The sequence below is a fragment of the Bacillota bacterium genome (assembly GCA_013314855.1).
Lineage (GTDB): Bacteria > Bacillota > Clostridia > Acetivibrionales > DUMC01 > Ch48.
In genome coordinates this window covers 1-49,700 of sequence record JABUEW010000014.1, presented here as the reverse complement: position 1 = coordinate 49,700, position 49,700 = coordinate 1, and the positions used below count along the sequence as shown (strand labels likewise).

Below are 49,700 nucleotides of genomic sequence, written 5' to 3'. Positions count from 1 at the left end.
CGATGTTGAAAAAGTAACTGAAATAAACAAAATCACAGAGTACAACATTATGATGACTCCAGGACTTGTAGTAAATGGCAAAGTAAAGGCTTTTGGCAGAGTTCCTGGCACGGAAGAAATCAAAAAGCTCATAAAGGATGAAATGTAAGGAGATTTGCAAGTTAATAGAGAAGCTTCTTAGCTTCTCTATTTGAAACTTAGGCACAAGTATATTTACGGGAACGTTGAAAAATTTTGAAAAGCTGAGCAAATACCAGACAACTGTAGAGAAAGCAGCCGGGAGTATACTGATACTGCTTGCATTTTATTTTATCTGGCAGGCATAAGGGTAAATTGAGGTGTTTTGATTTGAAACCAATTATTATTATTTATTATTATGAAGAAATATATAAGAATGCTGAAAGTATGTAAAATCTGATAAGATGGTTTTCTTGACAATTGGCTTTATAACAATACACTGATGTATTATTGAATGATGTGTTATTGACACAAACGAGTGTTGAAACCGGAGTGTAAATGATATACAATAATGCTAGTAATAGAGCATTAGAACTAACTAAAAATAAAAAATCTGCTATTACATAGATTGCTGTTTAAGTGTAAGGGGCTTGATGTTTTATTGGATAGACAGGTAAAAAAAATCATTGAAGGAAGTAAAAAGAAAATGATTGAAACACGGGACATTTTAATGATGACTGAAGAACAGTTGGGAGCATTAAAGTTTGAACTGGAGGGTGGCTATCAAAAATTTGCCTCTATTATAGAAGATTTATGTAATCAAGGAGTGCTTTCTCCTGTCAAAAATTCCGGTATATATCCCAGGAATCCTCCTTTAGCTTTAAGGTACAGGGTAAATACAAGTAATTTGAAGGAAGGCATATCTACTGGTGAAGAGGAAGACTTAAGGCGAGAACTTATTTCTATTTATCCTGAGATAAAAAAGACTTATTATTTAAAAAACCTTAAACAGTATAAAAAAGACAGGGATTATATTTTAAAGCTTCACAATTATTTATTAAATAAGGAAAAAAGCAAATTCCTCAAGTACAGGTATACACTAAATGAAAGATCTTTTGAGATATTCAATGATGAAAAATATCTGGCACAACACGGAGAAGCTCTTTTAAAAAGGCTCGGGATGAGTCTTGATAGTTTAAACTGCTACAAGACTTACGAAGCCTTTTTTTACATTTTATATAATAGAAATGATGCAAATAAAGATATAAAAAAAGACACAAATTTAAACCAAAATAGGGAATCGAATAGCTGCAACAAGTATAACGCCTTGATAATTGAGAATAAAGACACTTTTATGTCCATTATGAAACTGCTTAACAGAAAGCCTGGCACTGTTATAGGTGGGATTAAAATTGATCTTTTAATTTATGGCGAAGGTAAAAAGATAATAAGCAGTTTTAAATTTATGGAAGAAATTGCCAGAGAACAAACTATTGACAATATATATTATTTCGGCGATATTGATTATGAAGGCATAGGTATTTACCTTAACTTAAAAGATAGTTATTCTCAATATAACATAATACCTCATGTGGAACTGTATAAGGAATTGATTGATGGAACAGATTCTCCGCCGAATTTAAAAAGAAAACAGGATGTAATTTTAATTGAAGAATTTTTGAATTTCTTTGACGAATACTACAGACAAAGAATTTCAAATGTTTTAAAATTAGGGAAATATATACCTCAGGAGGCATTAAGTTTTGCAAGAGAAGATTAATAAATATGAGTGCTTGAAAGATTTCTCCGTAAGGATGAGAAATCTTGCACCTTTTGTACATCTAATTAAGAAGCTTGCATATCTGCAGAAATATGAAGAGTACGATATGGTTTCAATAGGTTTTGGCGTAATGCTGTTTATTCTGGAAAATATGCTTATAGGAAGGGAAGAATGCAGTATTGACGAAATTGCTTCTTTTTTGCAGGATGTGATTTATGATTCCTACGGCAGGAATATCACACAAGATGAAGCAAAAGAAATGGCTTTTTACATCAGAGATGCTATTGCCGGGAGCGGAGGAGAGGTTTTCCCTTATCCTTATAAAAACCTTGAATCAGGAAAGGATGAAACTGTTCCCGTAAAACTGATTGACACGTCATATTATGAAATAAAGAAAATGGCTAAATATAAGCTTACTGAGCAGGGAATGGAGCTTCTTTTTAAAACAAGGGAGATTTACTCGGAGTTCCGAATAAATGTTACACAGCTTTACCTTAAGCAGCAAATAGAAAAAGGAGTATTTACAGGAGCACTTCAAACAGTAAACGAATTAAATCTGCAGGTAAGACAGCTTAGGGAAAAACTTGAGGCATTAATACTTAATATTCGTCAAAATGTTCTCGGAGTGGATTTTGAAGAATTAAAGAAAATGTTTGTGCGTATACAGGAACAGTTTAATATTGAGAGAAAAGAGTTTACTAATATTAAAAGGATATTAAAAGAGCAGCGAGAAAACATTGAAAAAATAAGTCAAGAAGAGCTTGATGAGAAAGACCTGAAAGCCTTGTTTCAGATAAGTAAACTTTCTGAAAGACTTAATATAACAGCGGCGGAACATGACAGGCTTTTCAAGGAAAAACTAAACATAATAGAAGAGTATCTCAAAATGCTTGAATTCAGGTTAAGGCAGGGAATATCCGAGTTTATTGATTTTGAGAAAAGTATATTTGATGTGCTTATGTCGAAGGATTTGCCAGTTGATATATTGCATTCAATTCTTTCCCCTATTATTGTTAATACAGGGAAATATAAACAGTTCAATATTATGAAAGCTGTAGACTATCAACGAATTAGAACAGAGGAAGAGGAAGAGCAAACTTTTATAGATATAGAAGAAGAGATGGAGAAAAAGGAAAAAGAAATAAAGGAGCAGGTGGAAATAAGGAACAAAAAGATAGAGTATTACCTTGAAAAAATTTTAGAAGAGGTTTATTGGGTGTATATAAGTGGGAAGGCAGGTACAGAGAAAAATAAAGTTGAAACTACACTGGAGGCTGTATTGGAAAGATTTGATGTTGAAGCATACAATAAAGCTTCTTCGGATTTTGACTTTTACAGCCTAATAATGATGCTTCATCAGAATAAGGAGTTGGATATTACTGAAATTACAGAGGTAGGAACCAGGCTTGTTTCAGACACTACATATAACATAAATCTTGAGCTTATTGTGACGAGAATAATTGAGAAAAACAAGCATTACAGAAAAATTAAAAAGTTGGCGTTGATTTCACCGGATAACTTCGCAGGCAATTTGTCCAAAGAGGTATCCAAAGAGGTATCCAAAGAAGTATATACTTTCGCAAATGGAAATATTATTACTAATTTTATAATAAGGGGGGAATTTTAATGGAATACGTACATTCAGAGTCAGCAAGAAAAGCTTTCAGAATATTTTTAAGGCTGCTTGAAAAATCGGAAATGAAAAAGTCTGACGATCCGGCGTTGTTCAATGATTACGATGACCCTGAAGTATCGCATCTAATGCACCTTTTAGAGGAAGAGGCAGGTATAATGATAATTAGGGCAGGAGATATTCTGTATTATTCTCCCCATATAGATAACAGACTTTTAGGTTTTACTAATGAAGAACTGAGAAATGCTTTGAGGATTTCCAACAACACTGAATTATATGTCGTTTATATTATAATTCTAGCTATAATAATAAAATTTTATAACGGCGAAAACTATAATAATAAATGCAGAACTATGTTGAAAGTTGAAGAACTTGAAAACTATATCACACAAAAGATGGAAAACATTTCTCAATTGGAAGAAGAAGAAAGGGAGAAAGTTGATAGAGAATTAAGTTATAATTTTTCTTCTGCAGCGAGATTCTGGCTAAACCTTCCTGCTTATGATGAAAAAATTGTTCAGTACAGTTTGTCTACGGGGACAAGGATTAGCTATATTTTTAAAACAATAAGGTTTTTGAGAGAACAAGGGTTGGTGAATATAGACAATGAAAACGAGATATTTACAACAAGTAAGATGGACGCCCTGATAATGGGATATTATCCCGAAAACACTCGTAAAAAGGAGATATTGTCGTTTATTGAGGGTGCCTGGCACCACCCGAATAATGTCGAATAATATGGAATATGACCAACATGATTTGTACTGAAATTTCCCATATTTTTTAGAAAGGGTTTGATACAATGCCAAAGGTTAATCGATTTAGGGTAGTGAATTTTAAATATGATGATGACAAAAAGTATATTGCGAATGAATTGTTTGAGTTTGATGGTAAGAATACCCTACTAAACTTAGAAAATGGCGGCGGAAAAACATTAATACTTCAGCTTGCCCTCCAGGTTTTAAAACCGAATAGCCAGCTTGGAAGCCGCCGGTTTGCCGATTACTTTAAACTGGATTCGGGTACTACACATATAATGACAGAATGGATTTTAGATGGACTTACAGCAGGCACCGAGTACCTTTTGACTGGAGTATGCTTTGCAAAAGGTAGTGAGGACTTGAGATATTTTACCTATATTCATTCTTATACTGCACCTAATAAGTATGATATAAAAAACATGCCAGTGGTGGATAGTAGTAAGCAAGTGATAGGTTTTTCAGAGTTCTACAAGTTATTACGCGAGCTTTCATCTTCTTCAGCATACAGAATAAATGTTTATTCAAGGGACAGGCTTAAGGATTACCGACAGAAACTGGAAACCTATAATCTTTTTGAAGAAGAGTTTGAAGCCATAAGAATAATTAACCAAACAGAAGGTGGTATCGAAAAGTTTTTTGAAAGTGCGCGTAAATCAAGGCATGTAGTTGAGAAGCTAATAATACCGGCTATGCCTCCTATGGAGGGGGATGAAGAAGGTATACTGGCAAAAACTTTTAAAAAACACTTAGAAAATATAAAAAATATACCCATTTATCAGCATAGAATAAAGGTTTACGATAGTTTTCTCGAAAAATTCAAAGAACTGCTTATTAAAGTTGACAATTATACAAAAAAGGTAGAAGAGAATTTTTCATGCTATCGTAATCTTTGTGTTCTTGAAAATCTGCTTACTATGGTGATAAAGAGACTTAAAAGTGATATTGAAAGAATAGAAGAAGAAATTCTTAAGATAAAATCCCAAATTGAGGAGGCTAAATACAGAAAAGATAGTCTTGAGTATCGCAAAGAAATTAAACAGATACATTTAATTGAGGAAGATTTAGAAGAAATAAGGAATTGTCTTAGAACGAAAGATAGCAAAGCACAGGATTTTGAAAACAAAATCAGGTACCTTTATTCAGCAAACTACTATATTGATCTTATTGAGCAAAGGAAACAACTTATTGAGAAAAAAACCATGCTTCAAACCATTATAAAGGAGAGGAGTGAACTGGAAGAGGAATACCAGAATTGTCTTCTTTATCTGAAGGGTTTGTTAGAAGAAAAAGGAAACAATCTTGATGAAACCTATAAAAATTTATTAGTTAAAAAAGAAACCTTAGAAAATGAAGTTTTACAAATAAATAATAACATTGCAAAAACCAATACCGAAAGAGATAGAATTAAAGCGGAAATAGCGGTGCTGGAATCCGAAATAAAAAAGGTACAAAAAGAAATAAAGCAGATTACACAGTATTTCTTGAGTAAAGACGCAGCTATTATGTTCGAGCCTGAAGAATTTTTAAAAAAGATGAAAGAACGAGAGGAAATCTTACTTGGGGAGAAAAATCAGGCGTTAGAAGAAAGAACTAAACTTCAAAATGCTTTGGAAGACAATAAAATAAGAGAGTCTAATATAAGGGAACACCTTGCAAGGCTTGAAGAAAAGAAGAAGAACTTTGAAAACAGCATTGAATCATATAATAATAAATTGGCTGATTTGAAGAGGCAGGCCCTGGTGTACGAAGTAGAAGGAAATATTTACGAAGATAGTTTCAGGGAAAAACTGAAAAATAAAAGAAATACCACATCAAATTCTCTAACCAGGGAGATTAACAGATACCATGATATAAAAAAGAAGAAGTTACTGCTGGAAGATTGTGATTATTATATACCTGATTATGAAATTAAGAAGGTATATGATTTTCTGGTGGAAAATGATGTAAATTGTTTGCCTGGAACATTGTGGCTTAAATATCATCCGGAAGAGAAAAGGAAGAAGCTTATTAGTTTAAATCCCCTGGTTCAGTATTCTATTGTGGTAGAACAAAGTGAAATGGATCGAGTAAAGACACTTTCCGGAAAAATTTTGGAATTGGTAGAGGAGTACCCTGTAGTCCTTATAGTAAACAGCAGCAAAGGGATAAAGATGGAGAGTGAGAGTACAGAAACTAAGCAGGTTGAAGGGATTGATCCCATAGGCCTGTTAGATATTTATGTAGTTCGCACAAAAAACAGTGAATTAGCAGTAAATGAAAAGGTTTTTGATGAATATGTGATAAGTATTGACGACAATCTTCAAGCAACAGAATTAAATATTTCTAAGTATAAAGAAGATGAAGAACGGATTAATAAATTAATTGTCAGGATAGAGGAATTTATAACACAGTATCCTCAATCATATATAAAAGAACTATCCGAGTCTCTTGAACAATTGAACAAGGATATTAATTCACATAATGAAAAACTTATAAAATTAGCAGCTCAAAATAATAGAATTGAAATTGACTTAAAGTTAGTTAATGAAAATATTGAGCAGAAAGATAAAGAGATAGAAGAAAACAAAAGTTATATAGAAAGGTTAACCAGATATATTGAATTAAATTTACTGGATAAAGAGCACAAGATGAATATGGAAGAATTAAGAGGGCAAGAGAAGCTAATTGAAAATAAGAAGCTTGAGCTGGAAAACAAAATGGAGAAGCTGAAAGAGGATATTTCTGTAATAAAAGAACAGATTAAGATGAATGAAGAAAACAGGAAGAAAAATCGCATAAGATTAAGTGAAGTAAAAACATTTTTGCGGATTGACAAAATGAGTATAAAAGTTGAAGGTACAGCCGATGAAATTGAAGCCAGAATTAAGGGTTTGGAAAGAAAAATTTCCGGAGAGCAGGTGCAATTAATAAAAGAAAGTATTAGCATGATAGAAAAAAACATAGACAGCTGTATTAATAATATTCATAGAAATGGTTTTGATGAAAGAGATCTGGAAACAACAGCAACCGAAAGAATATCTTATGATGAAATACAGGAGAATGAAAAACAGTTAAAACAGTTAAGAGAAGAAATTGGTGTTTTAAAGACAAAAGAAAGTAAGCTGGTTAGTGAAAGAGACAAATTAACAGGGAGTACTCAGCATATGGCAAAAAGTATATTCAGTATGTATAGAAAGCCTCCTTGTGAATTTGATGATATTAGTGTTATAGATATTGAAGTGTATAACGAGCAGATAAATGATTTTGAACGCAAATGTAAAAAAAATGAAGCAAAACTTGCTGCGCTGAAAGTAAGAAAGGGGAAAATTGAGGAAACTCTTATATCACTGAGTGCAATTATTGATGCAAGCGCTATGGGAGAGGAAGGAAGACAAAAAGTTGATTTTAATGAGTATGGCAATTTAGAAGATGGTACATCCATATGGGACATCATGAAAATGTCAGTCGAGGAGATTGCTGTTCTTAAGAATAGAGAATACAGAAAATATAATGCCAGTGTTGAAAAGTTAAATACTGCGAGAAATGTGGTAATGGAGAATTACGAACAGCTTTACAGCGATAGGGAATGGGAAGATAATGAAGTTATAAAGAGGATACTTTCCAATATTATGAGTGAAAACATATTTAATTATGAATATATAAAAGAAATATATGAAGGAATATCACTTACTGTTGAAAATATGAAAAGGGCCACTGAACTTCAACTTGCAGAATGCTTAAAAAATAAAGATGAAATTGTTGAAAGAAGTTATAGGCGGGCTGAATCGGTATATGATGAATTAAAAATGGTGGATGGATTTTCTAAAATAAGAATAGGAAATGTAAATGTTAAGACGGTAGAGATACAAATGCCAACTCTTAATCCTGAAACCGGCAAAGCAGCTATGTCTCAATATATTGATAATTGTATATCTGAAATTGAGAAAATGAAGGAGAATAGAACGTATGACCCTGCAAAAATTGACGAAGAAATAGCCAGGATGATGTCTCCGGTCCGCCTCTTTGATGCTGTAGTCAATTTAAATGAAATTGTCATAAAAGTATATAAACCCGAATCAAATATTGAATTATCGCGGCATATACCATGGGAGACGGTTATTAACTGGTCGGGCGGAGAAAAACTAGCAGGCTTTTTTGCCATGTTTATATCAATAATTTCTTATCTGCGGTATAAAAAGACAAATTGGCACGGTTCTTCAAAAGTTATATGGATAGACAATCCTTTCGGACAGGCAAATGCAGGACATCTGCTCAACTATATTTTTGAACTTGCAAAGGCTACAAAAACCCAAATGATATGTTTGACGGGACTGCAGGAAGTTAATATCTACGCTCAGTTTGATGTGGTATACAGCTTAGTGCATAGAATGCTCGTGTCAAATACAAGCGTTATCAGGTCAAGTCTGGTAAAATCCGATCAGAGTATTGAAACAGCGTTTTATAAGGTTGAGCACCAACAGATGAGGTTTATTTAGGATACAATAAATCAACTAAAAAGTACAAAAAAAACAAACATTTTTCTATACCTTGTTTTTGTTATGTGTAATAATTAAAAATGAATTTTTGTTTATATAGAAATTTTTGTTTGTATAGTTCTAATTTTATACCATAGCTATGGAAACTTATTGAAACTGAAACAGGTGATAGAAAATGGCCCGAATAGTAGTAATAGGTGGAGGACTTGCAGGATGCTTGATAGCAAATGAAGTTGCGAGCAGGGGTATGGAAGTTACTATTATTGAAAAGTCCGATGATATAGGTGGTAAAGTTAAAAACTATGGTTGTAAAGCAACAGATACGTGTAATAATTGTGGACTGTGCCTTGTAAAGAATTTATGGGATAATATAAAGAATAATGAAAAAATAGAAATATTAACACACTCACGATTGATTGATATAGATGGTAAAAAGGGAGACTATAAAGTAATTGTCAAAGTAAAAGACAATACCAGAATTCTTGAGAGAACGGATAAAATTGTTGTTGCAATAGGTTTCGACAATTTTTCTTCAATATCTTGGTCAAATCTTGAGTTTAATTCCAACAGTAATATAATCAGTGGATATCAACTTGAGAAAATTATTTCACATAGAGGTAAAAAAGAATTATTTAGTGGATTATTGTCAGGAAAACCGGAAAGTATCGCCTTTATTCAATGTTTTGGTTCAAGAGATATAAAGGAAAAAGCCATGTACTGTTCACGTGTTTGCTGTGGATATTCGACCAGGGCAGCTAAAGTAATAAGACAGTATTACCCTGAAGCGGAAATAACTTTCTTTTACATGGATCTGCAGTGGGTTGAGGGGAGAGGCTATTTTGAATCACTGAAAAATGAAAAAATTGAGTTTATAGGGTGCAGGCCGATAAAGATAAAAAGTGGTATACCGGGCATTACACCTGCAAAAATAGTTTATGAAGATCCAAAACTTTCTAAACTGATTGAGAGAGAATATGATATTATTATTCTTTCTGAAGGAATACATCCCGCAGAGGATGCCGGGCATATTGCAGAGATATGTGGGCTGGAACAGGACGAAAACGGATTTCTCAGATATGTTGTGAGGCCTGAAACCACGGGAATATATATTGCAGGCTGTGCAGGCGGTCCGAAAAGAATAGAAGAGGTTTATGCCCAATCACTGGCAGTTGCAAAAGAGTTGGCTTTTAGAGGCGAGAAGTTAGAGGTGAGAGGTGAGAGGGTAGAGGTGAGGAGTTAGGTGTGAGAAGTGGGAATTCAGGTATAGGAAGATATAAAGAAGTGTTATTTGGACATGGGGGATGTGGAGTTTAAAATGGGTGTTGTAATTATCGGTAAAAACAGAATTAATGAATTGCTATCTGAAAGATTGAATAGAGAAGGCCTAAGTCCAGTAATTCTTGAAGACATTAATGATATAAAGAGGGCTGAAGGGGAAGTAGGGAATTTCACCATAATAACAGGAGGGAAAACAGGAAACACTATTAACGCTACTCATATTGTTATTACAGAGGAATCGGTTTTTGCAGCTTTCCCTGAAGAGTTGCCGGAAGAGTCCGGTACAGAGTATTTGCCTGTATTAACTCTGGACCAATTGGAAGGCCGGGATGACATAAATAATATAAGTTATATAAGCAGTGTAAGTAACAAAAACGCCCCAATTGTTTTTCTTTTGGATTACCCTGAAGAATCCGAGGCATACAACACTCATGCCGTATTGATCAAGGCCATTGAGTTTGCAAAGAAAAAAAGAAAGGTGTTTTGTCTGCTTAAGTTTATTAGGACAGCAGGCCCGGCAGAAGGCAGCCTTGAAAGGCTTTACTTGGATGCGAGAAGTTTAGGCGTCACATTTGTTAAATATGATAATATTTCCATAAACTATGATATTGAAAAAAATCTTTTTTATATAAAAGCAATCCATGAAATAGGGAGTATTACTATTGAAACAAGTTTACTGGTGTGGGTGGGGTCTTTGATCCCCGGAGAAGGATTGAAAAATATATATAAAATGTTAAGGTTAAAACTAAACGAAGAGGGTTTTGCAAACGGAAGAAACAGTTTTCTGTATCCTACCTTGACAAGCCGCAAGGGCGTATATTTAATAAACACAAAATCCTTACCCGGAGGAGACGGAGAATTGGAAGATTGTATTAATTTTACAATATCATCAATTAAAGAAGATTTATCGTTTTTACAAACAGCCAAAGAAAAAGATGTAGACATAAAGAAAAGAGAACATAATCTTACGCAATATAGCATTTATTATGCACAGGTAGACAGTGAAAAATGTGCTTTCTGCTATACCTGTTACAGGGCATGCCCCCACCAGGCAATGTATCCTGATTATGAAAACTCGGTAATGAAGAGTTTAAAGAATGCATGTTGCGGATGCGGAATTTGTGAGTCGGTTTGCCCTGCTAATGCCATAAGCATTGTAGAGGATAATAGTTTAGATGTTTTAGATACCGCAAAAAAATCAGACTATCCGGATAATTTCAACGGTTGTGTAATACGGAAGTCTTTAAAAATAATTTGCTGCGAAAATTCAGGAGAAATAGCTGTCAAAAAAATATTGGATCGCATGGAAAAACTCCAAGAGAAAATAGAAATTGTACCTGTTTCCTGTGGAGGGAAAATAGCTACTGAGATGCTTCTCGATTCACTTAAAGACTTTGAAAAAGTGCTGGTTATGACCTGTATGGATAAGGCCTGTAAACATTTTGAGGGTAACAAAAGGTCGAAACTTCACGTAGATAGGGCAAGGAAACTTTTAAGGGATTTAGGACTTGATGAAAACAGGATAGATTATATACAAGTTTCCCATGCCATGCCTTATGTTGCAGAAGAGCATATAAGATTGTTAATTGATGACAGGACAAAGAGTACGGTAACATAGAAGCGGCTTTACAGTAAAGCATTGTACACGGAATTTGTTATAGGAGAGAAGGTGGTTTTACTTTGATAGTTGCCGAACAAAAACCTATAGAAGAAATAATAAGGTACCTGGAAGGTTTTAATAAAATTGCCATTGCTGCTTGTGGCACATGTGTTACGGTGTGCATGGCAGGAGGGGAAAAGGAGGCCTTGAAGTTGGCTTCTGTGCTGAAAGTTAAAAGTATGGAGCAAAATAAGCACATTGAAATAAAAGTGGTAACACCTAAAAGGCAATGTGATAGTGAATTTCTTGAAGATATTGCTTTTCAACTGGAAGATTGCGAAGCAATCCTATCTTTAGGTTGTGGAGCTGGGGTACAGTTTATGGTGGAAAAATTTAAGAATAAGCCTGTACTTCCAGGTGTCAATACCAAGTTTATGGGAGTTACAAGAGATGTAGGAGTTTGGACTGAGATGTGTCAGGGTTGTGGCGATTGTATACTGGAAAAGACAGGTGGTATTTGCCCTGTGACGAGATGCTCAAAGAGCAATTTTAATGGGCCTTGTGGAGGTTCATCAAGAGGAAAATGCGAAATCAATCCTGACATTGACTGTGGATGGCAATTGATATATGACAGGCTTAAAGTCCTTGGAAAACTGGATAATTTATATGAGATAATTCCTCCTAAAGATTGGAGAAGCAGCAGGGATGGGGGTCCCAGGAAAGTGGAGAAAAAGGAGGTTATGCTTTGAGCTCAAAGTCAAGTAATATAGATAATGTAAATATAACTAGTAATAAAGATAATGAAAATATAAATCTACATGATAAAAATATGAAGAGCAATTTGCAGAAAGTATTGAAGGCAGGCCATTTTTCCGTAACTGCTGAAATAGGCCCTCCAATGAGTGCAGATGCGGATTTTGTACGCAAGAAAGCCCGGGATATGGCAGGGCTGGTTGATGCGGCAAATGTCACCGATAACCAGACAGCCATGGTTAGAATGTCCAGTATTGCGGCGGCCTATTTGATACAGCAGGAAGGATTAGAAGCTGTAGTCCAAATGACATGCCGTGACAGGAACAGGATTGCAATCCAGAGTGACCTTTTGGGCGCATATGCTCTTGGACTTAGGAATGTTTTATGTCTCTCGGGGGACCACCAGTCTTTCGGTAATCATCCCCAATCAAAAAATGTCTATGACATTGACTCAATTCAACTGGTAAATGCTTTAAGAATGATGAAGGAAGAAAAGGTTTTTATGTGCGGAAGGAGCACTAAAACACCGGCTGAGTTTTTTATAGGTGCAACCGCCAATCCTTTTGCGGATCCTGAAGAACTCCAGTTTATAAGGCTGCATAAAAAAATTGCAGCAGGGGCACAGTTCATTCAAACCCAGGCTATATACGATGTAGAGAAGTTTGCCGGGTGGATGGAAAGAGTAAGGAAAGCAGGCCTCCATAATAAAGCTTATATTTTGGCAGGTATCCTGGTTAATAAATCATTAAAATCAATTGAGATGACAAAAAAGGTTGCCGGAATGGATGTGCCTGACATTTTTGTTGAAAGGATGGCAAAAGCAGTATCCCAGGAGGAAGAGGGAGTAAGGATTGCCCTGGATTTAATTAATGAAATAAGGAAGATAGAAGGGGTAAAGGGTATCCACATTATGGCGGTAGGCTGGGAAAACATAGTGCCTGTAATTGTAGAAAAGGCAGGTTTCCTGCCAAGACCTGCATTGTAAATGTTTAAGAAACGTTTTGAACGGAGTGATTAATATGCTGGCATGTACATTGCTTGATACTGAATTTAAAAATGAGGTGGCATCAAGGCCTGGTGGAGAGAAGGTAAAAAATTGTTATTTATGTGGTACCTGTACAGCGGGTTGCCCGGTAAGCAGTTTATATAGTGAATATAATCCCAGGCGTTTTATGAGAATGATTTTGCTGGGAATGAAGGAGGAAGTCCTCTCTTCCCCTGAAATATGGCAATGCAGCCAATGCCATATTTGCGTCGCCCATTGTCCCCAGGACGTGAGATTTGCAGATATAGTAAGAGTTTTAAGACAAATGGCGGTCGAAGAAGGTTATGCCCCGGAAAGCATGTTAAAGGAAATTGAGAACATAGATATAGAGTTAAGAAAGCAACGGATATCGAAGGTTAAGGAATTAACAATAAAGGTTAATGCTCAGAAAGAATTAAATGATCAGGGAGACTTGTAAATTGTTGGGAGGATATTATGAAAAAACCCGTACTTGTAATAGGAGGAGGAATAGCAGGAATACAGGCTTCGCTTGACCTTGCGGAGATGGGAATTCCGGTGTTCATAGTAGAGAAGACACCCAGCATTGGAGGAAGAATGGCACAGCTTGACAAGACTTTTCCCACCAATGATTGTTCTGCATGTATTCTTGCTCCTAAAGTTACCTCATGTTTTAACCATCCTTTGATTAAAACCTTTACATGGAGCGAAGTTTTAGAAATAAAAGGAGAAGCACCGGACTTTACTGCAGTAATAAAAAAGAAGGCCAGGTTTATAGATGAGGAAAAATGTACAGGTTGCGGTGAATGTACCCTAAAGTGCCCAATTGAAGCCAAAAGCGAGTTCGATATGGGCATAGGCAAAAGACATGCTATATACAAACCCTTTGCCCAGGCGGTACCTAATAAAGTAGCTATAGATAAGAAAGGAACATCTCCATGTAAATATAATTGCCCTGCGCATATTGACGCTCACGGGTATGTAGCCCTTATAGGCCAGGGAAGGTACAAAGAGGCTCTGGAACTGGTAAGGAAAGCAACGCCCTTTGCGGGTGTTTTAGGAAGAGTCTGTTTCCATCCCTGTGAGAGTGCCTGTAGCAGGCAATACGTTGACTCACCCGTATCAATAGCCGCATTAAAGCGTTTTATAGCAGATTATGAAATATCACAGGGAATAAAACCTCAAGTAAAAATAAATTCCGGTTTGAAGGATACGAAAGTAGCAATAATAGGTTCAGGACCTGCAGGGCTTAACTGTGCCTATCAATTAGCCCTTATGGGTTACAAGGTATCAATATTCGAAGCATTGGAAGAACCAGGGGGAATGCTTAGGGTAGGAATTCCTGATTACAGGCTTGATAAAGAGGTTTTAAGGCGTGAAATCCAAATTATTCGGGATATGGGTGTTGAGATACATTGTAATACACCTATAGGAAAGAATTTGACGCTGGATGATTTGAGAAAAAAAGGGTTTAAGGCGTTTTTCCTTGCCATAGGTGCCCATAAGGATATTAAACTTGGAATACCGGGAGAGGAATTGCCCGGTATAATATCCGGCATTGGATTCTTAAGGAAATTGAATCTTGGCCAAAAAACCAATATAGGGAAGAAAGTGCTGGTTGTGGGCGGTGGAAATGTAGCTATGGACGCTGCCCGTTCAGCAATACGTTTAGGTTCTGAGGTGACAGTGGTTTATAGAAGGACAGAAAACGAAATGCCTGCCAACATATGGGAAATTCAGCATGCTAAAGAGGAAGGAGTAAAGTTTGAATTCCTTACATCACCTCTTGAAGCCCTTTCAGAAGCTGGCACTCTTAAGGGCCTTAAATGCATAAAGAATAAACGGGGGAAACCTGACAAAAGCGGACGCAGAAGGCCTGAACCAATACCGGGATCCGAATATGTTATTGAATGCGATACGGTAATTACTGCAATAGGGCAAAGAGTTGATACTGATTTTATAGGCGAGGCTGCAGGGCCTTGCTTTGATAATAAAGGACAGATTATTTGCAACCCTGAGACCATGAGGACTAACATTGCAGACGTATTTGCCGGCGGAGACGCATTAACCGGGCCTGCTACCGTAATTGATGCAATAGCAGCCGGAAACAAGGCAGCCAGAAGTATATATAATTATTTGGAAGGCTTAGAATTACCAGTAGGACCTATTCTTTTGCCAAAGACCCCTATTGAAGAGATAAATTTGGATAGTCTTAAACCTGCTCCACGGATAAATATTCCTACTATTGGGCTTGAAGAAAGAATTACAACTTTTAAAGAGGTTGAATTAGGCCTTTCTGAAGAAAATGCCAAAAAAGAAGCATTACGATGTGCAGACTGTTCTGTTTGTAGCGAGTGTAAGGCATGTGAGGCTGTATGTCAGGCAAATGCCATATGCCATGGACAGACGGATGAAATAATTGAAGTTCCTGTAAGTGCTGTCATAATGGCCAACGGGTATGACCCGACTTATGAAATACCTCCGGAATTTGGGTACGGAAGGTATCCGGATGTAGTAACCAGCATGGAATATGAAAGGATTTTGTCGGCATCCGGTCCATTCAGCGGCCATGTACAGAGGCCGTCAGATGGAAGGGCCCCTGAAAAGGTAGCATTTATCCAGTGTGTAGGGTCAAGAGACGCCAAATGCGGAGGGGATTATTGCTCTGCCGTTTGTTGTATGTATGCTGTAAAAGAGGCTATTATTACAAGAGAGCACCTTCCTTCGGTAAAACAAGTGAATATCTTTTACATGGATATGAGGGCATATGGAAAAGATTTCGATAAGTATATTGATTCTGCCAAAAACAAATATGGTGTAGGGTTTATCAGGAGCAGGGTTTCAGGAGTTATTAAAAATGATGATACTGGAAGGCTTGCTGTAAATTATTGTGATGAAGATGGCAATGCTGCTTCAGAAGAGTATGATATGGTAGTATTGTCGGTAGGGCTTAAAGCAGGCAAAGACATTAAATCCTTGCTTAAGAAGACAGAAGTAAAAACCGACAAATACGGCTTTATATGGGTTAATGAAATGCAGCCTCCCAGAACATCTAAGGAAGGTATATTGGCCTGCGGTGCTTCTGCAGGACCAAAGGATATCCCTGAAACTGTTGTAGAGGCAAGCGCTGCCGCGGGCGAAGCAGCCAGTATTGCTGTGGCAAGTAAAACAAATTTCGAGGAAGATTTTACTTTGTATTTTAAAGAAGAGATTAAAGTCCCTGAAAGGGACATTTCAAAAGAACCAATTAGAATTGGCGTATTTGTATGCCACTGCGGTATAAATATTGGAGGATTCGTTGACGTAAAGGCGGTGGTAGAGTATGCGAAAACTTTACCCTTTGTAGAGTATGCGGAGGATAATCTTTATACATGTTCTGTAGATGCACAAAAAACTATTGCGGACAGGATAAAGGAATACAGACTTAATAGGGTTGTAGTAGCTTCCTGTACTCCAAGGACCCATGAACCCCTGTTCCAGGGAGTACTCAGGAAAACAGGTTTAAACCCCTACCTTTTTTCAATGGCAAATATCCGTGACCAGTGCTCATGGGTTCATATGGACAGGTATAGGGAAGCCACGGAAAAGTCAAAAGACTTGGTCAGGATGGCTGTAGCCAAAGTTACCTTTGCCAGACAACTTACCCGTCAAAGAATTGAAGTTAATAAGTCTGCGCTTGTTATTGGCGGAGGAATGGCTGGCATAGCTGCTGCGCTAAAAATAGCAGAAATGGGATACAAGGTATATCTGGTAGAGAAAACCCATGAATTGGGCGGAAATGCTGCAAGACTCAATGTAACGCCATCGGGAAGGCTTGTAGGCAACTATACCAGGAAGTATATAAATGAGGTTTTAAACAATAAATTAATTGAAGTATTTTTAAATTCTGAGATAAAAAGTATAGATGGGTATGTTGGAAAATATTCTACTATACTTTCAACCAATGGAGAAGACAAAAAGATAGATCACGGTGTTGTTATTGTTGCTACCGGAGCAAAAGAATACCGCTCTGAAGAGTATTTATACGGGAAAGACAAAAGAGTTATTACCCAACTTGAACTTGAAGAGATTTTGAAAAAGGATACTATTAGCTCTATGGATAGTTCTATGGACAGTATTGGATCTATGAAATCTATAAAAAACGTGGTAATGATACAATGCGTTGGTTCAAGAGATGATGAGAGAGCGTATTGCAGCAGGGTATGCTGCAGTCAGGCAATAAAAAATGCTCTTGTGCTTAAGGAAATAAATAGTGATATGAATGTCACGATTTTGTATAGGGATATAAGAGCTTACGGAATGAATGAAATAAACTACAAGCAGGCAAGGAAGCAAGGAGTCCAATTTATCCGATATGAGACTGATAAAAAGCCGGAAGTTTACCGGGATGAAAATGAAGGGTTAAAAATAAAAGTTTATGATGCATTATTTCAGGACTATATTGTTATGAATGCTGATTTGATTGTCCTGGCCAGTGCAATCGTACCGCAAATAGATGAAAACAGGAGACTTGCCCAGCTTCTAAAGGTTCCCTTAAATCAGGAAGGTTTCTTCCTTGAAGCACATGCGAAATTGAGGCCTGTTGATTTTGCAACTGATGGTGTTTACCTTTGCGGACTGGCCCACAGTCCTAAGAATTTAAAGGAAAGTATTACACAAGGGAAAGCTGCAGCAGCAAGGGCAGCAACGGTAATATCAAAGGACTTCCTGGAAGCGGAAGGTACAATAGCCCAGGTTTCAGAAGAGCTTTGTACGGCCTGTGGTACCTGTGAAAAAGTCTGTGCGTATAAAGCTATAAGTGTACAGGAAATAAAAAAGAGAAATGGAACAATAAGAAAAGCCGTGGTAAACGCCGCCCTTTGCAAGGGTTGCGGTACATGTTCGGCAGTATGCAGGTGTGGTGCCATAGATATAAACGGCTTCACTGACAGGCAGGTTGTAAGTGAAATTGAATATCTTTTAAGGAGGGCGTAACATGGCGGACAATACAGGATGGGAACCGAAGATTATTGCCTTTTTATGCAACTGGTGCAGCTATGCCGGGGCAGACCTGGCTGGGACCAGCAGGCTTCAATATCCGCCCAATATAAGAATTATTAGGGTGCCTTGTTCAGGCCGCTTAAACCCGCTGTTTATTATTAAAGCCCTGGCAGAGGGGGCTGATGGCGTTATGGTATCGGGGTGTCACCCGGGAGATTGCCATTACTTGTCTGGAAACATGTATGCCAGGAGACGCTTTACAGTACTTAAAAAGCTTATTACAACTGCAGGAATAAACCCCGATAGGGTGCACTTTACATGGATATCTGCTTCAGAAGGGGGCAGGTTTGCGGAAGTTGTGAAAGAAGTGACGGAAAGAGTCAGAAAACTGGGCCCTAACCATTTGACGGGAGTGAAGTAAATGGATAATAATCAAAGGAAACAATTGACGGATGTATGCAAAAGATTGCTGAGTGAAGAAAAGGTTGGTTTAATACTGGCATATACTGATGGTGATCTGGAAAACAGTGCTATACCGTTTTTTGTAAGAAAACCGGATGAAATAGATAAATTAAAATGGGATGATTATTGTAACCCTAATCTTGCAAAATATCTCCTGGAGAAGCAGGGAAAAGTGGGAATAGTTGCTAAACCCTGCGACGCCAGGGCAATAGTTATGTACATTGTTGAAAACCAGGTAGCCAGAGATAATATTTATATAATAGGAATGGAATGCAAGGGTATGAAAAAGCATGATGGTTCTTTATCACCGGGGTGTGATGAGTGTACAGTACATATTCCTCCGTTATTTGATATTCTTATAAAAAGCAATGGAGAAGTAGCTGAGCAAAAATATAATGCAAAGCCTGATTCAGAGATTGTTCCTTATACAGGGGCTGCAGAAGATAATGGAGCGTATGGTGAAGCTGAAAGTGGGGACATACAAAAAGAAAAGCTCGAAAAATTCCGGAACGAGTTAAAAAAGTGCATATTGTGTTTTTCCTGTAGACAGGCATGTTATGGCTGCTACTGTCCTGTATGTTTTATTGAACGCTCAATGCCCAATTGGCTTCCTACTGATTTGGAAACAGGAGCAAAAATGGTATTTCATTTAGGAAGGGCAATGCACCTGGCCGGAAGATGTGTAGAATGCGGTGCCTGTGAAAAGGCTTGCCCTTCAGGAGTAAAAATACGTTACCTGATAAAAGAAATAACTGATTTCTGTAGGAATGTTTATGGATATAGGGCAGGGATGGATCCCGGTGAAACCCCTGCTTTAGCTGCATTTAATAAAGATGACCGGGAAATTGGATTTCTTGGGGGTGAGAAGGGTGAGATGTGCTGCAATACCAAAAAATAAGATTAAAGAAGCAATTGGAGTATTGGTAAAGGATTATAGTGTGGTAGCACCTGCAAAAAGAAACGGGTTATTGGAATTCCAGAAAATAACTGATATTGGGGATGATATTATTAAAGCTATTGACAATGATGAACTGCCCTATAAATCACCCAAGGAATTTTTATTTCCCCAGCTGGAAAAATTGATGGTCTTTAATAACGGATGTAACTTAGTTGAAGAAGAAGTTGAGGATAAAACGGTTATAATTGGCGTCAAACCATGTGATTTGGAGGGATTGAAAGTCTTAACCGCTGTTTTCTCGGAAGGAAAATATAAAGACGAAAAGGTTATTAAACGCCGTGAAAACATTATTTTAGTCGGAACCGGATGCCGAAGTAAGAAGCCAGGATGTTTTTGCGATGAAAGAGGAGTAGATAAAAACTTTTCCAAAGACTGCGACATATTTATTGAAAAACCTGATGGATATGGTAAAAACTATGAATTTTATTCTTTTACAGATACCGGAGACTATGTTTTAGATAAATTTGCATCAAAGGGCCTTGTTGCAGATGCGGTCATGGATATACCTAAGTCTAAGCCTGAGGCTGAATCTCAAAAAGCTCAATTAATAATTGAAGCCGATGAAAACACATTATTTAATAAAATAGACTGGGGCAAAATTGCGGAAAAGTGCATGGGGTGCGGTACATGTACCTATATATGCCCTACCTGCCACTGTTTTGATTTTAAAGACGTTTTAGAGGATGGTAAAGCTGTAAGGTACAGGTGTTGGGACAGCTGTATGTACCCAAAGTTTACTCTGCATGCTTCAGGGCATAACCCCAGGCCTTCAAAAAAGGAAAGGTACCGTCAAAGAATATTGCACAAATACATCTATGTAAAGCAAAACTTTGGCTACATTGCCTGCACCGGATGCGGAAGATGCATAAGAAGCTGCCCTGCAGGAATGAATATTAAAAGTGTAGTGCATGAAATAATGGGGGTATTGAAAAGTGAGTAACCTGTATTTACCAGTTAAGGCAGAAATAATGAATGTTATCCAGGAAACGTCATCCGATATAGACATAAAAACTTTTAGGCTCAAATTAGCTGATGGTAATGAAAAGATGGAATTTATGCCGGGACAATTTTTTGAGTTTTCAGTGCCGGGCGTTGGAGAAGCACCTTTCGGATTTGCTTCGTCTCCTTTGGATAAAGACTTCTTTGAGGTCAGCATAAAAAGAGTGGGAGTTGTAACTGAAGCAATACATAATCTGAAATCGGGAGATACTGTCTGGATAAGAGGTCCTCTGGGCAATACCTTTCCACTTGGTTTGATGGAAAACAGTAACATTTTAATAATTGCGGGGGGATTAGGTCTTGCACCCCTTCGGCCTTTAATTGCCTATATCCTCCACCGTGAGAACAGGGACAAATATAAAAAAGTCCAGATGCTTTTAGCAGCGAGGAGTACAGGGGATTTCATATATAAGAGAGATTTTGGTGAATGGTCAAAGAGCAAAGATACGGAAATTGTATTAACAATAGACAGGCCGGAACAGGGATGGGACGGCAAGGTGGGTTTTCCACACAACATAGTCGGGGAAATGGATATTGATTTTAATAATACTTATGCTGTTACATGCGGCCCGCCTATAATGATAAAATTTGTATCGGCTAAACTTGTGGAACTGGGTATACCGAAAAACAAAATATATACAACCCTTGAAATGAGGATGACATGTGGGGTGGGAAAATGTGGAAAGTGCAATATAGGCCATAAATATGTATGTGTTGATGGTCCAGTATTTTGTATGGAAGAACTGGCCGAAATGCCGCAGGAGTATTAGAAAATGATGATAAGGAGATGGTTGGATGGAAAAATCGTTTTTAAGCCCTGCGGAAATATCCAGGGCATTCATTGAAACAGGTTGTAAAAAAGTAAGCCTTCCTGCTTATAAAATGCTTTTTTTAGGCATAATGGCAGGTGCTTTTATTGCTTTTGCAGCCGAGGGTTCCAATGTTGCAATTCATACTGTAAATTCCTTTGGCCTTGCGAAGGCCCTGGCAGGTGCAATATTCACTACAGGACTAATAATGGTAATTATTGCAGGAGCAGAGTTATTTACCGGGAACAATCTTATTGTAATTGCATGTGCCTGCAAAAAAGCATCGTGGAAAGGATTGCTTAAAAATTGGACTGTTGTATATTTTGGAAACTTTATTGGGTCAATTATTGTTGCATTTTTCATATATCAATCAGGGCAACTTGATTTTTCCAATGGATTATTAGGTGCTTTTACAATTAAAACTGCAGTCTATAAAACCGGGCTTTCTTTTAAAAATGCATTTTTTATGGGTATTATGTGTAACTGGCTGGTATGTTTAGCCGTCTGGATGGCTGCGGCGGCAAAGGATATTGCAAGTAAAATCCTGGCAATATTTTTCCCTATATGGCTTTTTGTAACTTCCGGATTTGAGCATAGCATTGCAAACATGTACTATATACCTGCCGGATTGCTGGCAAAGACAAATGAAACATGGATAAAGGCGGCCATTGAAATTGGTGTAACTCCTGAAAAGCTTGATTCATTAACGTGGGGAGGCATGTTTACCAAAAACCTTATCCCCGTAACCCTAGGAAATATAGTGGGAGGAGCATTATTCGTTGGTATTGCCTACTGGTTTATATATCTTTATGAAGGAAAGGGAAAGAAGATAAGCAAGACTGGGGACAACATAGGACCGGCAATTTAGTATAAATATTTAGTATAAATAAAAGTAAGTTAATAACGAACTAATGCTGCGCTTTGTCAATTTTTAAAATAACAAAGCAGCATTCAAAATAAATAAAATTGTAGGAGGAGAGGTTGTATGGAATATAAAAGTGACATTGAAATAGCTCAAAGTACAGAGCTTATGCCCATTGAAGAAATTGCGGAAAAGATAGGTATTGACATTGAGTATATTGAGTTATACGGCAAATACAAAGCAAAGGTTAATTACAATATCCTGGAAAAATTGAAGGACAGGGAAGACGGAAAGTTGATTCTTGTAACTGCCATAACTCCTACTCCTGCAGGCGAAGGTAAAACAACTACTTCAGTAGGTTTGGGAGATGCATTAAGCAAATTGGGAAAGAAAACAATGATAGCTTTAAGGGAACCTTCCTTAGGACCTGTTTTTGGCGTTAAAGGAGGTGCAGCCGGTGGAGGATATGCCCAGGTTGTACCTATGGAAGATATAAACTTGCATTTTACCGGAGATATACATGCAATAGGTGCTGCAAACAATTTATTGGCAGCAATGATAGATAACCATATTTACCAAGGAAATGAATTGGGGCTGGATACCCGGAAAATAACCTGGAAGAGATGTATTGACATGAATGACAGGCAGCTCAGGTTTATTGTGGATGGTCTAAACGGAAGGACAAATGGAGTGCCCAGGGAGGATGGATTTGACATTACGGTAGCTTCCGAAGTAATGGCTATTTTGTGTCTTTCCAGGAGCATAGAAAATTTGAAGGAAAACTTGAGAAATATTGTTGTAGGATATACAAGGGACGACAAGCCTGTTACTGCAGGACAATTAAAGGCAGAAGGTGCTATGGCTGCATTATTAAAGGATGCTTTAAAACCTAACCTGGTCCAGACCCTGGAGCATACTCCTGCCTTTGTGCATGGAGGGCCTTTTGCCAATATTGCCCATGGCTGTAACAGCATAATGGCAACACAAACAGCTTTGAAACTTGCAGATTACGTTGTGACGGAGGCTGGTTTCGGTGCTGACCTTGGAGCAGAAAAATTCGTGGATATAAAATGCAGGGTAGGAGGATTAAAACCTTCAGCCGTTGTTATTGTTGCAACTGTAAGAGCCCTCAAACACCATGGCGGTGCTTCGAAAAATGAATGGGGAGTAGAGAATCTATGTTATCTTGAGAAAGGTATTCCAAACTTGCTTAAACATATAGAAAATGTAACGGTAAAATTCGGTTTGCCGGCAGTGGTTGCCTTGAACCGTTTCCCGACAGATACTGAAGCTGAATTGAGCTTTGTCAAAGAGAAATGCAGAGAATACGGTGTTAATGTTGTACTGTCCGAAGTTTGGGCAAAAGGCGGCGAAGGGGGTGTAGAGCTGGCACAGGAGGTTATAAGGTTGATTGATGAAGGCAAATCGAACTTTAATTTTATTTATCAATTGGATATGCCTATTAAGGAGAAAATTGAAACAATAGTAAGGGAAATTTATGGTGGAGATGGAGTTGATTTTTTACCTGCAGCTCTTAAAGAAATTGAGAAATTAGAAGAAAATGGTTTTGGAAGACTTCCTGTCTGTATGGCCAAGACTCAATATTCACTTTCGGACGACCCCAAAAAACTGGGATGGCCAAAGAATTACAAAGTTTCCGTAAGAAATGTTAAAGTTTCGGCAGGAGCTGGGTTCATAGTAGCCTTAACAGGCGAGATTATGACAATGCCGGGCTTGCCGAAAGTTCCTGCCGCAGAAAAAATTGATGTTGATGCTTCAGGAAGGATTTCTGGCTTATTCTAATTCTAATATAATACTAATATAATAATATTAAAAATTACTAAATGGAGGATTTGTTAAGATGCTTACCGGCAAAACTTGCAGAGAGTTTGTGGATATACTTGCTTCAAGGGAACCTGTACCGGGAGGGGGAGGAGCATCAGCCTTTGTGGGTGCTCTTGGTATGGCCTTGGGAAGCATGGTAGGGAACCTTACCCTGGGGAAAAAGAAATACGCAGATGTACAGGAAGATATACAGGCTATACTAAAAAAGGCGGAAATACTTCAAGAAGAACTTATTACTCTTGTAGAAAAAGATGCAGAAGTCTTTGAGCCCCTCTCAAAAGCATATGGCCTTCCAAAAAACACGGAAGAAGAAAAGAAAAGACGGGATGAAGTTATGGAAGAAGCCTTAAGGACGGCTTGCAGTGTTCCACTGCAGATTATGGAAAAGTCCCTGGAGGCGATAGAACTTCATGAAGAACTCGCACTTAAAGGCACCAGGATAGCAATAAGTGATGTGGGTGTAGGTGTGCTTTTCTGCAAATCGGCTTTAATGGGCGCAAGCCTTAATGTATTTATTAATACAAAGATGATGAAGGATAGGGAATATGCAGCAAAAATTAATAAAAGAGTTGAAGAGATGCTTGAAGAAGGTAAAAAAAGAGCCGACAGGGTTTACAATGAAGTTGAAAGCGGAATAAAGGTACAGTAAGGAGGTTTCTAAATGGCGTTAATAATGAAGGGCTCAGAAGTAACTAAAGCTATGAAGGATAAAATGATAATTGAAGTGGAGGAACTAAAAAATAAAGGTATTTTACCTACATTGGCGATAGTGAGGCTGGGTGAGAGGCCTGATGACCTTGCTTATGAAAGAGGGGCAATAAAAAGGTGCGAAAGCGTAGGGATAAATTGTACTGTATTTGCATTTTCTGAAGACATATCCGAAGAAGGGTTAATAAATGAAATAAATAAAATAAACGTAGATGGAAATATACACGGGATACTAGTGTTTCGCCCTTTGCCGAAACATATAGATGAAGAGAAAATAAAAGGGATAATATGTCCTGATAAGGATGTTGACTGTATGAATCCTGTCAACATAGCAAAGGTTTTTGCAGGAGATGGGAGCGGTTTTGCACCGTGCACTCCTGAAGCGGTTATTGAGATGATTGATTATTACAAAATACCTGTAGAGAGTAAAAACGTGGTTGTAATAGGCAGGAGCATGGTTGTAGGGAAACCCCTTTCAATGCTGCTGCTAAAAAAACACGGGACTGTAACAATCTGCCATACGCGGACAAAAAACCTTGAGGAAATCTGTAAAAGGGCAGATATTTTAATTGCAGCAGCGGGAAAAGCAAAAATGGTAAACAGGAATTTTATTTCGCCCAGTACCGTTGTTATTGATGTTGGGATTAATGTCGACCCGGATGGCAACCTTTGCGGCGATGTTGACTTCGATAGTGTCGCAGATATTGCCGGGAGCATAACACCGGTACCGGGAGGTGTAGGAACTGTAACTACTTCAGTTCTTGCAAAACACGTAATCCAGGCGGCAAGAAAAGCATATGAGAAGAATCAGTGAAAAATAGAATATACATTTCGCAATGTTTCTGTCATTATATGGGTCATATTTAAAAAATACGTCCCCAAAGAGAGTTTTTTTTATTTCTTTTCTATGTTATAATTCTATATAATAAGTTCTTGGCTAAAAAAATACCAGTAGAATGGGGGGAGATGTTATTTTGTTCAAGAAAGTCTCTAAATATTTGTTCATAGTAATTGTAATTTTGTTTGCTTTATTTTGGTTAAGTTCAGGGTTTTACACGGTAAAGTCGGGCGAAGAGGCAGTTGTATTGAGGTTTGGAAAATACGAAAGGACTGTATCAAAGGCAGGTTTGAACTGGCATTTTCCTGCACCGGTCGAGCGTGTGGACAAGGTTAATGTTCTGGAAATAAAAAGACTTGAGTTTGGATACAAAACACTAAAAGAGGGTGGTCACAGACAATATCCAACTTATGCCGATGTGCCGGTTGTAGAGTCTCTGATGTTAACAGGGGACGAGAATCTGGTAAATGTTGAGACTGCTATACAATACAAAATTAAGGATGTGGTTGATTATCTTTTTAATGTTAAAAATCAAGAAGGAACACTGCAAATAGCTGCTGAGTCTGCAATACGGAGAGTTATTGCAAACCATATCCTCGATGAGGTCCTTACAGAAAACAAGTTTGAAATCCAACAGGAAATAAAAGAAGATTTGCAGAAAATTTGCGATAATTACAAGCTTGGTGTTAATATAATTGCAGTCCAGTTACAGGATGTTTACCCTCCTGATGAAGTGGATTCAGCTTTCAAGGATGTGGCAAATGCCAGGGAAGACAGGAACAGTTATATTAATGAAGCTGAAAGTTACAAGAATGAGGTTATTCCAAGGGCTAGAGGTAATGCTGCTGCCATGATAAACGAGGCTATAGCCTATAAGGAGAAAAGGATTGCAGAGGCAAAAGGTGACGTGGCTAATTTTATTCAAATACTGGAGAAATATGAACATGGCAGAGAAGTTACCAGAGTGCGTATGTACCTTGAAACTATGGAAGAAGTGCTTCCAGGTATTGAAAAGTATATAGTAGACTCTGATGGAAATTTGATTAAGTTTTTGCCCCTTGAGCAGAATCCGGTTTTAAAAAATGAGGCAAATAAGTGAAAAGTTGAGATGTTTAAAACTAAACCATTATAAAAAGCAATACCGTGGATGAAGTGAATGAAAATCAGCGGAAGGAGGCTTAAAACCATCATGGACGGCAATCCAAATTTTGATTATATTAATATGAAAATGAATAAAAAATTTAATTTTTCAGATTATAAAAGATTTTTCAAACTAGTGGGAATAATTGCTCTTGCCGTTATTCTATTAAGTATAATTTTCAACATGTTCTTCTTTCAGGTGGATGAGAGGGAACAGGCGGTAGTAAAGCAGTTCAATGAAGTAGTAAAGATAGTTGTGAATGAAAAGACAGAGAACCTTTTGAAAGCTATTGAAGAAAATCCCCAGTTCAGAAAGATAAAAATATCCGACAGGAAAGGGTTACATGTAAAAGTTCCTTTTATCCAGACAGTCGAAAAGTTTACAAGCATGCTTCTTACTTATGATACGGATTCCAGGGAAGTGGTTACTAGGGATAAAAAGAAACTGGTACTTGACAACTATGCCGTGTGGAGAATAAATAACCCTGCATTGTTTTATTCCTCCCTTGGAAATGAAAGAGCTGCCCATACCAGGCTGGATGATATTATCTATTCCAAACTCAATGAAGAAATTGGAAAAGTAGAGTCTCATGTGGTAATATCTGACAAAAATTTTGTGGCAGACATGCTGCAAAGAATAAAAGAAAGCACAAATGAGCAGGTAACAAGTTACGGTATGGAAGTAGTGGATGTAAGAATTAAGAGGACGGATTTCCCGGAAGAAAATTACAACAATATTTTTAACCGGATGAATACTGAAAGGCAGCGAGCTGCAAAATCATACCGTTCAGAAGGGCAGGAGGAAGCCCAGAAGATACGTTCAGAAGCAGACAAAGAGGCAACTATTATTGAGGCACAGGCATATGAAGAAGCTGAACGGATAAAGGGCGAAGGTGATGCTGAAGCTCTGCGGATATATGCCGAGGCATATAACAGAGATCCTGAATTTTATGCCTTCTGGAGGACTCTGCAGGCATATAAGAAGACATTAAAAGAAAATACGAAAATAATAATTGATTCAGATTCTGAATTTGCAAAGTATTTGTTTGATGTACGATAGATGCGTAAATGTAAATGGAAAAAATATCTAAACTTATTGGGGGAATGATTTTTCCAATTCTTCAATATTGGCAAGAGTTATTCTCCCTTTTATATCTGCAAGGGGCTGGTTTTTTGCTTTTATGACTTTTTCCAGTTCGGAAATGGAAAAATCAAGTTTGCCTTTTGCATCTTGTTGTTCTTCATTTAATATATTCTTTAATACCGCCCACGTAGATTTCAAGTTGTTAATATCAAGTTCAGCCTGGATCCAATTGGCTGTCATTGAATTCAACATTGCATTTCTTACATAGTATCTTACTCTTTTAATTTCTGATGGGAATTTAGTCCTGTAGAGGGAAAATAAATCAGGTATATAGGCGTAAAGATAGTTTGCTGCCATAAGAGTGTTTGTTTTGTTTTTGGATATTATAGTATTCGTTAAACTATTAAGGGCATTGCTAAAATCATCAATTGTTTTTTGGTTTGCTCCCTTTTTTACGGCATCAGGCAAATAGGAATTCCAAGTATAGTGCATTTTATTAATAATAGGGGTAATTTCCTCCCAGGTATCAGTTTGCCGGGTTTTACCGCTAGTATCCTGTTCTTGCTGTGTACTTGCACTGTCTTTTTCGTCATTTTTGCCTTCACTTTCTTTTTTACCCTCTTCCTTCTCATTCTTTCCTTCTTTATTCTCTTTTTCATTATTTTCAGAACCCTGCGATTCTTGATTAGGCTTTTTTTCTCCTGTTTCTCTACCTTTTTCTGAATCCTGTAACTGCCCTGTTGTCTTTTCTTCTCGTATACCTACTGCAGGACCGTCAAGAGATTTAATGATTTTTTCTATGCTTTCTTCCATTTCTTTTAAATCATCAGGTACTTTATCGGATTGTTGATTTCCCTCTGTCGATTGATCTCCTGGAGAAGGTTTTGTATTTCGTGTGCCACAACCTGTTAATGATAATGCATACATGAAAAAAACAATGCATAGCATTATGATGGTAAATTTAGAAAAAACTGCCTTTATTTGATTTAACCTTATTCTGTTAAATTTTTTAATTTCATGCTTGCCAATAATGACCATAATTCCCGCATGTAAGTTTGCGTGTCCCTCCATTTAAATTTTCACTTTTAGTATTTGATAATACCCATCAATAATATTCATAAATATATTTTTGTAAAAAATAGAATTAATGTTTTTTATTTTGGTAACCTATGTTAAAATATAGTAGGTAAAAATAAAAAAAGAGGGGTTGTATTATGAGTGTCTATGAAATAATACTTAGGAGAAGGACAATCAGGAAGTTTAAGCAGGAAAAAATAAAGCGGGAGGTTTTATTGAAACTTATTAATGCTGCCCGCCATGCGCCATCGGGAGCAAACTTACAGCCTATAAAATATGTAATTATAGATGACCCTGAAAGGGTAGAGAAGGTATTTGCGCATTTAAAATGGGCAGGTTATCTAGCCCCCTACGGAGATCCCAAAGAGGGTGAACGACCTGTAGCATATATTATTGTATTGGCAGACACTGCAATAAGAAGAAGTGGTTATGAGCTGGACATTGGTGCGGCAATACAGAATATTTTACTTGCCGCAGAGGAGGAAAATATAGGTACCTGCTGGATTGGGTCGGTTGATAGGGAGGCAGTGAAATCCATATTAAATATTCCTGGCCAATACATAATTGACAGTGTTGTTGCACTTGGGTATAAAGCAGAAAATCCTGTTGTTGAAGATGAAAATGGTTCAATAAAGTACTATAAAGATGGAAATGGGGTACTGCATGTACCAAAAAGAAAACTGGAGGATATAATATTAGAAGTGTGAGATTAGAGTATAAAGTTGAAATGTGAGAGTTGAGGAAAAACTATTTTTATCCGGATTTTGCAAGGACATATCAAATATTCCAGTATGACCTGCCAATTTGTCCAGATGGTTTTATAGAAATAGTAAGGTTTTATAGAAATAGTAAGTAGAATATATGGGAATATATGGGAATATATGGGGGATTGAAATGGAGAATATCCGTATTTCACTGTTAGACCTTTTTATTGCATTATCTGATGTAATGGATATGATAAGCCCAGAGTTAGATGGTCATCATAAGCGTGTTGCTTATATTAGCCGGGCAATTGGAGTGGGAATGGGAATAACGAGGGAGGAGCAAAGAGACCTATTCTTAGCATCACTTCTCCATGACTGTGGAGGTATATCACTTAAAGAGAGGCTCGATGCACTAGAATTTGATGTTATAAGTTCCTATAAGCATGCTGAATTAGGTTACCGACTCCTTAAAAGTTTTAAGCCTCTTGAAAAAATAGCGGTAATTATAAAACATCATCATGACAATTGGAAAAAGCAGAATAATAATTCTTCACAAGTGCCTGTTGAAAGCTATATTTTACATCTGGCGGACAGGGTTGATGTTCTGATAGATAGAAGAAGGGAATTGGTTGGACAAACCAAAAAAATAAAGGACAGGATACATGAAGAATCAGGCGAAAAATTTATGCCTGAAGCTGTAAACGTATTCCTTAAAGTAGCCGAACCCATATCTTTTTGGCTGGATATAATGAACTTCCCTCGAGATGAATGTAAAATCAATGACCAGATTTACAATATTACTTTGGGTGAGCAGGATATATATACGGTAACTGAGCTTTTTGAGCGTATTATTGACTTCAGGAGCAGATATACTGCTACCCATTCTAGTGGTGTTGCTGCTGTAGCAGAACTTCTTGGGGCTTATTCGGGGTTATCCAAAAATGAGCAGAGAAAACTGAAAATTGCAGGCCATTTACATGATCTGGGCAAGTTGGCTATTCCAACAGAAATATTAGAAAAAACTGGTAATTTGACAGAAGAAGAAATAAATATCATAAAAACTCACACTTATTATACTTACAGAATTTTAAAGAAGGTGAGCGGTCTTGAAGAAATAAGCGAAATGGCAGCTTTTCATCACGAAAGGCTTGATGGAAAAGGTTATCCTTTCTCTTTAAAAGGTGACGAAATCTCATTTAATGCCAGGATAGTTGCTATTGCAGATATTTTTACAGCTATCACTGAAGATAGACCTTACAGAAAGGGAATGGACCTAGAAAAGAGCTTATGGATTTTGGAAAAAATGGCTGAAAACAACGTTATAGATAAAGATATTTTACTTGTCTTAAAAGAAAACTACAATAGTATAAATTCAGAGCGAATTAAAGTACAAAATATTGCTGTAAAAGAATATAACGAATTTATCAAAGAGTAGCAGCAACATTCTTTTTTTATCATTAATTTTTTATATTGCTAAATAATTTTTATGTTACTTATCTTGTATACAATAAACGTATTGTATATAATAGAAATGGCCGGAAAAGCTTGATACGAGCAGCTATTATGACCTGGTAATAAATTATTTTAATTTTATTTTTGTTTGATGTTGAAAGGAGTATGATGGAATAATGAATTTCCTTGAACAAATTATTGAAAGGGCAAAAGCAGACATTAAAACAATAGTATTGCCTGAAAGTACAGACATGAGGGTTATTAGAGCAGCAGCTATAATATTGGAGAAGAAGATTGCTAATGTTGTACTTGTGGGCAACAAGGAAGAAATTGCCAAGGCAGCAGGTAATTTGGATGTATCCGGAGCCCAAATAGTAGATCCTCTGAAGTCAGAAAAGTATGATGACTATGTAAACACTTTTTATGAGCTTCGGAAGGCAAAAGGTGTTACTATTGAAAAGGCGAAAGAGATTATGAAAAACCCAGTTTATTGGGGTGTTATGATGGTAAAAAAAGGTGAAGCAGATGGAATGGTATCAGGCGCAGTAAATTCCACTGCTGATACTTTAAGGCCGGCTTTACAAATTTTAAAAACTGTACCCGGGGTAAAACTTGTTTCAGCCTTTTTTGTAATGGTTGTTCCAAATTGTGAATATGGCTATAATGGGACATTTATTTATGCAGACAGCGGCCTTGTTGAAAATCCAAATGAGGAGGAATTGGCAGAAATAGCAATTGTATCAGCTAAATCTTTTAAATTGCTTGTTCAGGCAGAACCTAAAGTTGCCATGCTTTCATATTCTTCCTATGGGAGTGCAAAAAGCGAGCTTACAGAAAAGGTTATAAAAGCTACTAAAATAGCTAAAGAAAGAGCACCTTATTTGATTATAGACGGTGAGTTACAGGCAGATGCTGCATTAGTACCTTCAGTAGCAAAAATAAAAGCTCCGGGAAGTCCAGTGGCAGGTAAGGCTAATGTATTGATATTCCCTGATTTAAATTGTGGAAATATTGCATATAAATTGACACAACGGTTGGCAAAAGCAGAAGCCTATGGACCTATTACCCAGGGAATGGCAGCTCCCGTTAATGACCTTTCCAGAGGATGTTCAGCTGAAGACATTGTTGGTGTAGTTGCAATAACTGCAGTCCAGGCACAGGCCATAGCTAAGTATAATTAGTGATGGGGGTTGGTATAGTATGAAAAAGATTTTAGTAATTAATTCAGGAAGTTCTTCCTTAAAATTCCAGTTGATTGATATGACTACCGAAACTATACTTGCTAAGGGGTTATGCGATAGGATAGGAATAGATAATTCTATTCTTAAATATACCAAATACGGTAATAATACTATTATTATAGAAAAGAACATGCCGGATCATAAAACTGCAGTACAGGAAGCAATTACTGCTTTAACAGATAAAGATTTGGGTGTTATATCGGATATGTCGGAAATATCTGCAGTTGGACACCGAGTGGTACATGGAGGAGAAAAATTCCATAATTCAGTAATCATTGATGAGGAAGTAATGAAAGCCGTAAAAGAATGTATTAAGCTTGCACCTCTTCATAATCCTCCCAATATAACAGGGATAGAAGCATGTAAAGAAATAATGCCAAATACTCCTATGGTTGCTGTTTTTGATACGGCATTCCATCAGACAATGCCTAAATATGCATATTTATATGCACTGCCATATGAATTGTATACGGAACATGGAGTTCGTAAATATGGATTTCATGGGACTTCACACAAGTACGTAGCCCAGAGAGCTGCAGCAATGCTAAACCGGCCTCTGGAAGAATTAAGGCTGATTTCTTGCCATCTCGGGAATGGTGCAAGTATTTGCGCCATAAAGAATGGAAAATCGGTAGATACCAGTATGGGTTTTACACCACTTGCAGGTTTGGCAATGGGAACCAGAAGCGGTACAATTGATCCGGCTGTTGTATTTTTCTTAATGGAAAAGGAAAAAATGTCTATAGAGGAAGTAAATGAATACTTGAATAAAAAGTCGGGGGTACTGGGCATATCCGGTGTAAGCAGTGATTTTAGGGATATACAGGTTGCAGCAGATAATGGAAATGAAAGAGCTCAACTTGCAATTGATGTTTTTTGCTACAGGGTTAAAAAGTATATCGGAGAGTATTCGGCAGTGACCGAGGGAGTAGATGCTGTTATATTTACTGCAGGAATAGGAGAAAATAATGAAATTGTAAGAGAAAAAGTACTAAAGGGGTTAGATTACCTGGGAATTAGTATAGACTGGGAGAAAAATAAAAATGCAAGGGGTAAAGAAATTGATATAAGTACAGAGGATGCAAAGGTCAGGACCCTTGTAATACCTACAAATGAAGAATTGGAAATTGCCAGAGAGACCCTGAAACTTACGGCTTCAAAATAATTACGGGACAAGATTGCACAGCCAAAATATCACTCTTGACAAGGCTTATGTTAGTTAGTATAATTACTTTTGTCAGTTTTAAGAGGTGGGGCTTATGAAAATCAATATATCGGATATTTTAAAAAATGAAAGCGGTTGTTTAGAGATAGAATATAATGATAAGGTTGAAGGACTCGAAAGCCCAATAAATGGTTACACTTTGCCTGGAAACGTTAGTTTTAAAGGGACTCTAACTAGATTGAAAGGGTTATTAAACTTTGTAGGCATTATAAAGTTTGAATATGATATTAATTGTTACAGGTGCTTGAATAATATTCACGGAAATATGTCAATAGGGGTTAATGAAAATATACTTAATGCCGCAAGGGTTACCCCTCAAGATGATGTATTTACTTATGAAGGTGATTACCTTGATATAGATATAATACTAAAAAATTATATTATTTTAAATTTACCTATGAAACAGATCTGTAGTGATGAATGTAAAGGACTTTGCCCAATATGTGGAAGCAACCTGAATGAGGGAAAGTGCAGTTGTAGTGAGGAAAGGTATGTAAATCCGCAAATGGAGGTTCTGAAGTTTTTTTTTGAATAGTAGACTTGTAAATGGAGGTGTAACAGATGGCAAACCCAAAGCGGAAATGGTCTAAGGCAAGGACGGGGAAAAGAAGGTCTCAATGGAAATTGTCGGCTCCAGCGCTTGTGACTTGTCCTCAGTGTCATAAATTGACATTTCCTCATAGAGTTTGTAAGGAATGCGGTTATTATGATAGGAAAGTAGTTTTAAAGAAGGCACAAGCTAAATAAGTTCCATAGAACCAACTTAAAACCATGAAAACATATGAAAGCAGCAGTGCGCCAAACTGCTGCTTTTTGACTAAATAACTGCTTAATGTAAGTTTAGAGGATAAGAGTCAAGATGAACAATGGAGGATAAGAGTCCAGGTGAGTAATAAAAAAGGTGCTATAGTGCAAAGAGTTTTGCCGGGGAGTATTGCCGAGGAAGCGGGAATTAGTACGAGAGACCATATTTTAACTATTAACGGAGAGAAAATAGAAGATATTTTCGATTACAAATTCTTTATAGCTGAGGATATGCTGAATATCAGGGTACAAAAGGACGATGGGGATATATGGGAAATAGATATTGAAAAAGATACTTATGAGGATTTGGGAATTGAGTTTGCCGACCCCTTGTTTGACAATACAAAAAAGTGCACAAATAAGTGTATTTTTTGCTTTATAGATCAGTTACCTAAAGGTATGAGGGAAACCCTTTACTTTAAAGATGATGACATTAGATTGTCATTTTTAATGGGGAATTATGTAACCTTGACCAATTTGAAGGATAAGGATATAGATAGAATAATAAGGTACCGCATGTCTCCCATAAACATTTCCGTTCATACAACCAACCCATCTTTGAGGGTATTCATGCTTAGAAATAAATTTGCCGGAAATGTGCTTGAGAAGATAGTAAAATTGACTGATGCGGGCATAAACGTAAATTGCCAGGTGGTACTGTGTAGAGGAATTAATGATGGTAAAGAGTTGGACAAGACCATTGAGGATCTTTCCAATCTATATCCGCGAGTTCACAGTATTTCAGTTGTACCGGTAGGTATAACCAGGTATAGAGAGGGTTTATTTGATTTAATACCCTACGATAAGGAAGAAGCTTGTAATATTTTAACACAGGTTAAAGCCTGGCAAAAGAAATTGCTGGTGGAAAAAGGTTCGAGAGTGGTTTACCCTGCAGATGAGTTCTATATAATGGCTGGCTATGAAGTTCCAGGGCATGAAGAGTATGAGGGTTTCCCTCAATTGGAAAACGGCGTTGGCCTTGTTTCTTTGTTTAAATATGAATTTTATGAATACTTGCACAAGCTGGAAAAACAAAATATGCCCTGTGGAGTTAAAAAAATACCTCATAGGGCTGTAAGTATAGCAACCGGAATTTCTGCGTACAAGCTTATAAAAGAGCTGACAGATGAATTGGAGAAAAGGTATAATGATGTTAAAATAAATGTATATCCCATAGAAAATAGATTCTTTGGGGAATATGTAACTGTAGCAGGGCTTTTAACAGGACAGGATATTGTTAATGAGCTAAAAGATAAAGAATTGGGATGTGAGCTGTTGATTCCTGAAACAATGCTTAAGTTCGACCGGCAGGTATTTTTAGATGACTATACGGTGAAATTAGTAGAAAGTATTTTGGGTGTAGAGTTAAAAGTTTTGGAAGTAAACGGTAAAGCATTTGTTGACGGGATTCTAGGACGAGTAACCTGATAAGCTTTTGGAGGTGAAATGATGTCAAAACCTATTGTAGCAATAGTAGGAAGGCCTAATGTAGGCAAGTCCGCTTTATTTAACTATATTGCAGGAAAAAGAATATCAATTGTAGAAGATACGCCGGGTATAACCCGTGATAGGATATATACTGAAGCAGAATGGAGAAACAGAAAGTTTATTTTGATTGATACAGGCGGAATTGAGCCTTATGCCCAGGATGAAATAATGCAGCAAATGAGAAGACAGGCGGAAATTGCTATTGAAACTGCTGATGTTATTGTTTTTATGGTTGATGCCAAAGAAGGACTGACCTCTTCGGACTATGAAGTGGCCAATATGCTTAGAAAAACAAATAAACCGGTACTTTTGACAGTAAACAAGGTTGACAGAATTGGAAATACACCGCCGGAGGTGTATGAGTTTTATAACCTTGGTATGGGAGAGCCAATTCCTATTTCATCTATACATGGTTTAGCTATAGGAGAACTTTTAGATGAAATATACAATTATTTTCCTGAAGATGATGGTGAGGATTTAGACGAAGATACAATTAAAGTGGCGGTTGTCGGGAAACCGAATGTAGGGAAATCATCCCTTATAAACAGGATTCTTGGGGAAGAAAGGCTTATTGTAACAGATATCCCCGGAACAACAAGAGATGCCGTAGATACTTATGTAGAAAAAGGTGAGGATAAGTTTATATTTATAGATACTGCGGGGATAAGGAGAAAAAGCAGGATTACAGATAACATTGAAAAGTATAGTACAATTAGGTCATGGACTGCTATAGAAAGGGCAGATGTGTGCCTGATTATGATTGACGCACAGGATGGTGTTACAGAACAAGATACTAAGATTGCCGGTTATGCCCATGAAAAGGGTAAAGCATCCATAATTGCAGTAAACAAATGGGATTCTGTAGAAAAACAAACAGGTACCCTTGAAGACTATGAAAAGCGGGTATTAGAAAAATTGAGTTTTATGATGTATGCTCCTGTGTTGTTTATTTCTGCATTAACAGGACAAAGAGTTGGACGCCTGTTCGATTTGATAAAGCAAGTATGGGAACAATCTGCATTAAGAATACCTACAGGAGTTTTGAATGAAGTAATAAATGAAGCAACAGCAATGGTACAGCCTCCATCTGATAAGGGGAAGAGTTTAAAGATTTATTATATAACTCAGACGGGTATTAAACCGCCAAGTTTTATTATTTTTGTGAATAATAAAGAACTGATGCATTATTCTTATGAAAGGTATCTTGAAAATCAACTCAGAAAAACATTTGGGTTTAAAGGTACTCCAATAAAGTTTATTATAAAGGAGAAAGAAAGTGAGGTAATGTTTTGATGGATACAATTCTTAGGATTGTCATATCTGCAGCTATCGGTTATCTTTTGGGTAGTATAAACAGCTCATTGGTTATCGGCAGGTTTTATGGGGTTGATGTAAGAAAACATGGCAGTGGAAATGCAGGCGTAACCAATACTTTGAGGATACTCGGGAAGACTGCTGCCCTGTTAGTATTAATTGGAGATGCTTTAAAGGGAATTATTTCCTGCTTTGTGGGCTACTATATTGCAGGGCAAACGGGGGCCATTGTTGCAGGAGGATTTGCTATTATTGGCCATAATTGGCCCGTGTATTTTGGATTTAAGGGCGGAAAAGGAGTCCTTACATCTTTTGCAGTTATGGTTTTTATTGACTGGAAATTGGCAATAATAGCACTTGGTGCTTTTATAGTTGTTGTCTTATTAACAAGATACGTATCTTTAGGTTCTATTACAGGAGCAATCATTTTGCCTATCCTGGCTATTTTGTTTAACCGTAGTATTGAGCTTATAGTCTTTTCTATAGCATTAGGATTTCTAGTAATTGTAAAACACCACTCAAATATTGAAAGGTTAATAAATGGTACAGAATCAAAGCTGGGTAAAAAGACAGGGTGATATTATGGGAAATAAAAATATTTCGATTATTGGGGCCGGGAGTATGGGTACGGCGCTTTCAATATTGCTGGCAGGAAATGGACATAAAGTAAAAATATGGTCACCTTTTACAGAAGAGGTAGATATGATAAATCAAACGAGGGAGCAGGTTGAAAAGCTTCCAGGTGTCAAAATACCTGAGGGTGTATTCTGTACAGCAGATATTGAAGAAGCTTTAAGGAATACACATATGGTTGTACTGGTAATTCCATCACAAACAATAAGGTCAAATGTAAAAGTTATTTCAAGTTATATAAATGATGAGCAGATAATTGCATGTTTTTCCAAGGGACTGGAGGAGAGTACGGGGCTTCGCCTCTCAGAAGTAGTCTTGCAGGAGATACCAGGGGCAACTTATGTTGCGCTTTCAGGCCCATGTCATGCGGAAGAATTAGCCCTGGGGATACCTACAGCCTATGTTGCCGCATCGAGTAATAAGCAGGCTGCTGAATATGCCCAGGATATATTTATGTCTTCTAAATTCAGGGTTTACACTAATCAAGATATCATTGGGGTTGAGCTGGGCGGTGCATTAAAAAATGTTATAGCATTATGTGCGGGAATATCCGATGGCCTAGGCTATGGTGACAATACTAAAGCTGCATTAATAACAAGGGGGATTGCAGAAATAACTAGGTTAGGGATGGCTCTTGGAGCCCATCCTCAGACTTTTGCAGGACTTGCGGGCATAGGTGATTTAGTTGTTACATGCACCAGCATGCATAGTAGGAATAGAAGGGCAGGGATACTGATTGGCAAAGGAAAATCAGTAAATGAAGCAATTAGTGAGGTTAAAATGGTAGTGGAGGGGGTAACAACTACAAGAGCCGCATATAACCTTGCAAAGCGTGAAAATATTATTATGCCTATAACTTTTGAAGCATATGATGTTCTGTTTAATGGAAAAGACCCTGAAGAGGCTGTTAATGATTTAATGACAAGAGATAAGACTTATGAAATGAGGGGAATAAAATAGCGGAAGTATTATAAGCGGACTATAACTTAAAAGCCGTGTTTTTTTTATAATGTGACGGAGAAACACCTACTGTTTTCTTAAACATTCTATAAAAATTAGAATAGTCATTAAACCCACACATGATTGATGTATCGGTAATATTGTACCCTTCAGATAACAGCCTTTTAGCTTTCGAAATCCTTTTATACAAAATATATTCATGAATATTGCTGCCGGTATGTTTTTTAAATAGTCTGCTAAGGTAATACTTGTCTATATAAAAGGTTTTTTCCAGAGCCTGAAGAGATAGATCCTTTTCAGGGTTTTTATCAATAAAGTCTATTATTGAGGCAAGTTTTTCAGGGATCTTGCTGTACTCATCTTTATTCTCCACTGCATTATATATATTATATATCTTATTAATATTTACTAAAAGTTCAATAAAAGCAGTAAACTTTAGGATGCTGCAATAAGCATTTACATTTGTGCTATAATGTCCCACCTTTGATAACATATATTGTATTTCATCTATCTGTGACTTGTTTAAACTTACTCTGTTATATTCTCCTTTGGGCCTATCGACAAAGCATGATATCAAATCTAGGCCCGGAGAACTGAATACTTGGACTATAGAAGGATCAAAATGGATTACTATTCTCTCGTATTGTTCTCCTGGAGAAATTGAAGGCCTATGTATTTCATGGTTGTTCATTATCAGCAGGTCGCCGTATTTGAGGTGGTATACTTTATTTTCAATAAAATAGTTTACATTACCTGAAATAAAAAAGTATATTTCGAAGAACTCATGAAGGTGAAAATCCATTCCTGTATATGTATTGGTTTTGCTATGAGAATAATTAATTATACCGGAGGGATTCTTAAAATATTTTTTAAATACTTCATCCATTGTTTTCACATTCCATACTGTTAATATTTAATATTAAAAGCAAAAAAAGCAATCTATTGGCCAATAAAAGCAAAGACTTTGCTTTTATAATATATTATAATAAATAAAATGAAGAGTGTAAATGAGGGGGCATATATTTTCTTCACTTAAATTAAATGCACCCGGCTTAAATGTACCCTTAAATAGGAGAATTTTAAGCATGGAAGATCAAGAAAGATGGAGGTATGATTTTATGGATACTAAGAAAATTGTTGCGCAATTATATACTGTGAGGAATTTTACGCAAACTCCTGAAGATATTAAAAAGACCTTGCATAGGGTTAAGGAAATAGGCTATGATGCCGTGCAGGTGTCGGGGTTTGGCGCAATAGATCCTTATCATCTAAAGGATTTGGCAGATGAGGCCGGTGTAAAAATTATAGTAACTCATATGCCTTATAACAGGATGATAAATGATTTTGATGCGCTTGTAGAAGAACATAAAATTTGGGACTGCGAATATATAGGCTTGGGCAGCATGCCGCCTGAATATAGGAAAAATGCAGAAGGATTTGTAAAATTTGCGAAGGAATTTTCAAAGATTGCCCGGAAATTTGCGGATGAGGGGCTTAAATTTGTGTACCATAATCACAAATTTGAATTTGAAAAATTTGATGGAAAGACAGGCATGGAAATACTTCTAAATGAGACAGATCCTGAAGTATTCGGCTTTGAGATTGACACATACTGGGTGCAGGCAGGAGGTGCTGATCCTGTAGAGTGGATTAAGAAGGTGAAGGGGCGCATGGATGTAATTCACCTTAAAGATATGGCTATAAAAGAAGACAAACAGATATTTGCTGAAATTGGGGAAGGGAATCTAAATTGGCCTGCAATCCTAAATACATGCAAAGACATTGGAGTCAAATGGTATTGTGTAGAACAGGATATTTGCTTGAGGGATCCCTTTGAGAGCCTTGCTATAAGTTTCAGGAACCTTAAAAGCATGTAGCCTGGATATGGGGCAAATGGTGCGAAGTTTTGGCGGCACGGGGATACATGCCGTTAGAATAAAAAAGGGAGGTAATGAGTATATATGGGTAAATTTATTTTAAGTGCTTTTGCAGATGAGATAGATGCTAATCTTACAACACAGATGGATGTTTTGGAGCAACATGATATAAAATATATTGAAATGAGGGGGGTTAACGGGAAAAACTTGGTACGGCATTCTCTTGATGAGGTGAAAGAGATTAAAAGTGAGCTTGATGATAAAGGTTTTAAAATATCTGCTGTAGGTTCTCCAATAGGTAAAATAATGGTTACTGATGATTTCAAACCACATTTGGAGCTTTTTAAACACACGCTGGAGATTGCATGTATCCTTGAAACCAAATATATCAGGATGTTCAGTTTCTATATACCCAAAGGCGAGGATCCTGCTTTATATAGAGATGAAGTTATGAGAAGGTGGGAAAAGTTTATAAAGGCAGCAGAAGGTTATGACATAACACTTCTTCATGAAAATGAAAAAGATATTTACGGAGATACCGCCGAACGATGTCTTGATTTGCTTAAGACTATGGATTGTGATTATATGAAGGCAGTATTTGACCCTGCCAATTTTGTACAGTGTGATGTTGAAACTTATCCTCATGCATATAGGTTACTAAAAGGTTATATTGCCTATTTGCATATAAAGGATGCGGTAGCAAAGGACAAACAGGTTGTGCCGTCGGGTTATGGTGACGGTAAAGTTAAAGATATTTTACAGGACTTGTATAACGGCGGATTTGAAGGTTTCTTATCTTTAGAACCCCATTTGGGCTCTTTCCGTGGTTTTACCGAGCTTGAACTCCATTCAAAGATAAATGACCTGCCTGAGGGGGGCCCAAAGCAGTTTGCTATCGCTGTACATGCTTTAAAGAAGATTATTGCAGAAATACAAAGTTAACATTACATGGAGGGTTTGATATGAAAAAAGTTAGGATCGGAGTTATTGGATTGGGTAATATGGGTTTTAATCACGCAAAATACATATTCAAGGGCACGGTGCCGGGGGGTGAATTGAGTGCGGTATGTGACATCAACCAATCCCGGCTTGAACTGGCAAAGGAAGAATTTGGAGATAAGGTACGAAGATTTGATAATACCGACTTGTTTTTTGCCAACGCTCCTGTTGATGCAGTTTTAATTGCCACTGCCCATTATACACACCCTGAATTTGCAATTAAGGCATTTCAACACGGTTTACATGTCTTGATAGAAAAACCTGCAGGAGTCTATACAAAGCAGGTGAAGGAAATGAATGAAGCGGCGGAAAAAAGCGGTAAAGTATTCGGTATTATGTATAATAACCGTACAAACCCATTATACCAAAAGGTAAGAGATTTATTGTTAAATGGAGAGTTGGGAGAGATTAAAAGGACAAATTGGATAATAACCACATGGTATCGCACACAGAATTATTATAATTCAGGAGGATGGCGGGGCACATGGGAAGGAGAAGGCGGGGGTGTGCTTCTTAATCAGGCTCCGCATCAGCTGGACCTTTGGCAGTGGATATGCGGTATGCCCGTGAAGGTACGTGGTTTTTGCCATTTTGGTAAATACCACGATATTGAGGTTGAAGATGATGTAACAGCTTATGTTGAATATAAAAATGGTGCTACCGGAGTATTTATTACAAGCACAGGAGAAGCTCCTGGGACAGATCGCCTGGAAATAACCGGAGATAGAGGAAAGATCGTGGTAGAAGATAATAAAATTATATTCTGGCGTTTAAGATATTCCGAAAGGCAATATAATGCTGATTTTAAGGGGATGTTTGGCAGTCCGGAATGTTGGAAATGTGAAATACCTGTCAGTGGTTCTACAACAGGTCATGTAGGGATAACCTCCAATTGGGTTAACTCAATCCTAAATGGAACACCACTGCTGGCACCCGGTGTAGAAGGAATAAATGGGCTTGAGATATCCAATGCAATATATTTATCAACCTGGATGGATGACTGGGTGGAGATACCTGTTGACGAAGACTTGTTTTATAAAAAACTTCAGGAAAGAATACAAGCATCCATTAAATAATTGTAAAATATAGTAAAGTATGCTATAATCAATGAAGAACTTTGTTGATGAGGGGAGTTTTTAGTATGAATGAAGCCCAAATTGTCGTATTTTCTCTAGATGGCTTACCTTTTGGGGCAAGTGCTGAAGAGGTTGAAGAGGTTGTTGAGTATAGCATATTACAAGGGGAATACGGGAATAGTGAAAACAAAATGCCTTATATGGAAGGGTATACCAATGTTCGGGGCAATATGATCCCGGTTGTGAATTTAGGAAAGTACCTGGGGTTAGAAGGAACAACCGTACCTGATGATCCTAAAATTATACTGGCAAGAGCTAATAAAATCCTTGTGGGTTTCGCTGTAAATAATGTTTCTAGAATATTGAGATTAAAGGGTAAAGCTATACAGGATACCCCAAGGATAATTACTACTCCGGAGAATGCCTGTATAAAAAAATTTGCAATAGACGGTGAATTGCTTTTTCCCATAATTCATTTAGAAAGTGTACTCCCTGAGGAGGCGTTGAGGTCATTATCAGGCACCTAAACATTAAACCTGAATAATACCACATCGCCGTCCTGGATAATGTAATCTTTTCCTTCCGAACGTATAAGGCCTTTTTCCCGAGCAGCAGTATATGAGCCGCATTTGACCAATTCTTCATAAGATATTACTTCTGCCCGAATAAAGCCCCTTTCGAAGTCACTGTGAATTTTACCTGCAGCGTGAGGGGCTTTTGTCCCTTTTACAATTGTCCACGCTCTGGATTCTTTGGGTCCGGTTGTAAGAAAGCTTATTAATCCTAATAATCTGTAACTTGCCTTGATAAGTTTATCAAGTCCTGTTTCTTCAAGGCCCAGAAGGTTTAAAAACTCCCTCTTCTCTTTATCATCAAGTCGGGCAATCTCTTCTTCAATTCTGGCACATATAACTATAACTTCAGAGGATTCTTTAATTGCAGCCTCTTTCAGTTGAAGATAGTAAGCATTACTATCAATAGCTTTTATGCTTTCTTCAGATACATTAGCTGCATATATTATAGGTTTACTTGTAAGAAGAGACAACTGTTTTACTAGAGGTAATTCTTCTTTGTCAAATGTCAAGGCCCTTACAGGCATTCCTTTTTCCAAGTTATCTTTTATTCTTTCATATATATTAAGCTCAATCTTGTATCTTTTGTCACTTGATTTAAGCATTTTTTGGGTTTTGTCTATTTTCTTTTCTATAGACTCAAGGTCTGAAAATATGAGTTCCAGGTTGACGGTTTCCATATCCCTTGGAGGATTTATAGACCCGTTTACATGGACTATGTTACTGTCTTCAAAGCAGCGTACTACATGAACAATAGCATCAACTTCCCGGATATGGGATAGAAACTTGTTTCCCAGCCCTTCGCCTTTACTAGCACCTTTAACCAAACCTGCAATATCAATAAACTCTATTGTGGCAGGGACTATTTTCTCTGAGTTACTCATTTTTCCGAGGACGTTTAGCCTTTCGTCAGGGACCGGGACAATGCCAACATTGGGTTCGATAGTGCAGAAAGGGTAATTAGCGCTCTCTGCACCTGCTTTAGTCAATGCATTAAACAATGTGCTTTTTCCTACGTTTGGCAAACCTACAATACCTAGCTTCATTTGAGTAACCTTCCTTCTATAAAATAATCCATCAATTTATAACCGGCTTCTATAAAAATACCTGTATTTTTTGCCTGAAATTCATCATAACTCTGGACGCCAGAGGATTTTCCATAACTGCTGTCATATATTATGAAGGGTACAGGGTCAGATGTATGAGTCCTTAAGGATAGCGGTGTTGGATGGTCGGGAAGAATAAGTATCCTGTAATGGCCAAAATACCTTAATCCCCCAAGTAGCCTTCCCACTATATGCTCATCAATTAATTCAATAGATTTTACTTTATTGTAAATTTCATACCTATGACCACATTCATCCGGTGCTTCAACATGAATGTAAACAAAATCACGGCCCGATTCAAGCTCTTCAAGGGCAGCATCTGCCTTACCCCTGAAATTGGAGTGAATGTTACCGGTAGCCCCTTTTACATGGACAGCTTTAAGACCCATGCATATACCCAATCCTTTAACAAGGTCTACCGCAGATATCACTGAACCTTCCAGATTATACTTTTCAAAAAAAGTTGGAATAGATGGTTTTTTACCTTCTCCCCATAGCCATATGGAGTTGGCGGGTCTTAAACCCCTATTAACTCTATTTTTGTTTATATAGTGATTTTTTAATATGTTATAGCTCTCTACCATCATATTAAGCAGGACTGAACCATTTTTGCCTTTAGGGACAAAGGGTGCAATATTTTTCCCCAGAATGTCATGGGGAGGAGTAAGATCAAACCCTTCCGGAGCATTTTTCCAAACCATACAATGACGATAACTTATCCCCGGGTAAAAAACTATTTCCGGAGACTTAAAATGTCGGTTGATTTCATTAATAATTTCTGTAGCTTCTTCAGAGGATATTTCATCTGAACTATAATCAACCATTATCTTATCAGTATAGTTTTCCTCATTAGACAGGGTTACCAGATTACACCTGAAAGCCAAATCTTTTGTATCAAGGTCTACTCCCATACTTATGGCTTCAAGGGGTGATCTTCCTGTATAGTATATTTCCGGGTTGTATCCCATTACCGATAAATTTGCCACATCACTTCCCGCAGGCAAAGTATCCGGTATAGTTTTAACCAAACCAACAATGCCCTTAGAAGCAAGAATATCTATATTCGGCTTTTTTGCGTATTGTAAGGGGGTTTTGTCTCCTAGTTGGGATATAGGATAATCTGCCATTCCATCCCCAAGAATTACTATATATTTCATAAAATCAATCCTTTTTTCATTTTTTCAACTTCTCCTATTATAGCAGAATCATATTGATTTGGTAAAGTGAAAATTTCAACTCTTTAAGCACTGCTTTCCTTACCATCACAGAATAATTTGCAAAATGTAAAATAATTGATTATAATGTTATTGTGGTATTTATATTCCGGATAGGATAATTTGTAATGAGTATGGTGTTTATGTAAGTTTTAAGGAGTGCGTTTAATGATAGATATGAATGTTATATTTGAAGATGAATTAAGGGCCAGGGGATTGAGATTTACTGCCCAGAGAAAAGCTGTACTGGATATTATTATTCAAAATGAAGGAAAACATTTAAGTCCTGAGGAAATATATGGCCTTGTCAAGATTAATACACCTGAAATTGGAGTAGCAACAGTTTATAGGACTCTTATGCTCTTGGAAGATATGGGGTTTGTGCATAAAATTGACCTGGATGATGGAAAAGGTAGATATGAACTTAATAAAAGTGAAGAAGATCATCTACATCACCATCTAATTTGCGTAAAATGCGGTTCTATTTCTGAAGTAAAGTATGACCTTCTGGAGTTGCTGGAAGAACAGATTTTAAAAGAAAATGAATTTCTGGTAAAAAACCATAGCGTAAAGTTTTACGGTTACTGTAAAGAATGTTTAAAATCCAATGGAAACAGAAACTCTTAACCACGCCTGCAATAAATTGTAGAGGTTATAGTTTCGGCTGAAAGACGACAGAAGTAAAAGAGAAGTACCCGTTTTTGAAAAGACGGGTACTTTTAACAGTGTTGATTTCAATTTAACCCAATATACTCAATAGTATCCCTGCCGCTACTGCTGAACCTATAACACCTGCTACATTTGGTCCCATGGCATGCATAAGAAGGAAGTTACTTGGATTTGCCTCTTGACCTACCTTCTGAGATACCCTCGCTGCCATAGGCACGGCAGAGACACCCGCAGAACCAATTAAAGGATTTACTTTTCCGCCTGTTGCCCAGTACATGATTTTTCCAAATAATACTCCTCCGGCTGTACCTAATGAAAATGCAGCAAGACCTAACACTACTATACCAATGGTCTCTTTATTAAGAAATCTATCTGCAGTTGCTGTAGCACCTACCGAAACTCCAAGGAATATGGTAATGATATTAATCAATTCATTTTGAGCAGTTTTGTTTAGCCTTTCAACAACACCGCTTTCTCTAAAGAGATTTCCAAGCATGAGCATACCTACAAGGGGGGCTGCATTAGGTATGAACAATGAAACCAGAATAGTAACTATAATTGGGAAAACCACTTTTTCAAGTTTGGAAACTGGCCGCAATTGACTCATTACTACGCTGCGTTCCTTTTTGGTAGTAAGAAGTTTCATTATTGGTGGTTGAATTATAGGTACAAGGGCCATATATGAATAAGCGGCTATTGCTATGGCACCCAGCATATCGGGAGCCAGTTTGCTTGCTACAAATATAGCAGTGGGGCCATCCGCACCGCCTATTATACCTATGGCGCCTGCCTGTTGTGGCGTATACCCAAGAATTAATGCACCTATAAATGTTGTAAATATTCCGAGTTGAGCTGCTGCTCCAAGTAAAAGACTTTTTGGATTTGCAATCAATGGTCCAAAATCTGTCATGGCACCAATACCAAGGAAAATCAACGGAGGGTATATGCCTAGTTTTACACCTTGGTACAGGTAATATATCAAACCTCCCTCATCATAGGAGCTAAGATTTGCCATGGGAATATTAGCAATGAGCATACCAAAAGATATAGGAAGAAGCAAAAGAGGCTCATACTTTTTGACAATCGCCAAATATATTAAAACACAGGCAATCAGTATCATTAAAAATTGCTTCCAGTCACCCTGGATAAAACCTGAATTATTTAAAAGCTCACTTATAGTATTAGTAAATTCCGAAAACATATTCAAATTCCATCCTTCTTTTTAGATAGATTAAATTATAAATTATAAATTATTGACTTTTAAATACGGCTGCTGATTTGTTCAGCTAACCCTGCAGAACTCCAGGCAGGTGAATCATTACATATTCTTTTGAAAGATTTAATTTTAACCTTAAAATCTGGAGCTTGCTTCATACTTGCCATTACTGCTGCAGTTAATACAGCAATGAGTTCACTTTCATCTTTCTCGACAACTACGGCATTATCCTTCTCGGCAGCTACGGTATCTTTTTTAATATTTGTCGGATGGAGTATGTCTTGGGCTTTTGAATTATTAGCAACTATTCTATTATTTGAAATTTTTAAGGCGAATACTTTGCTGGTAAAAAATATCATAAACGCCAATATAATCAAAGCTGTAAAAACAACAAATAATCCAACAAATGTTACTGTTAACGCTAGTTCCACACTTGCACCTCCTTATTTGTTATCAAAACACAAACTTACCCATTATGTTAAAGTTATCACAAAATGATACGTTAAGTCAATACGTAAAGAAATTTTTTACATAATAAATTTGTTGATGTGTTATTGAAATATGAGTTGTAGTAATATGTGTTTTAATGTATATTTTAATATGAGGAGTGAAATGTATGCATCAGTTTTCAAGGACAGAAATGTTGATAGGAAAAGAAGGACTGAAAAAACTTAAACAAAGCAAAGTAGCAGTATTTGGAATAGGTGGTGTAGGTTCTTTTGCTGTTGAGGGGCTTGTAAGGGCAGGTGTGGGTTCTATACTACTTATTGATAGTGATTGTGTAGACATAACAAATATTAACAGACAAATACATTCGACAATGAGTACTATAGGAAGACCAAAGGTTGAAGTAATGAAGGAAAGAATACTGGATATAAACCCTATGGCCCAAGTGTATGCTTATCAAAAGTTTTTTACCGGGATTAATGCTCATGAGATGATACAAAGTGATTATAGCTACATTGTCGATGCAATAGACACTATACCTAGCAAAGTAGAACTTATAGTAACAGCCAAAAAAATGGGAATACCTATAATTAGCAGTATGGGTGCTGGAAATAAGCTGGATCCGTCTAAGTTTGCCGTATCCGATATATACAGTACTTCAGTATGTCCCTTCGCCAGAATTATGAGAAGAGAGCTTAAAAAAAGGGGGATTGAATCTCTGAAGGTGGTTTATTCTACGGAAAAGCCAATAAAAGTGACGGATAATGGCACTAATGCAAGGAAAGTTCCTGGGAGTATTTCTTTTGTACCTTCAGTTGCCGGACTTATAATTGCTGGGGAAGTTGTAAAAGACTTAATAAAGGAGATGCTTATATGTTTTCAAAACGGATAAATATTTTTACAGGCCATTTTGGCAGCGGGAAAACTGAAGTTGCGGTAAACTATGCTTTAAAATTATCGGAGATGAGTAATAGAACGGCCATAGTAGATTTTGATATAGTAAATCCATATTTTCGGACAATGGATGTAAAAGAGTATTTAGAAAACAAGGGAGTATGGGTGATTGCTCCTGCCTATGCAAATACGAATGTGGATGTGCCTGCACTACCTCCGGAAATAAATACATTATTGGAAAATAAAGATTATAGAGTTGTTTTTGACGTGGGTGGTGATGACCTGGGCGCTACAGCCCTATCCAGATATAAAGAAGAGATTTTGCAGGAGGATTATGGGCATTTTTTTGTTGTGAACATAAAAAGACTTATGACAAATACAGTTGAAAAAATTGAAGAAATGTTTTTTGCTATAGAAAAAAGTTCAGGTTTAAAGATAAAGGGGATTGTAAATAACACTAATTTGCTGGGAGCTACAACCGTCTATGACCTGTTGGAAAGTAAGGAAGTTATTGAGAAGGCTGCCCTTAAGTTGGGCGTACCTGTTATGTTTACAAGTATATTGTCTACATTATTTAAAGATACAGAAAGCCTGGAATATGCTGGTATTACAGGGGATATTCTCTATATGGAAAAAATGATTCATCTTCCCTGGGAGAAAGGGCGCATTTTCTTCCCATGACCCATTATATTCCAGAAACGGTGCTCCAGGCCTCTAGAGCCTGTAAATTCACTTCGGGGCAAATCAAACTCGCAAAATAATTTTGAATAAAATTTAATAGCACATCAATGTAATTATTTTGCTCA

45 protein-coding genes are annotated in these 49,700 nt (G+C 37.1%); 39 read left to right on the top strand and 6 right to left on the bottom strand.

Features of this window, described 5'->3' with window-relative positions; translation table 11 throughout:
- The 21 genes from HPY74_03880 to hflC all read left to right on the top strand — a co-directional run.
- Positions 1–148, top strand: a 148-nt coding sequence (locus HPY74_03880) for a thioredoxin family protein (GenBank protein ID NSW89818.1), incomplete at its 5' end; no start/stop codon positions are given.
- 471 nt (positions 149–619) lie between these two features.
- Complete coding sequence (locus HPY74_03875) at positions 620–1,738, top strand: hypothetical protein (protein NSW89817.1); 1,119 nt, start codon at positions 620–622, stop codon at positions 1,736–1,738.
- Positions 1,722–3,365: a hypothetical protein gene (locus HPY74_03870; protein NSW89816.1), complete on the top strand. Its 1,644-nt coding sequence runs from the start codon at positions 1,722–1,724 to the stop codon at positions 3,363–3,365. The genes HPY74_03875 and HPY74_03870 overlap by 17 nt, the downstream gene beginning before the upstream one ends.
- Positions 3,365–4,108, top strand: coding sequence for a hypothetical protein (locus HPY74_03865; GenBank protein ID NSW89815.1), 744 nt, complete (start codon positions 3,365–3,367; stop codon positions 4,106–4,108). The genes HPY74_03870 and HPY74_03865 overlap by 1 nt, the downstream gene beginning before the upstream one ends.
- A 65-nt stretch (positions 4,109–4,173) precedes the next feature.
- Positions 4,174–8,607: a chromosome partitioning protein ParA gene (locus tag HPY74_03860; protein NSW89814.1), complete on the top strand. Its 4,434-nt coding sequence runs from the start codon at positions 4,174–4,176 to the stop codon at positions 8,605–8,607.
- Positions 8,608–8,782: 175 nt separating this feature from the next.
- Complete coding sequence (locus HPY74_03855; protein ID NSW89813.1) at positions 8,783–9,847, top strand: CoB--CoM heterodisulfide reductase iron-sulfur subunit A family protein; 1,065 nt, start codon at positions 8,783–8,785, stop codon at positions 9,845–9,847.
- A 75-nt stretch (positions 9,848–9,922) separates the two neighbouring features.
- Positions 9,923–11,503, top strand: a complete 1,581-nt coding sequence (locus tag HPY74_03850; GenBank protein ID NSW89812.1) for a hydrogenase iron-sulfur subunit — start codon at positions 9,923–9,925, stop codon at positions 11,501–11,503.
- Between the two features lie 62 nt (positions 11,504–11,565).
- Complete coding sequence (locus HPY74_03845; protein ID NSW89811.1) at positions 11,566–12,234, top strand: methylenetetrahydrofolate reductase C-terminal domain-containing protein; 669 nt, start codon at positions 11,566–11,568, stop codon at positions 12,232–12,234.
- 80 nt (positions 12,235–12,314) lie between these two features.
- On the top strand, positions 12,315–13,223 hold the full coding sequence (locus HPY74_03840) for a methylenetetrahydrofolate reductase (protein ID NSW89810.1): 909 nt from the start codon (positions 12,315–12,317) through the stop codon (positions 13,221–13,223).
- Between the two features lie 34 nt (positions 13,224–13,257).
- Positions 13,258–13,701 (top strand): 4Fe-4S dicluster domain-containing protein, encoded by a 444-nt coding sequence (locus HPY74_03835; protein ID NSW89809.1) that lies wholly within the window; start codon positions 13,258–13,260, stop codon positions 13,699–13,701.
- A 17-nt stretch (positions 13,702–13,718) separates the two neighbouring features.
- A complete protein-coding gene (locus HPY74_03830; GenBank protein NSW89808.1) occupies positions 13,719–18,215 on the top strand; it encodes an FAD-dependent oxidoreductase in 4,497 nt (1,498 codons plus the stop codon).
- 1 nt (position 18,216) lies between these two features.
- Entirely contained in the window at positions 18,217–18,642 is a 426-nt protein-coding gene (locus tag HPY74_03825; protein NSW89807.1) for a hydrogenase iron-sulfur subunit, read from the top strand.
- Entirely contained in the window at positions 18,643–19,581 is a 939-nt protein-coding gene (locus HPY74_03820) for a hypothetical protein (GenBank protein NSW89806.1), read from the top strand. It begins immediately after the preceding gene.
- Positions 19,553–20,581 (top strand): 4Fe-4S dicluster domain-containing protein, encoded by a 1,029-nt coding sequence (locus HPY74_03815; GenBank protein ID NSW89805.1) that lies wholly within the window; start codon positions 19,553–19,555, stop codon positions 20,579–20,581. Before HPY74_03820 ends, HPY74_03815 begins: the two co-directional genes overlap by 29 nt.
- Positions 20,582–20,609: 28 nt before the next feature.
- Entirely contained in the window at positions 20,610–21,410 is an 801-nt protein-coding gene (locus HPY74_03810; GenBank protein ID NSW89804.1) for an FAD/NAD(P)-binding protein, read from the top strand.
- 25 nt (positions 21,411–21,435) lie between these two features.
- Positions 21,436–22,317 (top strand): formate/nitrite transporter family protein, encoded by an 882-nt coding sequence (locus HPY74_03805; GenBank protein ID NSW89803.1) that lies wholly within the window; start codon positions 21,436–21,438, stop codon positions 22,315–22,317.
- 117 nt (positions 22,318–22,434) lie between these two features.
- Entirely contained in the window at positions 22,435–24,114 is a 1,680-nt protein-coding gene (locus tag HPY74_03800; protein NSW89802.1) for a formate--tetrahydrofolate ligase, read from the top strand.
- A 58-nt stretch (positions 24,115–24,172) separates the two neighbouring features.
- Entirely contained in the window at positions 24,173–24,805 is a 633-nt protein-coding gene (locus HPY74_03795) for a cyclodeaminase/cyclohydrolase family protein (GenBank protein ID NSW89801.1), read from the top strand.
- 12 nt (positions 24,806–24,817) lie between these two features.
- Positions 24,818–25,678, top strand: coding sequence for a bifunctional 5,10-methylene-tetrahydrofolate dehydrogenase/5,10-methylene-tetrahydrofolate cyclohydrolase (locus HPY74_03790; protein ID NSW89800.1), 861 nt, complete (start codon positions 24,818–24,820; stop codon positions 25,676–25,678).
- A gap of 160 nt (positions 25,679–25,838) precedes the next feature.
- A complete protein-coding gene (gene hflK / locus HPY74_03785) occupies positions 25,839–26,801 on the top strand; it encodes an FtsH protease activity modulator HflK (protein ID NSW89799.1) in 963 nt (320 codons plus the stop codon).
- Between the two features lie 57 nt (positions 26,802–26,858).
- A complete protein-coding gene (gene hflC, locus HPY74_03780) occupies positions 26,859–27,902 on the top strand; it encodes a protease modulator HflC (protein ID NSW89798.1) in 1,044 nt (347 codons plus the stop codon).
- Between the two features lie 33 nt (positions 27,903–27,935).
- Here the strand turns inward: hflC and HPY74_03775 are convergent, their stop codons facing one another.
- The gene (locus HPY74_03775) at positions 27,936–28,997 is read right to left on the bottom strand and encodes a hypothetical protein (GenBank protein ID NSW89797.1); all 1,062 of its coding nucleotides are present in this window, start codon (positions 28,995–28,997) and stop codon (positions 27,936–27,938) included.
- 143 nt (positions 28,998–29,140) lie between these two features.
- On the opposite strand from HPY74_03775, the gene HPY74_03770 reads away from it, so the two are divergent.
- From HPY74_03770 to HPY74_03720, 11 genes are all read left to right on the top strand, one after another.
- Positions 29,141–29,710, top strand: coding sequence for a nitroreductase family protein (locus HPY74_03770; GenBank protein NSW89796.1), 570 nt, complete (start codon positions 29,141–29,143; stop codon positions 29,708–29,710).
- Positions 29,711–29,739: 29 nt separating this feature from the next.
- Entirely contained in the window at positions 29,740–29,859 is a 120-nt protein-coding gene (locus HPY74_03765; protein ID NSW89795.1) for a hypothetical protein, read from the top strand.
- A gap of 38 nt (positions 29,860–29,897) precedes the next feature.
- Positions 29,898–31,142, top strand: a complete 1,245-nt coding sequence (locus HPY74_03760; protein ID NSW89794.1) for an HD domain-containing protein — start codon at positions 29,898–29,900, stop codon at positions 31,140–31,142.
- Between the two features lie 193 nt (positions 31,143–31,335).
- A complete protein-coding gene (gene pta, locus HPY74_03755) occupies positions 31,336–32,340 on the top strand; it encodes a phosphate acetyltransferase (protein ID NSW89793.1) in 1,005 nt (334 codons plus the stop codon).
- Positions 32,341–32,359: 19 nt separating this feature from the next.
- Complete coding sequence (locus tag HPY74_03750) at positions 32,360–33,565, top strand: acetate kinase (GenBank protein ID NSW89792.1); 1,206 nt, start codon at positions 32,360–32,362, stop codon at positions 33,563–33,565.
- Between the two features lie 94 nt (positions 33,566–33,659).
- Positions 33,660–34,160: a DUF177 domain-containing protein gene (locus tag HPY74_03745; GenBank protein NSW89791.1), complete on the top strand. Its 501-nt coding sequence runs from the start codon at positions 33,660–33,662 to the stop codon at positions 34,158–34,160.
- Positions 34,161–34,186: 26 nt separating this feature from the next.
- Positions 34,187–34,372 carry a 50S ribosomal protein L32 gene (gene rpmF / locus HPY74_03740; protein NSW89790.1) on the top strand — a complete coding sequence of 62 codons (186 nt, stop codon included), beginning with the start codon at positions 34,187–34,189 and terminating at the stop codon, positions 34,370–34,372.
- 78 nt (positions 34,373–34,450) lie between these two features.
- On the top strand, positions 34,451–35,857 hold the full coding sequence (locus HPY74_03735; protein ID NSW89789.1) for a DUF512 domain-containing protein: 1,407 nt from the start codon (positions 34,451–34,453) through the stop codon (positions 35,855–35,857).
- A 21-nt stretch (positions 35,858–35,878) separates the two neighbouring features.
- Complete coding sequence (gene der / locus HPY74_03730; protein ID NSW89788.1) at positions 35,879–37,210, top strand: ribosome biogenesis GTPase Der; 1,332 nt, start codon at positions 35,879–35,881, stop codon at positions 37,208–37,210.
- A complete protein-coding gene (gene plsY / locus HPY74_03725) occupies positions 37,210–37,809 on the top strand; it encodes a glycerol-3-phosphate 1-O-acyltransferase PlsY (GenBank protein NSW89787.1) in 600 nt (199 codons plus the stop codon). Before der ends, plsY begins: the two co-directional genes overlap by 1 nt.
- 4 nt (positions 37,810–37,813) lie before the next feature.
- The gene (locus tag HPY74_03720; GenBank protein ID NSW89786.1) at positions 37,814–38,824 is read left to right on the top strand and encodes an NAD(P)H-dependent glycerol-3-phosphate dehydrogenase; all 1,011 of its coding nucleotides are present in this window, start codon (positions 37,814–37,816) and stop codon (positions 38,822–38,824) included.
- Between the two features lie 19 nt (positions 38,825–38,843).
- Here HPY74_03720 and HPY74_03715 read toward each other — a convergent pair whose 3' ends face one another.
- Positions 38,844–39,710, bottom strand: coding sequence for a helix-turn-helix transcriptional regulator (locus HPY74_03715; protein ID NSW89785.1), 867 nt, complete (start codon positions 39,708–39,710; stop codon positions 38,844–38,846).
- A gap of 232 nt (positions 39,711–39,942) precedes the next feature.
- Here HPY74_03715 and HPY74_03710 point away from each other — a divergent pair, with 232 nt between their 5' ends.
- The 4 genes from HPY74_03710 to HPY74_03695 all read left to right on the top strand — a co-directional run bounded on the left by HPY74_03710 (position 39,943) and on the right by HPY74_03695 (position 43,303).
- Positions 39,943–40,701 (top strand): sugar phosphate isomerase/epimerase, encoded by a 759-nt coding sequence (locus HPY74_03710; GenBank protein ID NSW89784.1) that lies wholly within the window; start codon positions 39,943–39,945, stop codon positions 40,699–40,701.
- A gap of 84 nt (positions 40,702–40,785) precedes the next feature.
- Positions 40,786–41,643 (top strand): sugar phosphate isomerase/epimerase, encoded by an 858-nt coding sequence (locus tag HPY74_03705; GenBank protein ID NSW89783.1) that lies wholly within the window; start codon positions 40,786–40,788, stop codon positions 41,641–41,643.
- A 20-nt stretch (positions 41,644–41,663) separates the two neighbouring features.
- Positions 41,664–42,776, top strand: coding sequence for a Gfo/Idh/MocA family oxidoreductase (locus tag HPY74_03700; GenBank protein NSW89782.1), 1,113 nt, complete (start codon positions 41,664–41,666; stop codon positions 42,774–42,776).
- Between the two features lie 65 nt (positions 42,777–42,841).
- The gene (locus tag HPY74_03695) at positions 42,842–43,303 is read left to right on the top strand and encodes a chemotaxis protein CheW (protein ID NSW89781.1); all 462 of its coding nucleotides are present in this window, start codon (positions 42,842–42,844) and stop codon (positions 43,301–43,303) included.
- Here the strand turns inward: HPY74_03695 and ychF are convergent.
- Positions 43,300–44,394, bottom strand: a complete 1,095-nt coding sequence (ychF, locus tag HPY74_03690; GenBank protein NSW89780.1) for a redox-regulated ATPase YchF — start codon at positions 44,392–44,394, stop codon at positions 43,300–43,302. The genes HPY74_03695 and ychF overlap by 4 nt on opposite strands.
- Positions 44,391–45,611, bottom strand: a complete 1,221-nt coding sequence (locus HPY74_03685; protein NSW89779.1) for a cofactor-independent phosphoglycerate mutase — start codon at positions 45,609–45,611, stop codon at positions 44,391–44,393. Before HPY74_03685 ends, ychF begins: the two co-directional genes overlap by 4 nt.
- A gap of 234 nt (positions 45,612–45,845) precedes the next feature.
- Here HPY74_03685 and HPY74_03680 point away from each other — a divergent pair, with 234 nt between their 5' ends.
- Entirely contained in the window at positions 45,846–46,295 is a 450-nt protein-coding gene (locus HPY74_03680) for a transcriptional repressor (protein NSW89778.1), read from the top strand.
- Between the two features lie 112 nt (positions 46,296–46,407).
- On the opposite strand, the gene HPY74_03675 is transcribed toward HPY74_03680, so the two are convergent.
- Positions 46,408–47,538, bottom strand: coding sequence for a sodium ion-translocating decarboxylase subunit beta (locus tag HPY74_03675; protein NSW89777.1), 1,131 nt, complete (start codon positions 47,536–47,538; stop codon positions 46,408–46,410).
- Positions 47,539–47,597: 59 nt separating this feature from the next.
- Positions 47,598–47,984 carry an OadG family protein gene (locus tag HPY74_03670; protein NSW89776.1) on the bottom strand — a complete coding sequence of 129 codons (387 nt, stop codon included), beginning with the start codon at positions 47,982–47,984 and terminating at the stop codon, positions 47,598–47,600.
- Between the two features lie 185 nt (positions 47,985–48,169).
- Between HPY74_03670 and HPY74_03665 the strand changes: the two genes are divergently transcribed.
- Positions 48,170–48,892, top strand: a complete 723-nt coding sequence (locus HPY74_03665; GenBank protein NSW89775.1) for a tRNA threonylcarbamoyladenosine dehydratase — start codon at positions 48,170–48,172, stop codon at positions 48,890–48,892.
- Positions 48,874–49,575: a hypothetical protein gene (locus HPY74_03660; GenBank protein ID NSW89774.1), complete on the top strand. Its 702-nt coding sequence runs from the start codon at positions 48,874–48,876 to the stop codon at positions 49,573–49,575. The genes HPY74_03665 and HPY74_03660 overlap by 19 nt, the downstream gene beginning before the upstream one ends.
- Positions 49,576–49,700: the final 125 nt, after the last annotated feature.

Excerpts from the sequence above, each read along its gene's own strand:
- hflC (NSW89798.1), top strand. The coding sequence starts at position 26,859 with ATGAAAATCAGCGGAAGGAGGCTTAAAACCATCATGGACGGCAATCCA.
- pta (NSW89793.1), top strand. The coding sequence starts at position 31,336 with ATGAATTTCCTTGAACAAATTATTGAAAGGGCAAAAGCAGACATTAAA.
- HPY74_03790 (NSW89800.1), top strand. The coding sequence starts at position 24,818 with ATGGCGTTAATAATGAAGGGCTCAGAAGTAACTAAAGCTATGAAGGAT.
- HPY74_03710 (NSW89784.1), top strand. The coding sequence starts at position 39,943 with ATGGATACTAAGAAAATTGTTGCGCAATTATATACTGTGAGGAATTTT.
- HPY74_03860 (NSW89814.1), top strand. The coding sequence starts at position 4,174 with ATGCCAAAGGTTAATCGATTTAGGGTAGTGAATTTTAAATATGATGAT.
- HPY74_03660 (NSW89774.1), top strand. The coding sequence starts at position 48,874 with ATGTTTTCAAAACGGATAAATATTTTTACAGGCCATTTTGGCAGCGGG.
- HPY74_03685 (NSW89779.1), bottom strand. The coding sequence starts at position 45,611 with ATGAAATATATAGTAATTCTTGGGGATGGAATGGCAGATTATCCTATA.
- HPY74_03705 (NSW89783.1), top strand. The coding sequence starts at position 40,786 with ATGGGTAAATTTATTTTAAGTGCTTTTGCAGATGAGATAGATGCTAAT.
- HPY74_03680 (NSW89778.1), top strand. The coding sequence starts at position 45,846 with ATGAATGTTATATTTGAAGATGAATTAAGGGCCAGGGGATTGAGATTT.
- HPY74_03700 (NSW89782.1), top strand. The coding sequence starts at position 41,664 with ATGAAAAAAGTTAGGATCGGAGTTATTGGATTGGGTAATATGGGTTTT.
- HPY74_03805 (NSW89803.1), top strand. The coding sequence starts at position 21,436 with ATGGAAAAATCGTTTTTAAGCCCTGCGGAAATATCCAGGGCATTCATT.
- rpmF (NSW89790.1), top strand. The coding sequence starts at position 34,187 with ATGGCAAACCCAAAGCGGAAATGGTCTAAGGCAAGGACGGGGAAAAGA.
- HPY74_03675 (NSW89777.1), bottom strand. The coding sequence starts at position 47,538 with ATGTTTTCGGAATTTACTAATACTATAAGTGAGCTTTTAAATAATTCA.
- HPY74_03800 (NSW89802.1), top strand. The coding sequence starts at position 22,435 with ATGGAATATAAAAGTGACATTGAAATAGCTCAAAGTACAGAGCTTATG.
- HPY74_03795 (NSW89801.1), top strand. The coding sequence starts at position 24,173 with ATGCTTACCGGCAAAACTTGCAGAGAGTTTGTGGATATACTTGCTTCA.
- HPY74_03820 (NSW89806.1), top strand. The coding sequence starts at position 18,643 with ATGGATAATAATCAAAGGAAACAATTGACGGATGTATGCAAAAGATTG.
- HPY74_03825 (NSW89807.1), top strand. The coding sequence starts at position 18,217 with ATGGCGGACAATACAGGATGGGAACCGAAGATTATTGCCTTTTTATGC.
- HPY74_03695 (NSW89781.1), top strand. The coding sequence starts at position 42,842 with ATGAATGAAGCCCAAATTGTCGTATTTTCTCTAGATGGCTTACCTTTT.
- HPY74_03665 (NSW89775.1), top strand. The coding sequence starts at position 48,170 with ATGCATCAGTTTTCAAGGACAGAAATGTTGATAGGAAAAGAAGGACTG.
- ychF (NSW89780.1), bottom strand. The coding sequence starts at position 44,394 with ATGAAGCTAGGTATTGTAGGTTTGCCAAACGTAGGAAAAAGCACATTG.
- plsY (NSW89787.1), top strand. The coding sequence starts at position 37,210 with ATGGATACAATTCTTAGGATTGTCATATCTGCAGCTATCGGTTATCTT.
- der (NSW89788.1), top strand. The coding sequence starts at position 35,879 with ATGTCAAAACCTATTGTAGCAATAGTAGGAAGGCCTAATGTAGGCAAG.
- HPY74_03850 (NSW89812.1), top strand. The coding sequence starts at position 9,923 with ATGGGTGTTGTAATTATCGGTAAAAACAGAATTAATGAATTGCTATCT.
- HPY74_03770 (NSW89796.1), top strand. The coding sequence starts at position 29,141 with ATGAGTGTCTATGAAATAATACTTAGGAGAAGGACAATCAGGAAGTTT.
- HPY74_03775 (NSW89797.1), bottom strand. The coding sequence starts at position 28,997 with ATGGAGGGACACGCAAACTTACATGCGGGAATTATGGTCATTATTGGC.
- HPY74_03745 (NSW89791.1), top strand. The coding sequence starts at position 33,660 with ATGAAAATCAATATATCGGATATTTTAAAAAATGAAAGCGGTTGTTTA.
- HPY74_03720 (NSW89786.1), top strand. The coding sequence starts at position 37,814 with ATGGGAAATAAAAATATTTCGATTATTGGGGCCGGGAGTATGGGTACG.
- HPY74_03855 (NSW89813.1), top strand. The coding sequence starts at position 8,783 with ATGGCCCGAATAGTAGTAATAGGTGGAGGACTTGCAGGATGCTTGATA.
- HPY74_03830 (NSW89808.1), top strand. The coding sequence starts at position 13,719 with ATGAAAAAACCCGTACTTGTAATAGGAGGAGGAATAGCAGGAATACAG.
- HPY74_03840 (NSW89810.1), top strand. The coding sequence starts at position 12,315 with ATGAAGAGCAATTTGCAGAAAGTATTGAAGGCAGGCCATTTTTCCGTA.
- HPY74_03715 (NSW89785.1), bottom strand. The coding sequence starts at position 39,710 with ATGGATGAAGTATTTAAAAAATATTTTAAGAATCCCTCCGGTATAATT.
- HPY74_03835 (NSW89809.1), top strand. The coding sequence starts at position 13,258 with ATGCTGGCATGTACATTGCTTGATACTGAATTTAAAAATGAGGTGGCA.
- HPY74_03865 (NSW89815.1), top strand. The coding sequence starts at position 3,365 with ATGGAATACGTACATTCAGAGTCAGCAAGAAAAGCTTTCAGAATATTT.
- HPY74_03760 (NSW89794.1), top strand. The coding sequence starts at position 29,898 with ATGGAGAATATCCGTATTTCACTGTTAGACCTTTTTATTGCATTATCT.
- HPY74_03810 (NSW89804.1), top strand. The coding sequence starts at position 20,610 with ATGAATGTTATCCAGGAAACGTCATCCGATATAGACATAAAAACTTTT.
- HPY74_03750 (NSW89792.1), top strand. The coding sequence starts at position 32,360 with ATGAAAAAGATTTTAGTAATTAATTCAGGAAGTTCTTCCTTAAAATTC.